The 57671-nt window shown below is 42.1% G+C and carries 55 protein-coding genes and 1 pseudogene; 30 read left to right on the top strand and 26 right to left on the bottom strand.

Annotated elements, in window-relative coordinates:
- Positions 1-171: 171 nt before the first annotated feature.
- Complete coding sequence (locus tag DZ860_RS20065) at positions 172-447, top strand: DUF3081 domain-containing protein (RefSeq protein ID WP_120034681.1); 276 nt, start codon at positions 172-174, stop codon at positions 445-447.
- A 21-nt stretch (positions 448-468) separates the two neighbouring features.
- Here the strand turns inward: DZ860_RS20065 and DZ860_RS20060 are convergent, their stop codons facing one another.
- Positions 469-825 carry a MaoP family protein gene (locus DZ860_RS20060; RefSeq protein WP_120034679.1) on the bottom strand — a complete coding sequence of 119 codons (357 nt, stop codon included), beginning with the start codon at positions 823-825 and terminating at the stop codon, positions 469-471.
- A gap of 194 nt (positions 826-1019) precedes the next feature.
- Between DZ860_RS20060 and DZ860_RS20055 the strand changes: the two genes are divergently transcribed.
- Positions 1020-1886 (top strand): LysR family transcriptional regulator, encoded by an 867-nt coding sequence (locus tag DZ860_RS20055; protein WP_120034677.1) that lies wholly within the window; start codon positions 1020-1022, stop codon positions 1884-1886.
- A 52-nt stretch (positions 1887-1938) separates the two neighbouring features.
- Here the strand turns inward: DZ860_RS20055 and DZ860_RS20050 are convergent, their stop codons facing one another.
- The 3 genes from DZ860_RS20050 to DZ860_RS20040 form a co-directional block, all read right to left on the bottom strand.
- Complete coding sequence (locus tag DZ860_RS20050; protein WP_120034675.1) at positions 1939-2760, bottom strand: DMT family transporter; 822 nt, start codon at positions 2758-2760, stop codon at positions 1939-1941.
- Positions 2761-3168: 408 nt separating this feature from the next.
- The gene (locus tag DZ860_RS20045) at positions 3169-3747 is read right to left on the bottom strand and encodes an FMN-dependent NADH-azoreductase (RefSeq protein ID WP_120034673.1); all 579 of its coding nucleotides are present in this window, start codon (positions 3745-3747) and stop codon (positions 3169-3171) included.
- A 192-nt stretch (positions 3748-3939) separates the two neighbouring features.
- The gene (locus DZ860_RS20040; protein ID WP_120034671.1) at positions 3940-4143 is read right to left on the bottom strand and encodes a hypothetical protein; all 204 of its coding nucleotides are present in this window, start codon (positions 4141-4143) and stop codon (positions 3940-3942) included.
- 263 nt (positions 4144-4406) lie between these two features.
- Between DZ860_RS20040 and DZ860_RS20035 the strand changes: the two are divergent.
- Together DZ860_RS20035 and DZ860_RS20030 are read left to right on the top strand one after the other, a co-directional pair.
- A pseudogene (locus tag DZ860_RS20035) lies at positions 4407-5300 on the top strand (AlkA N-terminal domain-containing protein); the annotation flags it as partial.
- A complete protein-coding gene (locus tag DZ860_RS20030; protein WP_120034667.1) occupies positions 5297-5773 on the top strand; it encodes a methylated-DNA--[protein]-cysteine S-methyltransferase in 477 nt (158 codons plus the stop codon). The pseudogene DZ860_RS20035 and the gene DZ860_RS20030, both read left to right, overlap by 4 nt.
- 90 nt (positions 5774-5863) lie before the next feature.
- Here DZ860_RS20030 and nhaD read toward each other — a convergent pair whose 3' ends face one another.
- The gene (gene nhaD / locus DZ860_RS20025) at positions 5864-7273 is read right to left on the bottom strand and encodes a sodium:proton antiporter NhaD (protein WP_243641893.1); all 1410 of its coding nucleotides are present in this window, start codon (positions 7271-7273) and stop codon (positions 5864-5866) included.
- A gap of 365 nt (positions 7274-7638) precedes the next feature.
- Here nhaD and DZ860_RS20020 point away from each other — a divergent pair, with 365 nt between their 5' ends.
- From DZ860_RS20020 to DZ860_RS20005, 4 genes are all read left to right on the top strand, one after another.
- Positions 7639-8364, top strand: coding sequence for a nucleoside recognition domain-containing protein (locus DZ860_RS20020; protein ID WP_120034663.1), 726 nt, complete (start codon positions 7639-7641; stop codon positions 8362-8364).
- On the top strand, positions 8364-8831 hold the full coding sequence (locus DZ860_RS20015) for a YjiG family protein (protein WP_120034661.1): 468 nt from the start codon (positions 8364-8366) through the stop codon (positions 8829-8831). The genes DZ860_RS20020 and DZ860_RS20015 overlap by 1 nt, the downstream gene beginning before the upstream one ends.
- Positions 8832-8840: 9 nt before the next feature.
- Positions 8841-9968: a M20 family metallopeptidase gene (locus DZ860_RS20010; protein ID WP_120034659.1), complete on the top strand. Its 1128-nt coding sequence runs from the start codon at positions 8841-8843 to the stop codon at positions 9966-9968.
- Between the two features lie 326 nt (positions 9969-10294).
- Complete coding sequence (locus DZ860_RS20005; RefSeq protein ID WP_120034704.1) at positions 10295-10636, top strand: YkvA family protein; 342 nt, start codon at positions 10295-10297, stop codon at positions 10634-10636.
- Positions 10637-10777: 141 nt separating this feature from the next.
- Here DZ860_RS20005 and DZ860_RS20000 read toward each other — a convergent pair whose 3' ends face one another.
- The 4 genes from DZ860_RS20000 to DZ860_RS19985 all read right to left on the bottom strand — a co-directional run bounded on the left by DZ860_RS20000 (position 10778) and on the right by DZ860_RS19985 (position 15665).
- The gene (locus DZ860_RS20000; protein WP_120034657.1) at positions 10778-12076 is read right to left on the bottom strand and encodes a dicarboxylate/amino acid:cation symporter; all 1299 of its coding nucleotides are present in this window, start codon (positions 12074-12076) and stop codon (positions 10778-10780) included.
- Positions 12077-12457: 381 nt separating this feature from the next.
- Positions 12458-13531 carry a DUF4056 domain-containing protein gene (locus tag DZ860_RS19995; protein WP_120034655.1) on the bottom strand — a complete coding sequence of 358 codons (1074 nt, stop codon included), beginning with the start codon at positions 13529-13531 and terminating at the stop codon, positions 12458-12460.
- A 129-nt stretch (positions 13532-13660) separates the two neighbouring features.
- Positions 13661-14788: a BamA/TamA family outer membrane protein gene (locus tag DZ860_RS19990; protein ID WP_120034653.1), complete on the bottom strand. Its 1128-nt coding sequence runs from the start codon at positions 14786-14788 to the stop codon at positions 13661-13663.
- Positions 14789-14795: 7 nt separating this feature from the next.
- Complete coding sequence (locus tag DZ860_RS19985; RefSeq protein WP_439333167.1) at positions 14796-15665, bottom strand: TonB-dependent receptor; 870 nt, start codon at positions 15663-15665, stop codon at positions 14796-14798.
- Here DZ860_RS19985 and DZ860_RS24505 point away from each other — a divergent pair.
- From DZ860_RS24505 to DZ860_RS19970, 4 genes are all read left to right on the top strand, one after another.
- Positions 15652-15810 (top strand): hypothetical protein, encoded by a 159-nt coding sequence (locus DZ860_RS24505; protein WP_165862941.1) that lies wholly within the window; start codon positions 15652-15654, stop codon positions 15808-15810. The two genes, DZ860_RS19985 and DZ860_RS24505, sit on opposite strands and share 14 nt — an antisense overlap.
- A 172-nt stretch (positions 15811-15982) precedes the next feature.
- On the top strand, positions 15983-16585 hold the full coding sequence (locus tag DZ860_RS19980; RefSeq protein WP_120034700.1) for a TetR/AcrR family transcriptional regulator: 603 nt from the start codon (positions 15983-15985) through the stop codon (positions 16583-16585).
- Between the two features lie 39 nt (positions 16586-16624).
- Positions 16625-17083, top strand: a complete 459-nt coding sequence (locus tag DZ860_RS19975; RefSeq protein ID WP_120034651.1) for a YaiI/YqxD family protein — start codon at positions 16625-16627, stop codon at positions 17081-17083.
- A 155-nt stretch (positions 17084-17238) separates the two neighbouring features.
- Positions 17239-17745 (top strand): GNAT family N-acetyltransferase, encoded by a 507-nt coding sequence (locus tag DZ860_RS19970; protein WP_120034649.1) that lies wholly within the window; start codon positions 17239-17241, stop codon positions 17743-17745.
- A gap of 23 nt (positions 17746-17768) precedes the next feature.
- Here DZ860_RS19970 and DZ860_RS19965 read toward each other — a convergent pair whose 3' ends face one another.
- Together DZ860_RS19965 and DZ860_RS19960 are read right to left on the bottom strand one after the other, a co-directional pair.
- Positions 17769-18221: a hypothetical protein gene (locus DZ860_RS19965; protein ID WP_120034647.1), complete on the bottom strand. Its 453-nt coding sequence runs from the start codon at positions 18219-18221 to the stop codon at positions 17769-17771.
- A gap of 33 nt (positions 18222-18254) precedes the next feature.
- Positions 18255-18695, bottom strand: a complete 441-nt coding sequence (locus DZ860_RS19960) for a cytochrome c (protein ID WP_120034645.1) — start codon at positions 18693-18695, stop codon at positions 18255-18257.
- Positions 18696-18845: 150 nt separating this feature from the next.
- Between DZ860_RS19960 and DZ860_RS19955 the strand changes: the two genes are divergently transcribed.
- Together DZ860_RS19955 and DZ860_RS19950 are read left to right on the top strand one after the other, a co-directional pair.
- Entirely contained in the window at positions 18846-19475 is a 630-nt protein-coding gene (locus tag DZ860_RS19955; RefSeq protein ID WP_120034643.1) for a cytochrome b/b6 domain-containing protein, read from the top strand.
- A 5-nt stretch (positions 19476-19480) separates the two neighbouring features.
- The gene (locus DZ860_RS19950; RefSeq protein ID WP_120034642.1) at positions 19481-19909 is read left to right on the top strand and encodes a MarR family winged helix-turn-helix transcriptional regulator; all 429 of its coding nucleotides are present in this window, start codon (positions 19481-19483) and stop codon (positions 19907-19909) included.
- Positions 19910-20016: 107 nt separating this feature from the next.
- Here the strand turns inward: DZ860_RS19950 and pdxY are convergent, their stop codons facing one another.
- The 6 genes from pdxY to norR all read right to left on the bottom strand — a co-directional run bounded on the left by pdxY (position 20017) and on the right by norR (position 27867).
- On the bottom strand, positions 20017-20889 hold the full coding sequence (gene pdxY / locus DZ860_RS19945; protein ID WP_120034640.1) for a pyridoxal kinase PdxY: 873 nt from the start codon (positions 20887-20889) through the stop codon (positions 20017-20019).
- 119 nt (positions 20890-21008) lie between these two features.
- On the bottom strand, positions 21009-21185 hold the full coding sequence (locus tag DZ860_RS19940) for an AbrB/MazE/SpoVT family DNA-binding domain-containing protein (RefSeq protein ID WP_120034638.1): 177 nt from the start codon (positions 21183-21185) through the stop codon (positions 21009-21011).
- Positions 21186-21311: 126 nt separating this feature from the next.
- Positions 21312-22622 (bottom strand): putrescine-ornithine antiporter, encoded by a 1311-nt coding sequence (potE, locus tag DZ860_RS19935; RefSeq protein WP_120034636.1) that lies wholly within the window; start codon positions 22620-22622, stop codon positions 21312-21314.
- A gap of 64 nt (positions 22623-22686) precedes the next feature.
- Positions 22687-24867, bottom strand: a complete 2181-nt coding sequence (speF, locus tag DZ860_RS19930) for an ornithine decarboxylase SpeF (protein ID WP_120034634.1) — start codon at positions 24865-24867, stop codon at positions 22687-22689.
- Positions 24868-25380: 513 nt separating this feature from the next.
- Entirely contained in the window at positions 25381-25830 is a 450-nt protein-coding gene (locus DZ860_RS19925; RefSeq protein WP_120034632.1) for an XRE family transcriptional regulator, read from the bottom strand.
- Positions 25831-26268: 438 nt separating this feature from the next.
- Positions 26269-27867: a nitric oxide reductase transcriptional regulator NorR gene (gene norR, locus DZ860_RS19920; RefSeq protein ID WP_120034630.1), complete on the bottom strand. Its 1599-nt coding sequence runs from the start codon at positions 27865-27867 to the stop codon at positions 26269-26271.
- Between the two features lie 226 nt (positions 27868-28093).
- Between norR and norV the strand changes: the two genes are divergently transcribed.
- Both norV and norW read left to right on the top strand, forming a co-directional pair.
- Positions 28094-29641 (top strand): anaerobic nitric oxide reductase flavorubredoxin, encoded by a 1548-nt coding sequence (norV, locus tag DZ860_RS19915; RefSeq protein WP_120034628.1) that lies wholly within the window; start codon positions 28094-28096, stop codon positions 29639-29641.
- On the top strand, positions 29641-30777 hold the full coding sequence (gene norW, locus DZ860_RS19910) for an NADH:flavorubredoxin reductase NorW (protein WP_120034626.1): 1137 nt from the start codon (positions 29641-29643) through the stop codon (positions 30775-30777). The genes norV and norW overlap by 1 nt, the downstream gene beginning before the upstream one ends.
- A 120-nt stretch (positions 30778-30897) precedes the next feature.
- Here the strand turns inward: norW and DZ860_RS19905 are convergent, their stop codons facing one another.
- A complete protein-coding gene (locus DZ860_RS19905; RefSeq protein ID WP_120034624.1) occupies positions 30898-31794 on the bottom strand; it encodes a LysR family transcriptional regulator in 897 nt (298 codons plus the stop codon).
- A 116-nt stretch (positions 31795-31910) separates the two neighbouring features.
- Here DZ860_RS19905 and DZ860_RS19900 point away from each other — a divergent pair, with 116 nt between their 5' ends.
- The 8 genes from DZ860_RS19900 (at position 31911) to DZ860_RS19865 (ending at position 41227) form a co-directional block, all read left to right on the top strand.
- Positions 31911-32219 carry a monooxygenase gene (locus DZ860_RS19900; RefSeq protein WP_120034622.1) on the top strand — a complete coding sequence of 103 codons (309 nt, stop codon included), beginning with the start codon at positions 31911-31913 and terminating at the stop codon, positions 32217-32219.
- Positions 32220-32328: 109 nt separating this feature from the next.
- The gene (locus tag DZ860_RS19895) at positions 32329-32703 is read left to right on the top strand and encodes a hypothetical protein (RefSeq protein WP_120034698.1); all 375 of its coding nucleotides are present in this window, start codon (positions 32329-32331) and stop codon (positions 32701-32703) included.
- Positions 32704-33163: 460 nt separating this feature from the next.
- Positions 33164-33682, top strand: coding sequence for an Hcp family type VI secretion system effector (locus tag DZ860_RS19890; protein WP_120032089.1), 519 nt, complete (start codon positions 33164-33166; stop codon positions 33680-33682).
- 249 nt (positions 33683-33931) lie between these two features.
- Positions 33932-36013, top strand: a complete 2082-nt coding sequence (locus DZ860_RS19885; protein ID WP_120034620.1) for a type VI secretion system Vgr family protein — start codon at positions 33932-33934, stop codon at positions 36011-36013.
- Positions 36004-36828, top strand: a complete 825-nt coding sequence (locus DZ860_RS19880; protein ID WP_243641892.1) for a DUF4123 domain-containing protein — start codon at positions 36004-36006, stop codon at positions 36826-36828. Before DZ860_RS19885 ends, DZ860_RS19880 begins: the two co-directional genes overlap by 10 nt.
- Positions 36821-39850, top strand: a complete 3030-nt coding sequence (locus DZ860_RS24980; protein ID WP_120034618.1) for a hypothetical protein — start codon at positions 36821-36823, stop codon at positions 39848-39850. Before DZ860_RS19880 ends, DZ860_RS24980 begins: the two co-directional genes overlap by 8 nt.
- Positions 39850-40845, top strand: coding sequence for an SEL1-like repeat protein (locus DZ860_RS19870; protein WP_120034616.1), 996 nt, complete (start codon positions 39850-39852; stop codon positions 40843-40845). The genes DZ860_RS24980 and DZ860_RS19870 overlap by 1 nt, the downstream gene beginning before the upstream one ends.
- Before the next feature lie 97 nt (positions 40846-40942).
- Entirely contained in the window at positions 40943-41227 is a 285-nt protein-coding gene (locus DZ860_RS19865; protein WP_120034614.1) for a type VI secretion system PAAR protein, read from the top strand.
- A gap of 92 nt (positions 41228-41319) precedes the next feature.
- Here the strand turns inward: DZ860_RS19865 and DZ860_RS19860 are convergent, their stop codons facing one another.
- From DZ860_RS19860 to nfsA, 4 genes are all read right to left on the bottom strand, one after another.
- Positions 41320-43518 (bottom strand): EAL domain-containing protein, encoded by a 2199-nt coding sequence (locus DZ860_RS19860; protein WP_120034612.1) that lies wholly within the window; start codon positions 43516-43518, stop codon positions 41320-41322.
- Positions 43519-43537: 19 nt separating this feature from the next.
- On the bottom strand, positions 43538-44503 hold the full coding sequence (locus tag DZ860_RS19855) for a phosphate/phosphite/phosphonate ABC transporter substrate-binding protein (RefSeq protein ID WP_120034610.1): 966 nt from the start codon (positions 44501-44503) through the stop codon (positions 43538-43540).
- 575 nt (positions 44504-45078) lie between these two features.
- Entirely contained in the window at positions 45079-46248 is a 1170-nt protein-coding gene (locus tag DZ860_RS19850; protein ID WP_120034609.1) for a MerR family transcriptional regulator, read from the bottom strand.
- A 103-nt stretch (positions 46249-46351) separates the two neighbouring features.
- Positions 46352-47074, bottom strand: a complete 723-nt coding sequence (nfsA, locus tag DZ860_RS19845; protein WP_120034607.1) for an oxygen-insensitive NADPH nitroreductase — start codon at positions 47072-47074, stop codon at positions 46352-46354.
- Positions 47075-47287: 213 nt separating this feature from the next.
- On the opposite strand from nfsA, the gene rlmC reads away from it, so the two are divergent.
- The 3 genes from rlmC to DZ860_RS19830 all read left to right on the top strand — a co-directional run bounded on the left by rlmC (position 47288) and on the right by DZ860_RS19830 (position 50182).
- Positions 47288-48433: a 23S rRNA (uracil(747)-C(5))-methyltransferase RlmC gene (gene rlmC, locus DZ860_RS19840; protein ID WP_120034605.1), complete on the top strand. Its 1146-nt coding sequence runs from the start codon at positions 47288-47290 to the stop codon at positions 48431-48433.
- 86 nt (positions 48434-48519) lie between these two features.
- A complete protein-coding gene (locus tag DZ860_RS19835; protein WP_120034603.1) occupies positions 48520-49161 on the top strand; it encodes a MarC family protein in 642 nt (213 codons plus the stop codon).
- A 193-nt stretch (positions 49162-49354) separates the two neighbouring features.
- Positions 49355-50182, top strand: coding sequence for a patatin-like phospholipase family protein (locus DZ860_RS19830; RefSeq protein WP_120034601.1), 828 nt, complete (start codon positions 49355-49357; stop codon positions 50180-50182).
- 116 nt (positions 50183-50298) lie between these two features.
- Here the strand turns inward: DZ860_RS19830 and DZ860_RS19825 are convergent, their stop codons facing one another.
- Positions 50299-50694 (bottom strand): NUDIX hydrolase, encoded by a 396-nt coding sequence (locus tag DZ860_RS19825; protein WP_207890659.1) that lies wholly within the window; start codon positions 50692-50694, stop codon positions 50299-50301.
- A complete protein-coding gene (locus tag DZ860_RS19820; RefSeq protein WP_120034597.1) occupies positions 50688-52061 on the bottom strand; it encodes an alpha/beta fold hydrolase in 1374 nt (457 codons plus the stop codon). The genes DZ860_RS19825 and DZ860_RS19820 overlap by 7 nt, the downstream gene beginning before the upstream one ends.
- Before the next feature lie 471 nt (positions 52062-52532).
- Here DZ860_RS19820 and DZ860_RS19815 point away from each other — a divergent pair, with 471 nt between their 5' ends.
- Positions 52533-53720 (top strand): D-alanyl-D-alanine carboxypeptidase family protein, encoded by a 1188-nt coding sequence (locus DZ860_RS19815; protein WP_120034595.1) that lies wholly within the window; start codon positions 52533-52535, stop codon positions 53718-53720.
- 75 nt (positions 53721-53795) lie between these two features.
- On the opposite strand, the gene DZ860_RS19810 is transcribed toward DZ860_RS19815, so the two are convergent.
- Positions 53796-54134, bottom strand: a complete 339-nt coding sequence (locus tag DZ860_RS19810; protein ID WP_120034593.1) for a hypothetical protein — start codon at positions 54132-54134, stop codon at positions 53796-53798.
- A gap of 405 nt (positions 54135-54539) precedes the next feature.
- Here DZ860_RS19810 and DZ860_RS19805 point away from each other — a divergent pair, with 405 nt between their 5' ends.
- On the top strand, positions 54540-54896 hold the full coding sequence (locus DZ860_RS19805) for an acyl-CoA synthetase (RefSeq protein ID WP_120034591.1): 357 nt from the start codon (positions 54540-54542) through the stop codon (positions 54894-54896).
- A 111-nt stretch (positions 54897-55007) separates the two neighbouring features.
- Here DZ860_RS19805 and nagB read toward each other — a convergent pair whose 3' ends face one another.
- Positions 55008-55808 carry a glucosamine-6-phosphate deaminase gene (gene nagB / locus DZ860_RS19800; protein WP_120034589.1) on the bottom strand — a complete coding sequence of 267 codons (801 nt, stop codon included), beginning with the start codon at positions 55806-55808 and terminating at the stop codon, positions 55008-55010.
- A gap of 489 nt (positions 55809-56297) precedes the next feature.
- Between nagB and DZ860_RS19795 the strand changes: the two genes are divergently transcribed.
- Positions 56298-57431 (top strand): tetratricopeptide repeat protein, encoded by a 1134-nt coding sequence (locus DZ860_RS19795; RefSeq protein ID WP_120034587.1) that lies wholly within the window; start codon positions 56298-56300, stop codon positions 57429-57431.
- Positions 57432-57671 lie beyond the last annotated feature (240 nt).

The raw sequence follows: 57671 nt of genomic DNA, 5'->3' as shown, positions 1-57671 counted from the left end.
TTTTTGTTTCTCCTCCCAAGTGATCGGTTTAGGTTAAGTGCTAAATTAGCATTAAACCCAATAGTTCGATTTGTGATGAATTTGGCGTTTTGATATCAGATAGCCATACTTTGTTTTGAATACAACGAATAAAAAATGGAACGTAAAACCCGCTGCTAGGGAGGTAAAGCAATGATAAATGAACTGGATTGTCGTCAATTATTGCATGTTTATAGTTTAGTAATGGAGCAAGGGGAACCCACAGAATATGGGAAACAATATCAAGGAATAGAAGCGTTTAGTGACTATGACGGATACAGCATTTATTTAAGGGGAAATGGGGTGCAACTGAAGTTAGGGTTTCATAATACCTATCATTTGGATTATGACGATGAATGGCAGAAAGAACGTTTTTTACGGGTACTGAAAGTGATGCTTCAGTCGATAAATAAATGCTCAGCACCATAGAGAAGCTGAGCATTTACACGATTAATCTTCTTCAACTAAGCTAGTATCTTCTGCGTAGTCATCAGACGCTTCAGGTTTAGTGCGACCATTTAGAGTATGGAAACGCTTACGGCCACGAGCTAGTTGAGTGTATTTTAACCATACACGCTCTAGTTTCGATTTTGCTTTACCTGGGTTTTCTACAACTTTTATAAAATGTTTTTCTTCAGCATTTTCAGGCACTAAATTTCCAGACTCTAGACCAAGCATGGTGTCGCCATAAAGCGTTAGAATTTCTTCTTCAGCAAGGGTAAAATCACCAGACTTCGCGAAACCGCGAGGGAATTTAGTATTGTCGTAAAAACGCTTTTTGCCGTGACGGAATTCTGTGTCAGACATGGTATTAGCCTCTATAACCTACGTTAGTTAACTAGAGCGAAAATTAGGCGTAATTTTTACAAAAGAAAAACAAAACTTTTTTATCGAAATTATTGGTTATTTTTATTGCTGTTGCATAACACTTTTCATCAAAAATCAATATACAAAATAGCATTCCTTGCTAATCTACACGGCTCATTTCCAGGGGATTAAAGATGGACGTAAAGGTCTTTAGAACGTTTTTAGAATTAGCAAAAGTCCGACATTTTGGCCGTGCTGCGGAAAATTTATATATAACTCAAGCAGCTGTGAGTGCTCGTATCAAGCAATTAGAAAGCTATTTTGACACTCAGCTATTCATTCGAGACCGCAATAACATCAAATTGACGTCGTCAGGTGAGCGTTTGGTGAGCTATGCCGAGGTGATGGTAGCGACGCTGCAACAAGCGAAACTGGAACTATCACTTGAAAGTGGTAAAGCACTACAGCTCACTATGGGCGGTACCCCCAATGTTTGGGATGCGTATTTACAAAACTGTTTGAGTGTCGTCACTGATTCATTTGACGGCTATGGTTTCATGGCAGAAGTCATGGGCCGTGAAGCATTGGTTCGTAGCTTACAAGAAAGAACCTTGGACATGGCCTTTGCCTTTGATCAAATTAAAGCAGACGAACTGAACTGTAAAAAAGTGGCAGACGTTGTACTGATGCTGGTGTCGACTGAGCCAGTCAGTATTGAAAATGTGTTTAAAGATAAATATGTATACGTTGATTGGGGCACTAAATTCGCATCAGAGCATGCTGAGCGACATGCGAAAGTACCCGCGCCCTATCTTCGTACATCGACGGCACGTATTGCATTAGACTTCATCCTAGAGAAAGGTGGTAGTGCTTATCTACCAGCCCCTATGGTCGCTCCGTTTATTGAGCGTGGACAGCTATTTAAAGTATCTGATGTAGATAACTGGCAGCGCCCTATTTATCTAAGCTATCGCAAAGCGAGCAGCGCAGTCGAGGCGATTAAACAAGTGGAAGAGTTGGTCAAAGAAATTGACCCGATCACTTCATTTAGTCTCCAATAGAGAAATATAGTGGATGCGCACAGTGGATTTAATAGCGGTGCGCATTCCTTTTTTATTTGTTTCTAGATGATCTGATGTTGAGGGAATTCCCTGATAAAATCAGTAGCGCGCCCAAGATTAAAGAGGGCGAGAGGGACTCGGAGTAGAACATGGCTCCAATTAACGCGATAGCGGGTAAACGGAGAAAGTCCATCGTCACCACCACACTGGCATCGGAGTATTTCATCGCATTGGCAATACAATAATGTGCCGATAACGAAGTGATTCCAATTAATGTAATCCATACCCATTGTATACCTTGCGGGGTTTGCCACTCTGAGAGTGCCAGTAGTAAGCTGATTGGGAATTGAATCGTACACATATAAAATATGATGGTTAGTGGGTGCTCACTAGACGAGAGCGATTTAGTTGCAACATAAGCAATGGCATAGCCAAAGGCGGCCAATAGCACAATCATCGCTCCCCAATTGATGACTTCACCACTGGGCTGGACGATCACTAAAATCCCCACAAAACCGAGCGAGAGAGCCAATCCTTTTCTTCGCGTCATCTTTTCGTTAAGAAATAATAGGGCAATCAATGCGGTCCAAATGGGAACGGTAAACTCAATCGCGAATACTTCAGCCAGTGGCAAAAGTCCAATTCCTACAAACCACCCATATTGCCCTGCAAAGTGGAATAGATTGCGTAGGCCATGCAATGGAAAGCGGTGTGTCTGGAAGTACCCAGGTTTTCCTAACAATAGGATGATGCTTGTCGCGACTAATACTCCAATCGCGCTGCGGAAAAAGAGGATTTGAAACGTATTTAGGATCCCACTTAATTCTTTGGCCGCAATGGCCATCAGACAAAATGAGAATAAAGCACCGATCATCCAAACGACAGATTTGATAGCAATAACAATCTTCTCCTTTGATATCCATATCAGTCAGTTCATCACAAAAAATGAATCTGAAATTAGATTACGTGAAAGCGAATTAGGATGCGAGATGCGTGTTCTTTATCAATATGAATAATTTGGCTTAAATCGTGAGTTCAGTGGTAATTTGGATATTGGTTCATTGAACTCGTTCAATATGCTTACTACGATTTAGAGTTACAGATTCGCGCCAAATGGATATAAATGCATTGTTCAGGCTAGTAGGCACGAAAAAAAGCCTCTCCAGAATGAAGAGGCAAAGGAAATTTAGTCTATTAAGAAAGGCGAACCATTTTGGTTTACGCTATTGAAAAGTTAGCTATTTAAGATGAATAACTAAAAAGCAGTGCGATGTTGATTAGCTTAGAAAGCCGCGTTGAGTTGAGATAGAGCTTGTTCACGTGCGGCTTGCGCACTCTCTTCGCCCATATTGAGAGCTTCAGCATAGATAAAAGTCACATCGGTAATTCCAATGAAACCAAGCATTGTCATTAGGTAGCTTTCAATTGAATTACGTTCGGTATCTTTATGCATGCCACCTCGAGTAGTCACGATGGTGACTTTTTTATCGTTGATCAAACCAACGGGACCCGTTTCGGTATAAGTGAAAGTGACGCCAGCACGAGCAATGATATCAAACCAATTTTTAAGCTGAGTTGGTACCATAAAGTTGTACATTGGGGCGGCAATTACAATGTGATCAGCTGCGTTTAATTCGTCAATCAATTGATTTGAAAGATTTAAAATCGCCTGAAGTTCACCAGAAAGATCATCGCCACCACGCAATGCCGTTGCAACATTCATATCAAGGACAGGAACCGGGTTGGCTACTAAATCACGTTCAATGATGTTGTGCTTACCCTCGAGAGCGGCATCAATTAATTGATTAGATTGTGAATACTCGCCAAGGATGCTCGATTTAAGTACAAGAGTGGTTGTCATGTTTGTAGCTCCAAAAACTGTCAATGTGAATAGCTTTCTATTCGATGGCGCTGAATATAGCGCGGATCTTATTGATGGGTAATGTCCAGCTTTGGATTATCATGTTCGAATTTTTTGAATAAGTGTGCTCAAAAAATGCAATAGTAGACAACCTTGATCATCAAGGTTGTCTTGCGGGAGGAGCGCGATAGCTTAGAGATCCATTAAGCTTTCAATGGATTCTTCAATTGAGAGGTTTTGATAGGAGTGGACCGATTGGCCGTCATACGCATCAATCAATATTTGATTGATACGAGATTGACCGTGATGTTCAATCATGCCGAGAGATTGCTCGACAGTTTTACAGATTAGTTTTGAGTGATCCGTCAGTACGATAGTGCAAGCGTGTAAATCCATAGCCAACTTCCTTATTATTTTTCCTCTTTGCAATCTAAATCTAGTAGATGATATTTCTATCTGCAATGCGTCATACTTTTCTCATACTATCTAAATTAGTAACTGTTTGATTGTCCGTCATTCCGTGCCATAAGTAGCAAGTATTTTTATCCTTTAGGGTTAGACTCAGCAGTTAAAATAGGTCATGTTGTTTGGAAGTAAGAAGTAAGAAGTAAGAAGTAAGAAGTAAAGGGAGTTTGAGGATGAGGACTAAAGCTATTAAAAGCGAAATTGAATTGCCATTTGAGGGGGCGTTAGATTGGCAATTTATGTTGGACTTTTATCAACTACGACGAATCGAGCAGTTAGAAGAGGTGGATGATACGAGTTATTTTCGTTTTTTTGAATTAAATGGAGCGAAAGGTTGGTTTCGAGTCTCACTATCTAAGCTACCATCTAAAGCACTACCTTTGACAGCGTCCTCTCCAAAAACGTTATCCTTTGAAACATTACACTCTAACGCATTGGGTGTTGGATCTTCCGCGCTTATGCTCGAGTTTGAAATTGATGATGAGAGTCAGCAGCCAGCGTTAGTGGAGCAAGTTCGACGAATGTTTGATTTGGATGTCAATATGACGCTTATTGAGCTACATCTTGAATCTGTCGCGCCTGGATTGATTAAGCGTTCAGGAATTCGAATCCCGGGAGTATGGAATACTTGGGAAGCGGGTGTTCGCGCTATCTTAGGGCAACAGGTATCAATTAAAGCAGCGATAGGGCAATTGAACCTATTAGTGGCAACACTACGTGATAGTGCTCGTCAGCAAGGCGAGCATCACCAGAATGCGCGTCCTCATTTTCCGACCCCGTTGGACATCATCAATGCGGATTTGCAGTTCTTACGGATGCCACAAAGCCGTAAAGAGACATTGGCACGTTTTGCTCAATTGATGTTAGATCAGCCAGAGGCAACCTTTGATCAGTGGTTAGCGTTAAAAGGTATTGGACCTTGGACGATTAGCTACGCGGCATTACGAGGTAATTCTGAACCTAATCGTTTTCTTGAAAGTGATTTAGTGGTAAAAAAAGCCGCGCAATTATTCCCATCTTTAACTACAAAAAGTGCCTCTCCTTGGGGGAGTTATGCCACTTTTCATTGCTGGAGTCATGCAGGATGAACCGATACACCATTTTTGAAACCCCATTAGGACCAATGACGATTCAAGCAAATGAGACTGGACTGCTTGGTGCATGGTTTGAAACGCAAATTACGCAACCGGAAGCATTAGGCGAACGCCGAGATGATGATGATGGTTTGTGTGAAGCAAAACGTCAGCTATTGGAGTACTTTTCTGGGCAACGTGAAACGTTCGAATTGCAAACCGCAGTAACGGGCACGACCTTTCAAACTCAAGTTTGGCATGCTTTGACGACGATTCCATATGGGGAGACATGGAGCTATCAGCAACTTGCTGAAGCGATTGGTAATCCTAAAGCAGTACGAGCTGTGGGCCTCGCTAATGGTAAAAATCCATTGTCGATTATCGTTCCATGCCATCGTGTTATCGGGAAGAATGGAAAATTGACTGGGTATGCTGGTGGCGTAGGTCTAAAAGAATCGTTGCTGAAATTGGAGCAGAAAAAGAAGTGACTAATGCGATAACCGAACCATCACTAGCTGAAGAAGCGATGATTCGGGTATCGGTTATAGAACGAAATCGTGACTTATTGAGTAAAGCTATTAAGTGAATAAGTCGCCATTAAGCAGTAAGTGGGCGATGATACTAGCAATATATCCAAGGGCGATTACAGGTGCCCACTTAAGATGTCCAAAGAAAGTGTACTTTCCATGGGCAGCCCCCATCAGTGCAACCCCTGCGGCTGAACCTATTGAAAGTAGGCTACCACCAACACCGGCAGTTAATGTGACCAACAGCCAGTTACCCATCGACATTTCAGGTTCCATTGTCAGTACAGCGAACATTACCGGAATATTATCGACAATAGCCGATAAAATACCGACCATGATATTGGCCCAGATCGGATTCCATTGGTTATACATAACGTCTGAAATCATACCTAGATAGCCCAACAAACTCAGCCCACCAACACACATCACAACGCCGTAGAAAAATAGCAATGTGTCCCACTCTGCATGGGAAACTCGACGAAATACATCAAACGGTACAACAGAGCCTAAGCGTTTTAATGCGTGATCATCACCATTTTCAATGGCAATTTGCGCTTTTTTTGCCAGAGAACGTTTGAGCGTTTTTCGTAGGAAAAAGCCAAAAAACTGCAGGTAAGCTAAGCCCATCATCATGCCAATAACGGGTGGGAAGTGTAAAACAGCATGGAAAGCGACAGCAGTTGCAATGGTTAAAATAAACAATGCGACAATTCGACGAGCACCACGTTTTAGTTCGACCTCTTGATGTACCACATTCGGTTTTGCTCTTGGAATGAATATCGACATGATCGCGGCAGGAATAACATAATTGAGTACAGATGGGAAAAATAGAGGCAGAAACTCAGAGAATGTGACGTGGCCTGCTTGCCAAACCATTAAGGTGGTTATATCCCCAAATGGGCTAAATGCTCCCCCTGCATTGGCTGCTACAACAATGTTGATACAGGCCAAATTAATAAAGCGGGTATTGTCGCCACCCACTTTCATTACTACGGCACACATTAACAATGCAGTTGTAAGGTTATCGGCAATAGGGGAAATGAAAAAAGATAAAATACCGGTTAACCAGAATAAGGCTTTAAAATTAAACCCTTTGCCGATCATCCATGTTTGTAAGGCGTCGAATAGGCGTCTCTCTTCCATCGCACTGATATAAGTCATCGCGACTAACAAGAACAGCAACAATTCTGCATATTCCAATAGGTTGTGTTCTAGTGCTGCTTTCGCTACTTCTATTTGGTCATGCTGTGAATAGACGTATCCAATCATTGCCCAAATAATCCCGGCGGCGAGTAGTACAGGCTTTGATTTTCGTAGTTGTAGATATTCTTCGAGCATTACTAGCGCATAAGCAATAGCAAAAACTATCAGTGCGATGTACCCAATGCCACTTTGTGTGAGCGGCAAGGTGTCGTTCACATTTATGGCGTAGGTTGTGGTGGGAGAAAATAAAAAGATCATGGCTAAAAAAGGCCAAAAACGCGTCATGACTTCACTCCTTGAAGGCTGATGGTAATGGTATGTGCTTTAATTTTAACCAAATTTTAATTATTTCGTTGTGAAGTAGGTAGGATCTGACCCAATCACCGAAATTATTAATAATTCATGATGAATTTATGAAATAACTTGATGCGCAATGTTAATGGGCTTCAGTAAGGTTATTCGCTATTTATGCGTGTTATCACAAAATATGACACCAAATTAATAGTTGTTAATAGATTAAAAAACTCATTGATACGGATCAGATTTCTAGCACAAAAATTCCCGCACTATTCATGATGTCGGTTCCAAACCAGAACTCACCAACAACTCATATAGGTGTATTTATGTCTAATTCAACTCAAAGTGGTGGCAAGGTCACATGGGGTAGCTATGTTGCCCTAGCTTTTGCTGTCGTCTTCTTTTCTGGCATGCTTCAGTCCAACGAATGGTACGGAGTATTCGATTTTACAACGCTAAATGGTTCATTCGGTAAGGTTGCTTACGGTGTAAATGAAACCGCTGAAGGCGTACAAGCGATGACAACATCACTACGCGGTAAAGGCGGTAGCGGTGCTCGTGATGGCTTCATTTTCGCATTGACTCTGATCCCAACGGTTATGTTTGCTCTTGGTATGATCAACGTTCTTGAGCATTACGGCGCACTAGATGCTGCGCGTAAGCTACTGACTCCTCTTTTACGTCCACTTATGGGTATCCCAGGTAGCTCAGGCCTTGCTCTAATTGCATCACTTCAAAGTACCGATGCTGGTGCAGCGATGACTCGTCAATTAAAAGATGAAGGTCGTTTGACTAAGCGTGAAACTGACGTATTCACCATGTTCCAGTTCACTGCAGGTGCTGCGATTGTTAACTTCTTCTCGTCAGGTGCTGTGCTATTTACGCTAACAATGATGGATGGTTCTCTAGCAGTAAGTTCTTCAATCGGTCTAGCGGTTGCTGTGATGTTTGTATTTAAGTTTGTAGGCGCTAACTTATTCCGTGTGTACCTAAATATCACGGAAGGTAAAGAAGATAACAATCAAAAAGAACTGACTGAGGAGCGCGCATAATGAGCGAAGTTAAAGCAAAAAAACCAATGGTAACGGACATCTTCGTTGAAGGCGCTAAGAAAGGTTGGGTAATCGCGACAACATCGACAGTACCAAACGTTCTAATGGCTTTCGTTATCATCAAAGCACTTCAAATTACAGGCGCATTGGATCTGATGGGTACGGTGTTCTCTCCGGTAATGGCTCTATTCGGCTTGCCAGGTGAAGCTGCAGCAGTATTGATCGGTGCTTGGATGTCAATGGGTGGCGCTGTGGGCGTTGTTATCACCCTGTTTGACCAAGGCATTCTAAACGGCGCACACATCGCTATCTTGGCTCCAGCTATCTACCTAATGGGTTCACAAGTTCAGTACATGGGCCGTATCATGGGTCCAATCGGTACAGAAGGTCGTTACATCCCAGTTATGATTGCTATCTCTGTACTGAACGCGTTTGGTGCAATGCTAGTAATGAATCTTTTTGTGTAAGGATTGATTATGAATTTTTCTCTTAATGATTATTTAGAAGAGCTACGCCCATTAATTGATGTGGATTGCGGTACTTATACTGTTGAGGGTATTGAGTTTATTGCGACTCAGTTTGAAGCAAAATTTGCTGACATGACGGGTTGGAGCGTAAAACGTGTTGATTGTGGCAAAGCGGGTCTTGGTTTAGAAATCCGTAATAAGCCTGAAGCTGAAATCATCGATGTAATGATGATTGGCCATATGGATACAGTTTTCTCGGTCGGTACTGCAGCGGCACGTCCAATGACAAACGATGCTGAGAAAGCTTACGGCCCAGGTGTTTCAGATATGAAATCTGGCCTGCTTAATATTGTTTACGCAATGCGTAACCTAGACCAAGCCGTGTTAGACAAACTGTCTATTTGCATCTGCATGAACCCAGATGAAGAAACGGGTTCTTTAGATTCAGTTGAATGGATTCAATCTGTCGCTAAAGATGCGAAAAACGTATTGGTTGCAGAAGCGGCACGTGCAAATGGTGACTTAGTAAAAGCGCGTAAAGGCATGGCTGGCTACAAGATCACTTTTAAAGGTGTTGCAGCTCACGCAGGTAATGAACCAGAAAAAGGCCGCAGTGCAATTACTGAAATGGCAAACTGGATTCTTGCAATCAACGCGATGACTAACTTTGAATCTGGCACGACATTAAACGTCGGTGTTGTTTCTGGTGGTGCGGGTGCGAACATAGTACCTGAAGATGCTCAAGCGATCATTGATGTTCGTTTCTGGAGCAATGAAGAGTACGACGACGTAGATACCAAACTTCGTGCGATGCTAGAAACGCCATTTGTTGAGGGTGTATCTATCGCAATGGAGCGTGAGTCTTACAAGCCATCAATGGTTGCAAGTCCACTGACTGAAACACTAATGGCATTGGTGGAAGAGTCGGCTCAAGAGCTTGAAATCGCAATCAACTGGCAAGAAGTTGGTGGTGGTTCTGATGCGAACAACACGGCAATTCTAGGCGTACCCACGTTAGATGGTTTCGGTCCAATTGGTGCTGGTTTCCATAGCGATCAAGAGTATTTGCTACTGGAATCAATCGAGCCTCGCATTAAGATGTTGATGCGCGTGTTGGAAAAAATCGCGCAACAATAATGACAATAGTCACGATAAGATTTGGTATTTTAGAATTTAGTCATTCTTAACTTCCTCAAAATCCCCATACCTCAGTGTGGGGATTTTTTTATACGTCAAATTGAATTGTTCAATGCAGAGGTGATTAATCTGGCGTTCATGTAACTTGAGTATAATGTCACAATATTCATGAATTTCGATTGGAGGAAGCGATGTTGAATAAACAAAATGATATGGCTTCTGCATTGATTGGAGAGGCGACGATGCCTTTGTTAGAGCTTGATACCAAAGGCAAAGAAATTGGTATTGATGAGCCAATCTTGCAAAATGAGCTGCTATTGAAAGAGATGGCTGCGCAGCAGGAAAATCCTGATATAGCCGCTCCTGATGAACGTTCATTTTGGAAAAAAATCTCAACGTCGGCAAAAAAGCTGGGTGAAGAAACCGCAGTTATGGGAATTAAATCATGGCTGGCTATGACGGATTCCAAGACATCGATACAGCATAAAGCGATTTTAGGTGGAGCTTTAGCCTACTTTGTTTTACCGACCGATATGATTCCAGATTTTCTCGCGGGCGTTGGTTTTACGGACGATACTGCTGCGTTGGTGATTGCGGTGAATTCTGTGGGCAATGCGGTGACTGAATCGCATGAGCAACAAGCTCGTGAGAAGTGGGCAAACTTTTAAGCAGCAGTGCTCGAAACAGTGCTCAAATAGTTAGCCGCTAAATAATCAAAGCCTAAATCATCAAAAGATTAATTATTAAGCCCCCGTTTTAGCGACTAAAACGGGGGCTTCTATTATTAGCCGATATGAATGCGAGTTTGCTTAACGATGCGAAAGGTGCACTTCCTCTTCTTTTTCACCTGCATGGGGATCGTTGAAACGTGATTCATCCAGCGCATCTTCTGATTTAGCGACAATGACAGAAACCGCACTATCACCTGTGATATTGACGGCAGTTCGGATCATATCCAGCAGTCGGTCAACTCCCATAATCAGTGCAATCCCCTCAAGTGGAAGCCCGACTTGATTGAGTACCATCGCCAGCATCACTAAACCAACTCCCGGAACTCCAGCAGTGCCGATCGAAGCTAATGTTGCAGTTAGTATCACGGTGAGATAATCACCCATGGTGAGGTCAATATTGAATGCTTGAGCGATAAATGCGGTAGCAACCCCTTGCATGATTGCCGTACCATCCATGTTGACAGTTGCACCTAGCGGTACTGTGAAAGAGGCAATACGGTTATCTACCCCCATACGATTTTTTACTGTTTCCATAGTGACTGGAATCGTGGCATTGGATGATGCGGTAGAAAAGGCAAACATAATGGCATCTTCCATTTTCTTTAAGAATGTCACTGGGCTTAAACCAGTGAAGCCTTTGAGCATCAAGCTGTAGGTGACAAAACCATGCAGCAGTAAAGTTCCCGCAAGTACCAAGAAATATTCGGCGAGATTGATAATGGCACCTAGCCCTAACCCGGTAAAGAGCTTGGCCATTAGGAAGAATACCCCATACGGCGCTAAGTTCATTAGTAGTGCCACTAACTTCATGATGACTTCATTTAGGTCTGAAAAGATAGATGCAATACGCTCGCCTGCTTCACCTGCAATGCTAATAGCTACCCCAAATAATACAGCGAATACGATGACTTGGAGGGTTTTGCCCTCAGCCATTGCGCTAATTGGGTTGGTTGGGAACATATCGATGATCACCTGACCAAGTGAGGGAGCTTGCGCAGAGGTAAATGTACTGACAGCGGTCAGATCGGCTCCGGAGCCTGGTTGAAATAGTGTCCCCATCGTTAACGCTAGCGTGATGGCTATAGCCGTTGTGGTGATGTAAAACGCGAGGGTTTTTCCGCCCATACGACCAAGGGTCGAAAGATCTTTAAGAGCACTTGTACCACAAACAAGTGAAACAAAGACGAGTGGAACCACGAGCATTTTTAAGCTCGCAATAAATATTTTCCCACCCACTTCAAATAGTCCATTAACGATATACGCATCGACAAATCCATTGTCAGCAAAGAGGGCTCGAATAGCGAACCCGGTCAAGATCCCAGTAACCATACCAATAATAACTCGGCTGGTTAGCGACATTGGTGTCTTGGTAATCATTTCGAACACTCCTTATAGTTATGCACTCCGACATCTTTTCGGAGGGGCTGGAGGTTATCAGCCGATTCTATAAATAAGAAAACAAAATCTGTGTGTCACTTTATAGATGTGATCATGGTCACGACTAATTGTGGTTATTTAACGGGTTATTAACAAGTTTGGATGAATTTTTGTTTCAAATTTAAAGAAAAGATCAAAATCTTTAACTGCTTGGGGTGGGGATGTTTGTTTTAATGGATATTTAGATATGAGAAATACAATGAGAGGAATGTGTGCCAAGTGCATAACTAGGCACATATTATTCAATGGGTTGCTGATAGTGACTGAGAGTTACTTAGTGTGGTTACGCTAGTTTACCGCGTTTCAAACAATCGACGTATTTTAGTTGAGCGGATTATGTTGTGCATCATGTAGCTTAGCAAAATCCGCTAATGTTTGGAAATCACTTGGTTGCCATGTAGTACGATTTTTAAGTTCTGTTGGCAAGGAATTGAAATGGTTTTCCATTTTCTCAGCAACAAGAGATAGAGAGACCCATTGTTCGATAGGTTCTTGATCGGTAAAGCGATCTGTCAAACTTAGTTGTTTTGTTGAACCTGAATAATTAGGTACAAGATTTAGTGCTAGATGATAGTCACGGAAGATGACCACCCATTTGTCTGGCAAGCGTTTTGAACTGTCCCACCAGATACCATCCAGTTGCTGAATTTTCTCACGAGTGATGGATTTAGGTTGTACGTTTAGCATCGATAATATTTGTTGAAATGCACCGTCCATCGCCCGAGAAAAAGAGATTTGATCTATCTCTGGGTTTGCGAGCAATATCGTACGAGCTAAGGTTGCACCTAACATGTTTGAATAGAGGTCTTCGGAAGAAAAAGCCGATGCCAATTCTTTGAAACCACTCACCGACACCATACCAAACCATTGGCCTATTTCATGCCATTGCGCTAAACGAAATGCCATTAAGGCTGCTGCATCAGCACTGCGTTGGATACGTTCTTTTTCACTTAGAACCGTGGAGTGTTTATGCCAAGTGATACGACGAATACGTAACTCGGTCGGGAGATCAATCGTGTTGGCATTACCTAAGTTTTTTCGGTTGAGTTGGAATAAGTAATAGGTATAGTCGGCCGTATCACGCACATGGGCTGTATCGATAAAACCACCATCTTTAGTAAACAGTAAACCGTTCACTTCCTCACCAAGGCCTAATAAACTTCCCGAAATAGACTCACTACCATCATTATATTGGTGGGTACCGATGTCATTGGCATTTAAGACATTTTCCAATGAGAAGAAAGGCACCGGTACGCGACCGACTTGTGCTTTGAGATCAACACCAAAAGCACAACATGGGCGGACGCCAACAGGCGCTTTTAGCGGTATTAATGACGTGTTTGAATGAGCAAAACCACTTAAGAAAGCGAGTAATAATAGTGCGGTTTTTTTCATGGGTTACCTCTGATAGATACAGATCTAGTCGGTCGTGATTCGAGTCTTGATTTATTCGGGATGCGGCGTCAGTTGAGTATTAAAGTTCAGAGCCCACCAGCCATGATGGGCGCTTTGTTCTACGTCGCTCTAGAAAGCTTCGTTGATTTGGAAATAGAATCCGGTACTGTCTTTGCCGACACCAAGATCAACTCTGACATTGATTCGCGCTTTGAATGCAAATCGATAACCAACCCCAACGGTCGGTAACCAAGTGTCACTAAAGAGATCGTGATAGGTAGGTGCAATTGCACCGGTACCTAGCCAAGCAACGACACCATGGCGACCGGATAAGGTATGGCGAACTTCGACTTGAGTAGATAGTTGATTTTTATCTCGATACTGGCCGTGATAATAGCCACGCATGCGTTGATCATCACCTAATTGGGCATAATCAAACCAAGGTGACTCCCCAGAGATGGATTGTGAATAGATCTCCATCGCAATGATGGTTGCAGTCGAAACTTGTTGGTAGCGACGATAATTAACGATGAGGTTGTCATAGTCATTATCGCTTCCTAGCGCTTCACGGTTCATTACCCATTCGACGTTAAAGAACTGACCACTGATTGGGTTCGGTTCAAAATCGCGACTGTCGTATTCCATGCCAAGCAATAGACCGCTGCTCGTTGCGTCCATCATTTCTGCTGGAAGAATATCGCCATCAACACCAGAAATACCCGAATAGGATTGCCATTGCCAACCCAGTTTAAGATAGGTATCAGGCAATACTTCAACGGCAACTTTTGGGCTTAACTCAATACGTTGACCCTCGTACTGAACCTTGTTGTTCTCATTTTCAGCAGCGGTTGTACCTATGCCCCAATAGTAACCGGGAGTGTGACTAATCCAGGCATCAGCAAGTAAGCGAACACTATCACTATCGAGGTAAGTACGATTTGAAACACCAAAACCGTATGAACCTGAGGTCGAGGCGTAAGAAGTCACCGTCACCGTTGAATACGGATCTGATTTGGTCCAATCGTATGGCGTGTAAAGGCCGACAGCAGCCACGCCAATCCCTAAACCTTGCTCAGGGTTTACGAAAGGGCCCGGTAGCACGCCCCAATCAATGAGTTTTGATTCATCGATGGTTTCACTTGAACCGAGCTTTGTGAGTAGCTCATCAAACCACCCCTCGCTCTGTTCTGCAGCAGAAGCGTTAGCGGTAAGACCAAGAGTCAAAAACGTGGCAATGTGCAGAACGTGCTTTTTCATATTAACCTCAGAAACGACGATCGATAGAGACGAAGACACTTTCGCGATCGCCAAAGCCAGCTTCACCTAGTAGGTACCAATCATCATTGATTTTGTATTGAGCACCCATGATAGGGTTCCATGTGGTAGATAGATGCTGCGTTACTTCAAAAGTACCACCAATACCTGGGATAATGTCTGAAATTGAACCAGACAGTTCTTGTTCAACATCTTGGTACATAGCACCAGCCCAAACACGCAATGGTACGCCGGTATGGTTGAAGTCATAGCCAACACGAGGAGAGATTACGATGGCATCGATTGAACCATCAATCACAGTGAGGGTACTTTGGGTGTAGCTAGCATCCACTAGAGCAAACACATTTTCGTAGCCGCCAGCAAGCACGATACCACCACCCGTTGTGTAGCCATCAAGGTCGAGCTTGAATGAACCAGGAATCGGTTTGTTCGCATTCACTCTTTTTCCACCGATAGTGACATATGCATTAATATCGGTTTCTGAATAGCCTTTGATCTTGCCAACAAGACCGTAAACATTGAGAAATGGAAATAACCAGACATCGGCACGCAAAGTCACGACTTCAGTCTTTTGGCGGCCAGGTTCGGCTTCAATATCAAACCCAAGAAAGTTTGAAGCTAAAAGTTTATTCAGCAGCTTACTGCCTGTTTGTAGGTCATTCAAAGCAATTGAATCGACATTGATCCCTTGCTCCATACTCATATAGCTAAGGTTGAAACCGATTGGTTTTGGTAGTTCATAACCTAGGGCTTCGGCTTTCTCTTTCCAAATAGGTAAAGAGATAGAGTCGGCGTAAGCTGCTGGTGCAGAGCAACACGAAGCCAAAAGTAATAGAGAACTGGATTTGATATTAGACATTATTAAAAGCAACCGTAGCCTTGGCTATATACCCATTCATCTGACGTTACAACAAGGTAGACAACTGCTCGCTGCACCACCTTTAGGTCAGGTGATGGTTGCTAGTGATGTATCGCTTGGTGGTATCTTCACACTGCTTGAGTAAAAATAAGGGATAAGCTCGACCCTAGTGTGGGTTCGAAGTTCAAAATTTATTTGTGATATTAATCACATCGAAGTATTTTAGTTGGGAAAATTAAAAAGTAAACTCTAAAGTGTACTTCAAGGCGAAATTGTTTTACCCTGCCGCGATTATTGGTCATTTCGAAGCGAAAAATATGAAAGTTTCTGAGAGAAAACACCTCGCACTGATAGAAGCTGCACAGCAAGAATTTGTAGAGCATGGGTTTAGTGCAGCCAATATGGATCGTGTGTGCGAGAAAGCAGGAACTTCTAAGCGAACGCTTTATCGTCATTTTGATAGCAAAGATGGTTTATTCATTGCGGCAATGAATGATGTATTGCAACAACAGCGACAGAAAGTCACGTTCTCCTATACTCCAAATCGTGAATTGAAAATACAGTTGTGTGAATACTTGAATGCGAAATTGGATGCCTTATATCAAGATTGTGGATTACTGCTTGCGAAAATGGTGATTAGCGAGTTTTTGCGAACTCCTGAATTCGCAGAACGTTATGTCGCTCAACTACGCAGCATTGATCATCAACTTGAACAGTGGATTAGTGACGCGATTGATGATGAAAAGCTCAACGATTGTGACCCAAAAGTGATGAGCCATATGTTGAACTGTCTAGTTCAAGGGCATTTTTTCTGGCCACAATTACTCACCCATCAAGAAATGCGTTCAAGTGTTGAACGTCAGAGCACGATCGATAATATTCTCGTCTTGTTTTTGTCAGGGTATGAACGCAAGTCGTGATAGCATAAGTAAAACGGTTTGTGAGAATAAGGTAGTGGTATGAAGATTTGGGTAGATGCGGATGCATGTCCAGTTGTGGTTCGAGATATTCTATTTCGTGCCTCTGAGCGCACCGGTGTGGAAGTGACATTGGTCGCCAATCAGTTTATTCGCACACCAGCGTCACCAAAAGTTACCATGTTGCAAGTGATGTCTGGTTTTGATGTGGCTGACAATGAAATTGTACGCCGAGCTGAACCGGGAGATATGGTGATTACCAGTGATATTCCCTTGGCAGATGAAGTCATTACCAAAGGTGCACATGCACTGAGTTCTCGTGGTGAGTTATTTACTAAAGGGAACATAAAGTCGCGTTTAAATATTCGTGACTTTATGGACACCATGCGCAGCAGTGGTGTTCAAACGGGTGGTCCCGCACCGATGAGCCAAGCAGATCGTCAGCAATTTGCCAATCACTTGGATAAGTGGCTAATGCAATGGCAGCGTGCGCAAAAATAGATACCCATTAAAGTGACTTTGAATATCAAGGTGACTGGTTTCTACGGTTATACGCATAGTGAAATAGAATGTCAGAGAGGGAGCGAAGCTCCCTTTTTTATTTGGCAAGAGAATGGATGCTCCGTATAGGTGTGACTTCGAGGGAGGAAAGGTAAATGAAAATACGTTTGATAGAGCTCAGAGATGCGCCGAAATTACTGGATTTTGAGTCGAAAAACCGAGATTGGTTTGAAAGGACTATCGATTCTAGAGGAGAGTATTTTTATTGTTCTTTTGGCGTTTTGTCCCACATTGAAGAGTGTTTATACGAGTATCAACAGGATGTATTACTCCCTATGTTGATTGTGGGCGATGATGGCCAGATCTTAGGACGAATCAATTTATCCAATATTGATCAATTTAACTGTCGAGCTGAGTTAGGTTATCGAGTTGGGCAAGCTTTCACTAATCAAGGTATCGCTAAAGAAGCTGTTGCCCAAATTAAGCAACATGCTCAGCAATACGGATTGGAAAAGCTAATTGCGTACGCTGCTACGACAAATCCGGCATCACAAAAAGTACTGATGGCTAATGAGTTTGCCGTAATAGAAGAACATTCGAATTTTGCGACGATCAACGGCGTTAGCTTAACCTGCCTTGAGCTTGAATGCTCACTGATATAAGTGCCTTTAATTATGCGGAGTACTTAATTGAGGGCACTCTCTTTTTTCGTTAACTGCCAAGCATTACGTAGGCTGAATGTCATCAATGTGATATTGGTCAATCCAGCAATAAACTCCACACCTTGAATCACATAAAATGTCATATCAAACTGGCCAGACACAGCAAGGTGTTTTAAGTACAGCGCTGCCGGAAGTAAAATGAATAAACCATTTAACGCAATGATAGGCATGCGTTTTTTCTTTGCTGCAATTGGACCAGATTTTACGTTAGGTGCCATTTTCGCCCCCGTAATTCCTGTGATTGCCATTAATGGTATGAGTCCCCATACCGCGTAAGAAATTGCCGTTTTAACCCAAACGATATGTGATGTCTCTCCTAGCCATTCGCTGATTACCGTACTGGTAAAAAAGCTCGTAATTAGCAAAAAGGCCAGCAAAGCTGAGATACGATGCAGAGTTTTTAACGATACTTTCATGGTTGTTTTCCCCTCTATAATCAAACAGCATTTTTAAAATCGAGAACGATAACTGCGATGACAAGCTCGGCAGGTGTCATTGGCTTGTTCTACGCCTTGCTCAGCTAAGATTGCATCTTTTTCCTGACTGGCCTGATAGATTTGTTGAAAACCGGCATCCATTTGCTGCATTAGCATGTTGAATTTTTCAGGTTTGCTCCAAACATCAGCATTCGCTCTGCTATTTTCCAGACTGCCGATTGGGAAGCTCACCGCTAATGTTTGGCTGTGTTTTTGTAAGGCTTTCGATAGCGATTCTAGGTTTTCCCAGTCAGTATTATCCTCATCAATAATTTGTTCGGTTTGTTCTAATTGTATTTCAATCTCGGTAAACGCATTTTGTCTCGCTTCTATTGCCGCTTCTTCTACAGCTTGTGAGTGAGCTTGCACAAGGCTAGGAATAAGCAAGCTAAGTAGTAATGGTATGTATTTCATCTTTGACTCTCTGTTCATGTTTCCAATGGTTGATGTTGGTTTTTTGATGCTGAATTATGACGTTGGATATTAATTTACACAACAATAGTTGCGCACGCAACCGTTGTTGTGTAAATTAATCGAAATGAAAAATAGATACAGAGAAAAAGTATGAAAGTTTGGGACTTTGCAACACGCGTATATCACTGGCTACAAGTTCTCTTAGTGGTGGCTTTGTTGGCATCAGGAAACAGCGGTAATGGGCCTCATATACAATTAGGATTGGTTTTATTCACGATTGTATTGTGGCGGTTGGTATGGGGGTTCGTAGGAAGTGAAACTAACCGATTCAAACAATTTGTGTACTCCCCGCTTGCGACATGGTGTTATGTAAAAAAGGGTCAAACTTCGCATATTGGACATAACCCGTTAGGCGGGTGGATGGTAGTCACTTTAGTGATAACGTTATTACTGCAGTGTCTTTCTGGCCTCGCAATCGCGGGATTTTTCGATACTCTGCCAGGTGTCGAGTGGTGGCTAAATGACGATATATTTGCGGCGGTTGAAAGTTTGCATTTGGGTTTAGCGTCGCTATTGCCGGTATTGATTGCTCTACATGTCGGTGCGGTTGTTATTTACAAGTTAAAGAAGAAGCCTTTGGTCAAAGCGATGTTTACGGGTAGACAAGTGATGCTTACGACTGACATTGAACCGTTCTTTGTTTCACAATGGCGAGCTTTATTCGTGCTTGTTGTGGCTGTATTAGTTACCATTGCAATAGTTGCTATTTCAATGGTATGAACCGAATGACAAATGAATTTGATCGCCAGAGCAGTTTTGGCTGGATGGTGAATGTTGTAGCTAATCATGCGGAAAAAAAATTCGAACTGGAATTGAAAAAACATGGACTAACCGTGGCATTGTGGCCAACCATGATGTGTTTATGGGAAGAAGAGGGAGTGACTCAGCGAGATATCGCGGCGAAGTCAAAAGTGGAGAACTCGACCACTACACGAACGCTAGACAAACTTGAAAAACTGGATCTCGTTGAACGCCGCGCCGATCCCAATAGCCGTCGTTCATTTCGAATTTATTTGACAGACAAAGGTCGTGCTATGCAAGAGGATTTGCTCCCTGTTCCAGTCGCAGTCAATCAAGAGTTGATGGATGTTTTAGATGAGTCAGAACAAAAAGATATGATTCGTTTACTGCAGAAAATGGTCGCGGCCATCTAGTTTATCTTGAACAGGATAACGCAGACTATTTAGCCTTAATATTTGAGGCGCAATAAAAAAGGTGCAACTATGTGCACCTTTTTTGAATTCACTGATTTTCGCCGTGATTAGCTTTTAGAGCTAAGTGATACTTCTTCTATCGGGAAGTGTTTGCTCGGTTCAACAAATTCTTGTTGAGCTGCGATAGTTTGTAGCTCCCACTCATTTGCTTGGTATGTTGCGTTCAGTACCGCATAACATGCATCGTGGCAGTGCTGGAATGCTTGTTTTGCACTCCAACCTTTTAGTAGTCCAGCAGTGAAAACGGCAGAAATCAAATCACCAACACCAACTGGTGCTTTATCAAATTCGAAATGTGGACGCTTCGCAAGGAAAGTTCCCTCAGCGGTTGCCAAAAGCATATAGAAGCTATCATTACCTAAACAGTATAAGTGTTTCACCAATACCACTTTTGGACCTTTCGCTAGTGCGCGTTGGCAAGCGGTGATGGCTTCATCTAACGTGTTGATTTCCATTTCAGCGAACTGAGTCAGCTCAAACTGGTTAGGTACGATAACGTCTGCCATTGGCATTAAGCGAGACAGTAAATTTTCAGCAATGCCTGGAGCAACGATACAACCTTTGTCTGGCGCGCCCATTACGGGATCGCAAACATAAATTGCGCTTGGGTTAGCTTGTTTTACTTGTTTTACGGTTTCTTCGATCGCAAGACATTGTTCTGCACTGCCTTGATAGCCAGTGAGTACTGCTTGGCACTTTTCTAGTGCTTTGATATTACCTAAACCTTCAACAAGTTGGCTAATATCGTCAGCTGAAAATGCGCGACCTTTAAAGCCTTCTTTGTATTGGGTATGGTTTGAAAACTGTACCGTGTGGATCGGCCAGACTTCAAAGCCCATGCGTTGCATTGGAAATACCGCGCTGCTATTGCCAGCGTGGCCGTAGGTAACATGTGATTGTATCGAAAGGATACCTTGCATCGTATCAGACCTAATTTTGGTTATTTATTATTTAAATGCAGCATTAAATACAGCATTAAATGCAATGGTTAATGCATTAAAGCAGGTAATGTATCTAATAAATCATAGCTTGAAACTATTTATCTTTCAGTATTTGATGCTGAATTGCTCTTTAATTCTAATTTTTTGATTTCCATCTTGTCTCGGTTAAGAGCAATGTCCAATGTATCGCCTTCTTTGATGTCGAGCGCAGTAAGTATAGCGCTTGGAATGACAACGACCGTATCAGAACCGACTTTAACAGGTTGACTTAGCATCTTTCGTCCTCCAAATGTCAAAAATTAGATTTCAGTGTGAATATGGTTGAAATACCACCTAATGTCCGCTGTTTAAATAAACAAAATTGCCCTCCCAAGCCGTAAACTAGGGGAGGGCCAAAGCCTTTAGTTGGATAGAGGTTCGAAACGGTCAGCAATTAGGCCGTAAGCACTCCAACCAAGGAAGGTTACAATTGATCCCCACATCATCGCTTCATAGCCTGAGCCATAGAGTGCGTAGAAGCTATACAATGAACCCACAATAGCAATGGTATTGGTGATTTTCATTTCATGAGCAGAAACATCTGAAGCTCGCTGCATGATGAAGATAGCTGCCATACAAAGAATGTATGGGATTACGTTTGTAACGACTGCAAGGTTAACCAAAGCTTCAAACTGTTCATTAAGCGTTGGTGAAATTGTCATCAAGGATAAAATGGATTGAATGATGGTAATGGTGACCATGCCTTTAATAGGCGTACCACGTTTGTCGACAGCAGAGAAAACTTTCGGGAAGAAACCTGCGTCAGAAGAAGCTTTAAATACGGAAGCGATAGTGAACTGCCAGCCTAGCAGTGAACCCGCACAAGCTAGAACGGCTAAACCTGCAACCACTTTACCGGCTGTTGAGCCTAACATTAATGCCCATACTGTTGAGAATGGTGCTGTTGATGCAGCAAGCTCAGCATTAGGTACGATACCAGAAGCAATATTGGTCGAAACAATGTAAACAACCGCTGCGATTAACGTACCGCCAAGTACTGCGATTGGTACGTTTTTCTCTGGATTTTCTACGGCGTCAGAGTTAGCACATGCAGATTCTAATCCAAGGAAAGCCCATAGTGTCATTGCAATAGAGGCACTGACAGCTTCACCGAATGGTAAGTGATGTGGGTTCCAAGCACTGATGTACATGCTGCCATCAAACCAGAACCAGCCAATAATACCGAGAGAACAGACGGGTAAAATAACACCCCAAACGGTAAAGCTACCAATCTGCCCTGTGAGTTTCGCACCACCGAAGTTTGCAAAGGTACATATCCAAAGTATCGCTATGGTATAGAGACAGGTTTGTATCGGTGATAAGGTCACTTCAAAGAAAGCAGAGCCATAACCCACACAAGTAATCGCAATCGCGATATTGGCGATAAGCAGTGACAGACCATAGGTCCAGCCCGCCATAAATGCGCCTGATTGACCAAATGCGTAAGAAGCATAGCCATTCATGCCCCCATCTCGTTTACTAAAACGACCGCATTTTGCGAATACATAAGCCAACGCTAAAGAACCAGCCGCAGTAATTAACCAAGATAGTATAGAAATGGTGCCCACTTGCGCCAGTTTACTTGGCAGCATGATGATGCCGGAGCCAGCCATGTTAATGAATGTCAAAATGGTAAGTTGCACCACTGACATTTTCTTGTTTTCAGTACTCATATAATATTCTCCACGAAATAGAACGTTCGCACCGATAGGTAGGGATCGGTGCGAACGAGATCGATTAATCTTTTAGGACATAACAATGTGCAGTGGTACGACCGTTAACATCTTCAAGGTAAACACCTTGAATTTCAGGCGCGAACCCAGGGAAACGGTTAATGCCTTCTTCAAGTGAAAGGAAGTAATCCACGACGTGTTGAGTCCAAACTTCGCCAGTAATTACGCAGATGATGCCAGGAGGATAAGGAAGGGCACCCTCTGCTGCGACGCGACCAATCGCTTCGTTTAGTGGTAAATAATCGCACTCACCACGGAAGTATTTACGTGTGGCGATATCTGGTTTGTGGACCATTTGTGGGAAGTATTCACAACGGAACATCGCTTTTTGCAATTGTTTTACGTTCAGCTCTTTATACATGTCATGCATTTCCTGACATAGCTGGCGTATGGTGTAATTGCGGTAGCGTTCTTTGTTGGCTTCATAAACTCGAGGAAGCACGACACTTAACGGAGCATCATCTTTCACGAATTTTTCAAAGCGGTTTATTTGTGCAACCAAGTGACGGATTTTGCCCATATCTTCTGCTGGTGTCAGCAAGAATAAGATAGAGTTAAGGTCACATTTTTCAGGAATGATACCGTTCTCACGTAAGAAGTTCGCAAGTAGTGTCGCTGGGATACCAAAGTCGGCGTAGCTACCATCTTCAGCAATACCTTCCGTCGTAAGCAGCAGCTTACATGGGTCAACGAAATACTGTCCTTCACCATAACCCTCAAACTTATGCCAGCTTGCATTTGGCTCAAACATGAAGAACTTTTTATTGGTCGCAATTTCATCAGTATCATAGCTACCCCATGGGTGGCCATCGATTTCATGAGGAATAAATGGGCGAACTAACTCACAACTCTTAAGGATTTCTTTACGCGCTTCGATACCGGTTTTAACCGCGTCACTCCATAGGCGTAGACCCGCTTCACCGTCGTGGATTTTAGCGTTGATGTCTAGTGCAGAGAACAAGGCATAAAATGGTGAAGTCGATGCTTGCATCATGAACGCGTTATTGAAGCGTTTGTGGTTGCAGTAGCGATCTTGACCTTTGATATGGTGGTCTTTCTTGTGAATTTGTGAGGTTTGAGAGAAACCTGCTTGTTGTTTGTGTACAGATTGAGTCACGATGACGCCAGCGTCTTCTGGTTTAAGATCCAGTAATAGCGGTGAGCAATCTCTCATCATTGGAATGAACTGCTCATAACCAACCCAAGCTGAGTCAAACAAGATGTAATCACATAGATGGCCAATTTTATCCATTACGTAACGAGCGTTATAAATGGTGCCGTCGTAAGTACCTAATTGAATGATAGCAAGACGGAACGGGCGAGCATCACGTGCGCGTTCTGGGCTAACTTTCGCAATCTGTTCGCGGATATAAGCTTCGTCAAAACAGTGCTCATCCATACCGCCGATAAAACCATATGGGTTACGTGCTGTTTCTAGGTAAACAGGCATACCACCGGCTTGAATAAGCGCACCATGATGGTTTGATTTGTGGTTATTACGGTCGAACAATACTAAGTCATCTTCAGTGACTAAAGCATTACAAACCACTTTGTTCGATGCAGAGGTACCATTCAGTACGAAGTAAGTTTTGTCTGCGTTAAACACTTTTGCAGCATAAGCCTGCGCTTGGTGAGCAGAACCCTCGTGGATCAGTAGATCGCCTAAATCTACGTCAGCATTACATAAGTCGCTGCGGAATAGATTTTCACCAAAGAAATCGTAGAACTGTTTGCCTGCAGGGTGTTTCTTAAAGAACTGACCACCTTGGTGTCCTGGGCAGTCGAATGCTGAATTGCCCATTTCTACGTATTTTGTCAATTGCTTGAAGAATGGAGGCAATAAACGGCACTCGTATTTTGCTACAGCCTCATTGATTTGGCGACAATAGTAATCAATCGACTGTCTTTCCAAATCGATAACGCCGGTAAGCCATACGTAATCTTTAGCGGAAACAGGTGAATTATCGTTCACGAGAAAAACGGGAATACCATAACCTGTTTCTGAAATAACTTTATGTAAACCAGTTTCAATATCAGCGGCAGTAAGAATAACAGCACCAACATCGGTTAAATCAATATGGTCAAGAGGGAGCAATGTACGATTGAATTGTTCATCTAAAGATTCAGCTAATAAGCTGAAATCTTCAGGCATATAATTACTCACACCGATAACTAAATGTTTCATTTTAATATCTCTTGTATGTTCTGGAAAACGACAAGGGTGATATTACGAATTAATATTTATAATTAAATTCTGAAATTGAATTTCGTGATTACTAGTTCATGTTTAGAAATCTTATTTTAATGAAATTAGATTTCGTGATTTTCATCACTTTAGTTATATATAGCCAGTGGTATTCGTGTGAGAGAATAAATATTTAAACCATAATTTTGTGATCGTCTATATTATAATAATTAATTGAATCGCTACGAAACAAGATTTTGCGACTTTGATCACGTTATACTTTTGGGTAATTTGCACTAATTTCCATTAATAACACTACATATTGCATATATAATTAGTCGCCATTTATTAATGAATTTTAATTTATTGAGAAAAGCAAAAAGCCATCAACATACTCGGTGATGGCTTTTTTAAACAAATGGGCGATTATCATCAATAATGGAAAGTGCAATAGAAAGTGGGTGTCCACAAGTAACTTCAGAAAGAGAGTTGATTGTGATGACTTAAGTTCATTTAGCTATCAAATAAGTGGTTATCTAAATGCACTCCATGGTGAGACCAGAACTGGTAACGTTTTACAGCTGTACCTGATGAATACATCGTATGCTTGCAATTCATACACTCAACAAAGTAAAGCCCGTTTTCCCCTGCCATGACATGTAGATGTCGACTATCACAACGCTTGCAAGATAACCGTTTTACTTTGGAATTAACATTCACTCTTCGAGCGAAGTTTAGTGTTTCATGTGTACTTAAAATACTCACCGCACTTTCTGTAAACGGGTGCTCTTTGAGTAAGTAATTAATAGCGTAGTCATAAACAGGAGGGATTGCAGATTTTCCATTTTCAATATTGGTGATTTTCGCAACTGAAACACCTAATAATGAGGCGAATTCAGGTTTGCTATACTCTAAGATAAATCGTGATGCGATGAATTTATCAGCGCTGATGATTCTTAACATATACAAATCTCTAATCAAGCGAAAACAGATAAACGTTATCTGTCAGTATTAGTTAACTGACCTATACCGATTTCTGTTGAAAAATAATATTGTTTCACGTCATGTGTATATCTTTAGTACAATGTACTTTATTATTCTATTTATATGATGCGCTTATTATTTAACAAGATCAACAGTTTCATAAGATCAACAAAAAGAGATAAATTATCAAAAATGGAAAATAGGATTATTAATATAATACTTTTTAAGTTCAGCATTAATATAAATTCTAATGTGAACGATTAAATTTGCTTGAGTTGTGATTTTCGTGTTACAGACTTGTTTGTTTTTGTGGGGTGTGCTCTGGTGGAATTATAATCATCAGAAATGAGAAGTACCCAAGTATTTCGACATATCAGTAACTGATACGAACAAGTTACTTGGGTATATCAATAGCGGTTATTTTAGACCTAGCCGTTTCATTAAGCGGTGTAAGTTACCTGGGTTGACCCCCAACTGTGTTGCTGTCGCACTTAAATTTTTATCATTTTCGATATAACGTTGTTGAATTAGTTGTGTATGAAAACGATCCATTGCCGTTTTCATATCTAAATCTTTAGGTATGTCGATATGATCCTGCATGATTTTGGAATCAGCATTGTGCAGGCTGGAACTGTATAAATTGGTATTTGAGTCGGTAACCATTGAATGGTGTGATCCGCCTGATGTCATTGTTAGTGACAATTGAAAATGATGGGGTTGCAGCATCAAGTGTGCATCCGTTGATTCTCCTTTGGCTAATACCGCCGCTCGGTTGATCGCATGTTCAAACTCACGCACATTACCTAGCCAAGATTGTCGTTGGAGTAACGATAATGTTTCGGCGGAAAACGTAATGCTGGCGACATTAAGCTTATGTTGGCAACGTTCGGCAAAGAATCCAGCTAATAGCACAATATCTTTCCCGCGCTCACGCAGCGGGGGGACAAAAATAGGGAACACGCTGAGTCGATGGTATAAATCAGCCCGAAAACGCCCCTCTTTAACTTCTTCGTGCATCACACGGTTGGTCGCCGCGATAATACGTACATCCACTTTGATGTTGCTATCATCCCCAACTCGTTGGATGTCACCGTATTGGAGCGCCCGCAATAATTTGGCTTGTAGTGCTAATGACAGTTCGCCAATTTCATCCAGAAACAGAGTACCTTTGTCAGCCATTTCGAATTTGCCTTTTCGATTGCTGATCGCACCGGTAAATGCTCCTTTAATGTGACCAAACAGTTCGCTTTCTGCCACCGATTCAGGTAGTGCTGCGCAGTTGAGGTAAACGAACGCCTCATCAGCACGTTGTGATTGGGCATAAATAGCGTGAGCAACCAACTCTTTACCCACACCGGTCTCTCCCATGATCAATACGGATAAATCGGTATTGGCGACCGCTTCAATATGCGATTTCATTTCTACGATGGCAGCAGATTGGCCAATGATCTCATCACCTTGGTTTTTATTGGGAGTGTGACGTTTGCTCGTGTTACTTACTGTTGCGTTTTTTTCCAATTGCTCCATGAGCAGTGCGGTGTTTAAGCTGTTTGCGGCTAATGCACTGATTAGACGTAAATCGTTGTCCGCAAATTTATCGAACTGGGTTGGATCAAAGGCATCAATGGTGACCGCACCAATGAGTCGGTCTTCTTGAATCAGCGGTAATCCAATACAAGCGTGTACTTCTAGGTTGTCAGTGTGGTTAGGAATTAAGCCATCATAAGGATCGGCGAGTTCACTGTCGCTTGGAAAGCGGACAATATCACCAGCACGTGCTATGGCTTCAAATCGTGGATGCTGAGTGATATCAAAGCGGCGGCCAAGCACTTCATCAGCGAGGCCATTAATGGCTAACGGTGTGAAATGCTGCTGATCAAATAACAATAATGCGGAGGCATCGCATTTGAGCATCGAGCGGATGGTGGCGAGTAGACGTTCAAATCTGTCTTGCTCTGAGATTCCAGAGGTGATGTCTAAGGCGACTTGAATCCAATCATTTTTATAGCGATTCATCTTTTGCTTCCTATCCGTTATGACATTGTAATTTTAACAAAGGTTTGTCTTTTTGACAGTTGGCTGGTGTTGTCAATTATACAAAATAAGTTTTCGGTATAATTTAAAGTTCAATGAAAACAATGCGTTAACTTTAATTGAAAAGTTGGCACAGTGAATGCAATTAGCTATGCAGAATTTAATTATTTATCCCGATATTGGGATGTTTGAAAGGAAAGGCTGCATTATGACAATTCACGTTAAAAACAACATTCACTGGGTCGGTCAACGCGATTGGGAAGTACAAGATTTCCACGGGACTGAATACAAAATGACTCGTGGTACTAGCTATAACAGCTACCTTATCCGTGAAGAGAAAACCGTGTTAATTGATACGGTGGATCACCGTTTTAGCCATCAATTCCTGCAAAATCTTGAAATGGAAATCGATCTAAACACCATCGACTACATTGTGGTAAACCATGCAGAAGAGGATCACTCAGGGGCATTGTCAGCATTACTTGAGCGTATTCCTAATACACCGATCTACTGTACTGAAGCGGCGATTGATTCGATCGTTGGGCACCATCACCATCCTGAATGGAATTTCCAAACCGTAAAAACAGGTGACAGTTTAGATATTGGTAATGGCAAACAGTTGGTGTTCGTCGAAGCTCCGATGCTGCACTGGCCAGATAGTATGATGACTTATTTAACCGGCGATGCCGTGTTGTTCAGTAATGATGCGTTTGGGCAACATTACTGTGATGAGCACTTGTTTAATGATGAAGTGGACCAAAACGAGCTGATGGATCAGTGCTTACGTTACTACTCGAATATCTTGACACCATTTAGCAGTTTAGTGACGGCTAAAATTAAAGAGGTTCTGAGTTTTAACCTTCCGGTCGATATGATTGCCACTTCGCATGGGATTGTTTGGCGCGACAATCCAGCGCAGATCATCGAAAAATACCTAGAATGGGCGGATGCGTATCAAGAAGACCGCATTACCATCTTTTACGATTCAATGTCGAATAATACTCGTATGATGGCTGATGCGATTGCTCAAGGTATTCACGATGTGGATCCGGCAGTGGCAGTGAAAGTATTCAATGTTTCGCGTCATGACAAAAATGACATCCTTGCTAACGTATTTCGTTCAAAAGGCATATTGGTTGGCTCTTCAACGATGAACAATGTGATGATGCCAAAAGTGGCGGGTATGCTCGAAGAGATCACCGGTTTGCGCTTTAAAGAGAAAAAAGCCGGGGCGTTTGGTAGTTATGGTTGGAACGGTGGTGCTGTCGATCGTATTCACGCTCGTTTAACCGATGCTGGCTTTGAAACCACAGTGAGCTTAAAAACTAAATGGCGTCCTGATGGCAATGCGATGCGTATTTGTCGAGAGCATGGTCGTCAAGTGGCTAAACAGTGGGCGTTACATGATTTGAATGTTGAACCAATGCAAACTACGTTTGCGGCAATGTCATCATCTCCTGTCAATGTTTCGAAGCAATCGAGCTTAGATGAGAGCCTAGGTGAAAGTTCAGATAACAGTGTAAGCCAAGTGAAGGCATCAAAAGAGCATGGTCCTGACTGTCAATGCATGATCTGTACGGTGTGTAATTGGGTATATGATCCCGAGTTAGGTGAGCCGAATCAAGGTGTTGAACCCGGTACAGCTTGGGGAGAAGTACCGGATTACTTTCTTTGCCCAGAATGCCATTTAGGCAAAGACGTATTTGTGCCTTGTGAAAAACCTGCTTCAGAGTCAAATCAGAGTGAGGTCGCTTAATGGAACAACCGATTGTTATTATTGGAAGCGGCTTTGCCGCTTACCAATTGGTGAAAGCGATTCGTCGCCAGAATCAACAGCTTCCGATTACAGTCATTACCGCCGATGAGGGGCATGACTACAATAAACCCGATCTGAGCCATGTATTTTCAAAACAACAGAAAGTGCAAGACTTGATTACTCTGCCCTCGCAGATATTTGCAGAGCAACATCAAGTGAACCTATTCCCATTTCATCAGGTCACCCAGATAGATGTGGAAAACAATCAAGTGGTCGCCAATGAGAAAGTATTTCCTTATTCCAAGTTGGTGTTAGCAACAGGGGCGAATGTGTTTATTCCCCCGATGCAAGGTGATGCAACCAATGATGTTGTCACGTTAAACAGCCTAGCTGAGTTTGCATCGTGTCATTCTAAAGTGAGTGAGGCTGAGCGAGTACTTGTGTTAGGTGGCGGACTTATTGGAGTTGAGGTGGCTCTTGATTTGGCTAATGCGGGTAAGCAAGTGGTATTGGTTGAACCCGCGGAGCAGCTGATGGCGAATTTACTCCCGGCTACCGTCGCGCATCAACTGACTAAGACTTTGAGTAAGCACCGTATCGAAGTGATCACCAGAGAGTTTGTTGAGGCGATCTCTCGAGAAGAACACGGAATTTGTGCTCAACTGAGTAATGGAAGCTTGGTTCGAGTTGATCAAGTTTTGGTTTGTGCGGGCTTACGCGCTAATACTCAATTAGCGAAGTTGGCTGGGCTAGAGGTGAATTATGGTATATGTGTTGATGACAATATGCAGACATCGGCTGAAAATGTTTACGCATTGGGAGATTGCGCAGAATTTAGAGGAGAAATCCGAGCTTTCTTGCAACCGACATTAATCAGTGCCAATGCGCTGGCAAAAACCTTATGCGGGCAAGTTACTGCGGTGACTTTACCCAATATGATGGTGAAAGTGAAAACGCCTAACTATCCCATTCAGCTGGGTGGAATCACTCATGATGCTAGAGTCGCGAGATGGTTATTGGACATTCATGACAGCGGTATTGTTGCCAAAGCACTGGATGAGGAAGAAAAATTGATTGGTTTTGTAGTGACGGATCAACAGGTTAACCAAGCTTTCTCTCTATTCAGACAACTGTAATTGATTGGCCAGATCGTGGTAGTTATTGGGTATTGGTAATGTTACGGCGATTTAATCATGAGTTTATAGATATAATAAAAACTTATAGATAAAAAATAAGAGGCAGTGCAGCACTGCCTCTTATCGTCGTTCTTGAGCAGACGTAAGCAACAACTGATAAAGCTTCAGTGCTGCAGGGCCGGATTTCGCGCCTTTTGGTAGAGTAATGTGTAGCGCAACTTGATAACGTTGTGAGTGCTCGATGTCTAAAACCACAAGTCTTCCCTCACCTTTTTGATGCACGATATGTTCGGGTAAGCGACAAAAACCTACTCCTTGTGTCACGGCGCGATAAGCATGGTCGAAGTTATCGACAGTGATACGCTGTCGAGACTTCAACCAACCCACATCACGAGCATCTTTCTCGCTCAACTCTTTTCCTAAGTCACGCACAACAATCTGGCTGGTGGTCGCAATGTCCGCCAAACAAATATTGGTTTTTTGGGCTAATGGATGAAATGTCGATACCACAGGAATCATACTCGTCACGCCGAAAGCTTGCGCAGGGTAGTTCGTGATGGGCAAGTTGATAATTGCGATATCGGCCAACTCTTTGATCACCATTTCTGTCGTTTTAGATAAAGACGTTTCAACAACCTGAATCGAAGTGGTGCTGTTGCTCGCTAAAAAGTTTGCCATTGGCTGGTATAGCCAATCAGGATCGCATAAGTGGTCAATCGCAACCGTGATGCCTGATTCCATGCCACTGGCTAGTTGTTCGCTGATCACTTCGAGTTCACGAGCTTGTTCTAACATTGAGTCTGCACGGCGTAGCAGTGTTTTTCCATGATCGGTCAGAACCGCTCGGCGACCTTGTACCTCAATTAACGGCACCCCCAATTGCTCTTCCAGCTTTTTCACTGAATAAATCAGCGTGGTGTGGCTTTTGTTCATGGCATTCGCGGCAGCTTGAATGCTGCCTGCTCGTTCAATTTCAAACAAGGTTTGCCATTGCTCTAAGGTCGTTTTAAGTCTCATATGTCAGTTTTTTCCACAGTTAACGGCAGTATTATGAACTTTTTTGTTTAATTTTTATAGGTGAGAATGGCTTTAACGAAACGAATAAACACTTAATTACAGATTGGAGAAAATTGATGGCAAAGCTACTACAAGTTGATTTTGAGTTTCATGGTCCATTTGGTGAAGCGATGTCTACCGCTTTGGTAGGATTGGCTGAGTCTATTAATCACGAGCCGGGTTTGATCTGGAAAATCTGGACAGAAAGTGAAAAGGACCAGCTAGGTGGTGGTATTTATCTGTTTGAAGATGAAGCTTCAGCACTGGCTTATTTGGAAATGCATACGGCAAGGCTTACGCAGATGGGTATTAGTGAAGTTCGTGGCCAAATTTTTGATATCAATCAACCACTGAGCATGATTAACCAAGGGCCAACTTCACACTGATTCGCCGAGCCGATTACAACGAACGGCTATACCAATACTTTTGAATACCGATACTCGGGCCATTTTAATTGGACCGAGTATGTATCGACTTTATTAGATGACAAACACCATGAACAACAAACAATTCTTTACGCTGCATGGCGCGATTTATTCTACTTTTGCTTTTGCTCTATTTTTTATTCCGACCTTGATGTGGCCGATGTATGGGCTTCAGATTAACGACCAGTATGCGTATTTTCTTTCGCAACATACGTCAATTTTCTTAGGTGGGATCGCGGCGGTCAGCCTGTTTTTGCGTGAGATTGAAGCCGGTTGGGCTGCCACTCAATTGTTAAAAGCGTTTTTGGTGACCAATCTACTCGGCGCTATCATTACCACTTATGCTGGAGTGACCGGCATTTTTGTTGGGTTTGGTTGGAGTGATCCGGCATTCTTTGTGGCATTGAGCGCGCTAACCTACGTTCAGCTTAGAAAGCAGAGTTAACTTGGTGATCGGTCATATTCCATGATGGTCATTGATACACACTGAGTTTATTGATAAGGCAAAGCGGATATTGAAGCTTTGCCTTTATTGTTTTTATCAGTAAGAACCATAAAAACATGCTGTTTACTTTACCTCTTCTACTACTTAGTTTCTGCTTTACTCTTCCTCAGCGAGTTTCACCACTATTTTCTAGCGAGCAAGATCTTGCCCGCTGGGCAACTTTTTGCTCAAGCTGGGCAAGATCTTGCTCAGATAAATTGGCATAATTTTAAATTGTTGATTTTTATAGGTTTAATTTTGGCATAGTTACTGCTTACGTTAGTTATTAGTTAGTGACTGTTTCGTTCATCAATACGTTGAAGTGCACTCACTAGCTTTTTCTTAACTTATTAACCATTACGACATAGCCATTATGCATAGTCACGAATGAGTTATCCGTAAGCAATAAAAGGACTTAAACATGCCAACTCCTTGTTATATCCAGATCAATGGTCAAACTCAGGGGCTTATCACAGCCGGCGCTTGTACTGCAGATTCTATTGGTGACTCTTATGTAGAGGGCCATGAAGATGAAATGCTGGTTCAACAATTTGACCACACCGTGACGGTTCCAACGGATCCACAATCAGGTCAGCCATCGGGTCAACGTGTCCACAAAGCGTTTCAATTCACGGTTTCTTTGAATAAAGCCGTTCCACTGCTTTATAACGCATTGGCTTCTGGCGAGAAGATGAACGAAGTGACCTTGAAATGGTACCGCACGTCAATCGAGGGTAAGCAAGAGAACTTCTTTACCACTACGCTAGAAAACGCCTCGATCATCGATATCCAATGTGAGATGCCACACTGTCAAGATCCAGTGAATGCTGACTTCACCCAGAACCTAACCGTTTCTATGTCTTACCGTAAGATCACGTGGGATCACGTTAACGCTGGGACGTCAGGCTCAGACGATTGGCGTAAGCCGATCGAAGCGTAAGCTTTATCTCAAGCAGACTTGGATCCATCGCTGCAAGTGGTTGAGACATAGCAAAACGTATGGCGACCGTATGGTGAGGCGTGTGTTAGACATGACTCGCATTCGTGTCGCCTTTTTCCCCTAACCAAAACAGGTTCACTAAAATGCATTCTCGGTTATGCGCATTCATGATTATGCAATTAAGGATATGCATGAGTTCAGCCTGTTGTGGTTAGGGGACAGTTTTCGTAAAAAGAATAGGGATTATTCATGGCTACATTGACCTACACTCTGGCTCTTGATGGAGTGCAAGACGACAGTTTGGTGGTGCGCAGTTTTGATGGGCAAGAGTCGTTATCTGAAAGTGTGTTTCACGCTCAAGCGTGTTACGGGTTTCGCTACGAGATTAAATTAGCCAGTCGTCGAAGTGATTTGCTTCCTGATGATGTGGTTGATAAACAGGCCGAGCTCAAACTGTATCGTAATGGTCAACTGACACAGCGTGTGCATGGCATTGTGCGCCAATTTACCCAAGGTGATATTGGTCATCACCATACTTTCTATTCTTTAACTTTGGTTCCGGCGTTAGAGCGTTTATCGCTACGTCACAACAGCCGCATTTTCCAAAAACAGACCGTCCCGGAAATCATTTCTGTATTGCTGCAGGAGATGGCCATTCAAGATTACGCGTTTGCGTTGTCGCGTGACTATCAAGCGCGTGAGTTTTGTGTTCAATATCGAGAAACCGACTTGGCGTTCGTGCAGCGCTTAGCGGCGGAAGAGGGGGTGGTCTACAGCTTCGAACACATTGAGGGTAAGCACACAGTGATTTTCAGTGATAGCTCAGAGCTGTTGCCTGCCCTTGGTGAGCCTGTGCCTTACAACGCACTTTCTGGTGGTGTGGTTGATACACCTTATATTTCCGCCATCAAAAAACGCACTCAAAGTGAAACCGCGTCGGTCGCGCTGCAAGATTACAGTTTTAAAAAGCCAAGTTACGGATTTTTGCAAAACCCGCAAGGTACCGACATGGCCTATCAACGAGATAGCTATGAACACTTTGATTACCCGGGGCGTTATAAAGACGATAAAAGCGGCAAGGCGTTTAGCCAAATCCGCCTTGAATCGTTACGCCGTGAAGCGCACTTAGCTTTTGGTAAAAGCAATCAGCCTTTGCTACGAGCAGGGTATCGATTCAAACTGCAAGAGCATTTAAACCCTGAGTTTAACCGTGAATGGCTGGTGGTGTCGGTATCTCGTCAAGGTGAGCAGCCTCAAGCGCTAGAAGAATCCGGCGGCAACGGTGCGACGACTTACCACAATACGTTCACTCTGATCCCCGCGATTTATACATGGCGCGCCGAACCCCAAGCGAAACCTCAAGTTGATGGGCCGATGATCGCCCTGGTGGTGGGGCCTAAAGGGGAAGAAATCTTCTGTGATGAACATGGTCGAGTGAAGCTGCATTTCCCGTGGGACCGATATTCCAACGGTGATGAACACAGCTCGTGTTGGGTGCGTGTTTCGCAAGGCTGGGCAGGCTCTCAATATGGCATGATGGCTATTCCACGCATTGGGCATGAAGTGATTGTGTCGTTTTTAAATGGTGACCCAGACCAACCAATAGTCACTGGGCGCACTTACCACGCGACTAACACGCCGCCTTACGATTTACCCGAGCACAAAACCAAGACGATTTTACGCAGCGAAACTCACCAAGGAGAGGGCTTCAACGAACTGAGCTTTGAAGATCAAGCTCAGTCAGAAAAAGTCTACTTACATGCGCAAAAAGATTTTGAAGCGGATGTACTCAACGACCACACCACTCATATCAAACATGACAAGCACTTAACGGTGGATAACGATCGTTTCACGGAAATCAAAAATCATGACCACTTGACCGTGTTAGGTGAGAGCCGAAGCAAAATCACCCAAGACCAGAGTGTGGTGGTCGATGGCAGTATTCATCAAAAAGTTGGCGATTTACACGCGGTAGATGCCGGCAGTGAAGTGCACCTCAAAAGCGGCGGAAAAATTGTCATAGAAGCTGGGGCTGAGATTACCCTAAAAGCCGGTGGGAGCTTTGTCAAAATCGATGCTTCTGGAGTCAGCCTTGTTGGCCCTGCAATCAACTTAAATTCTGGTGGAAGCGCTAGTAGTGGCAGCGGCTTTGGTGGCCGAGTCGCGGCCTTACCGCTAGGAGTTCAGGCTTTAGCGCCGCCTATATCGGTTACTCCAGAATTTGGTAGTGCGATTATGAAAGCCGTTCAAGCGGGGGTCTATTTACTGCCGATTTGTGGACAACAAAATGATGGGACATGCACTTTGGGTGAGGAGTGTCGATGCAAATGACAATGGTAACAACAATGACAACGACAAATCAGTTATTAGCGTCTATCCACCAAGGAGCTCCCTTATTTATCATAGTCGATGTCAATCAATACCAAGATCCATTGGTCTTATTTAAACTCGTTGAAGGAATGGAGTCACGCCCCCTTTTTCGTGATACACCATACCGAGAGCTAATACCATATAGTCCTCTACTCATTAGATTGAATGGGCAGAATCAATCGCTTGTAGACGATATCTTTCACCGTTTAGCGGGCTGCATTATCGAAAGTACACACAGTCTTGATGACCTCAATCAGATACTAGGAGAAATGCTACTGGCTGAACAACAGTCGCAAGGCAAAGTGTATGCTCGATTTTTTTCTCCACCAATGGCACGAACCATATTACAAAGCACGGCAATGTCTCATTGCTGGAGAGGTTGTAGTCAGGTTTGGTTACCGTGCTACCGAGGTGAAAAGTGGGTTCAGTTTGAAAGACCACAATATAACGTTCCTGCAACGCTGATTTTTACACAAAAAGACGAGCAAGTGTTACATGCCGAACACCTAACCTATTTATTGGCTAAATCTTCAGCGTGGCAAGACATCGCAATATCTCACGTTATTTTAGCGGCGCAATCATTGGCGCAATTGGCAGCGATAGAACCCCTATCGACCAAAAACATGACACTCTGGTCAGAATGGCTTGCGGCGAACTTGTCAGTAATGACAGATGCATCATGGATGACATTGATAACTAATCCAATTTCAAACAACGCAAAGTGGCAAAGAGCACAAGAACTCTTCAACCAAGTTGCGGAGAATACTCATGCCTAAAACAATCATAACCTTACCAAACACAGATGTGACGCCAACCACGGATGCTTTTCCTTTAACGCCAACGTTGCCCATTGCTGTCTGTAAACCAGAAAAGCAGCCTAAGAAGTATAAAGATATCGCTTACTTGATGGATGGCGACTATTTCTACTTATTGACTGAAGATGCTTGTGATTTTCTTGATAGTGCTGAAGAGCAATTGCAGACGTTAATCGCAAGTAAAGGTAAAGATAATTTGATGCTCATATTATCGCAGGCGGGCATTATTGATGGGTTGTTAAGTGCGGACCCAAGTAATTTTTTATCAGCTCAAGATAAATTGGAGTATGAAAAAGAAAAACAATGGATACAAGATCAAGATAAGCATCGAATTGCTTATTTCGACTCACAGGGAGTAATGAGTTCATTCGCAGTTCAAGGATGGCATGATGAATTTGCTTCGCATACAAGGAAAGCTGAGCAGTATTTAGAAAAAGGCTGTAAAGCGGCGCAAAAGCAAGGCTATGTATGGGATAACGGAGCGTTGTATTCTCCCAAAGAAGTGAAAATCAAAAAATACATAGCTCAATACAAACGAGCTAGAGAAGCGTTTGCCGAAGAACGGGATAAGACCCCTCAAATACAAATTGAGAACTTAGAACAACGTATTGTTGAAACGAAAACGTTCATTGAAAGTCTTCCTAAAGGGTATGATGTTCATAAAGCGGCGGAGCTCGCATTAAGCAAAAGCGAGTTATCGTTGGCAAAAAAATCACCGATGTTAGAGAAGTTAACTGACGCAATAGAGAATCTGGCGTTAGCAGGTATCGCCACCCCTGAATACGCATTAGCGGAAGTTTCTGGTGAGGATGGCCATGATTTATTAGCGGACTATCACCGTTATATGATCGATTCTGATAAGTTCGAAAAATCATTGCAAGAGCGGCTTAGCGCCCTTGATAATGCGACGAATCATTATGCAATTCCGCATAAAGATATATTAAGCGAAGAGTATGAGGCGCTTAAAAGCTTAAGAAGCAAAGCTAAACAATTGCATCAGCAAGCGCAAATTGCGATAGCAAAGATGGCGAATCCTTGTTTTTTACTTTGGAACCCATCGGATTACAAAGCTAAACCATCAGATAGATTGTTTACCAATCAATTTCCCTTACGTGAATACTTAAGAGGAGCACCCAACCCCCAAGGTAGAGGTGGTCAGTTTGAACAATTCCGTTATTTTAGCTTGCCCCATTTGGCACAACCAAAAGTTGATGGAACAATCACAAAGCCGGATTGGTCACCGACACTTAAGAATGATACCGCGTATTACGCAGCAATGAGACAGTATGTTGACCGTATTCCCATTGAGGGTAGGTGGTTTGATGAGCGTGGCTTGTTTATCTACGATGAATTTAAACAATCACTGATTAAAAATAATATTCAGATTGAAACCTTGGGTGAAGACTACACGCAAGGCAAGGAGTGGCAAGCCACGTTAGAACAAGTGCTTTATTCTGATGCATTACGAAAAAAAATTGATCCATTTGATCATTCACTTCAGGGGCAGTTCTTTCGTTTTGTAACCTTGAATGTTAATGGCGGTTCGGAAATAAGCACAAAACTGCAAGTGAAAAGTGACCTGCTTGCAAGTGATAGTAACTTTGAGGGTTCAAGTGAGCAGAAAATAGAAGCTAAAGCTGAAGTCGTGCTGGCAAGAGGGGAAATAAACTTAGTACAAGCAATGAATAATAGAAAGTATCTCTATTATCCATCAGCATCTGAGGTTATGCCAAACCGTGAGCTTGACATTAAATATAAGGATGAAGGGGAGCAAAAAATTACCCAATTCTGTTTCGGTGCACTACAAAATCGGATTTCAATTAAAGCGTATGGCTTTGCTGGTGCTAACTTAGCCTTGGGAGCGAGTGTTAAATATGGTTCGAATGGATTGGAATTCAGTGATGTATACCAAAGAGAGAATCACTTAGGAAATGAAGTGCTAACAACGGAATTAGTTGAGCTCAAAGCAGAGGCCCAATTAGGTGTAGAGTTGGCTTGTTATATTGATTGGCATCTGCCCAGAGGCAAGCATGCTATTCCTGATTACCTTATTGATGATCAATCACAACCCATGACTTTAGCAAAAATGGCGGCGAAATCAGAAGTCGCTGTAGAGCTAAATTTACCATTTTATTTCCGGTTAGCAGATAAAAAAATTCTTATCGGTATGGAAATAGGCAGCGTCGGGGCAAAGTTTGTGGTTGAAGGCGAAATTAACCCTGACGGACTCAGTGCGTGGGTTTGGCAATTTCAACGATTATTACGTCAATGTAATTATAAACGCATTGAAATTGCTGACAGTGAAACCTTTAATACCATGAGTATGCTTAGCCGTTCGATGCTTTATAGTCAGATGCAGGTTGGATTGTTTTTAGCTGAAGGTAAGGATACGCTCGATAATATATTGAGAGTATTTGATACCGAACGCGCAGGGCTTGTTGCTTACACTCTGTATCAGGGCGATGAAACTTTCTTGCAGGATTGGGTTCGATTAATGCATCCAGAAGCACTGGGGCCGTTGATTGGGACATTGTTGAGAGAGCCTGAAGAAACTGAGATTCTTACAGAGAGTGGACAAATAGAAAACTACAGTAAAGAAAAAACGCTAGCCATACAACAAATTTCGTTAGCGAATATTTTACGTTGGTTAGCGACAGATCCGGCAAAGACAATTATTCATCGCTTAGTTGAAGAGGCATTTGCGCGAACAGAACCGAATAAAACCTCAGAATATAAAGAGGGGCGTTTACTCGAATTTAAAGCGGTTAAAGAAAAAATAGAACTTTTTTTAACGCAAGAAGTAATTTTAAATATTGATGATGAACTTCTTGATGATAGATGGCGATCTTTGATAAAAGCTCAACAACATTTAGGCATAATTTCTTTTCCATTGTATGCAGAGGTAAGTGAACAGGAATATGAATTTAGAATGAAATTGGAAGATCATAAGAGAAATAAAATGAAAGCGTGGGGGACATACTAATGACATGGTCAAGTTATTATCGATATATTTTAGTCGCTTTTGCTGTTAGTTTTTCATCGCTACTGTATGCAGATCAGTCAATCGATGGAATAATGCCTGAGCAGGCTTACCAACAAGGCACATTGCTCTATCAACAAAACAAATATACTCAAGCAAGACCGCTACTAAAGTATGCAACAGCTCAAGGTTACCCAGCTGCGGCATTAATGTATGCCGATACGTTTTATGCCAATTTATTTATCCAAACGAAAGAAGAGTCAGAATATATCGTTAAAGCGGCTGAGATGGGTAGCATCATTGGAATGTTGCGAGCTGGTGGATCTCGTGCCATAAACGAAGAAAGTCGTTTATGGAAAGCACAATCTTCTCGAGTCATAAATAATCTGGCAGAACAAGGGAATGCATTTGCAATGGAACTTTTGTATTCCAGTGTTAAAGATAGAGGTGAGGGGTATCGTTGGTTAAAGAAAGCTGCTGAAGCGGGCGACCCCTTTTCCCAGTGCGAACTTGCTAGGCGTTATGAAATGGGGAATGACTGGTTTCTTATCCCGGGCAAACGTGAGAAAGAAACTGAACGTCTGTTCAAAGCCGCCGCGGATTCTGGGTATTGGCCAGCTATGCGAGCCTATGCATTTTTGTTACACGATCAAGGTGATATTAATGGGTATCAGGCTATTATTGATGAGCTTATTGAAATCGGTGATGCTGCTGTAATCCGAGCACTAGGGTCATATTATCGAACAAATGGGCAAGAAGAATTGTCCGCTTATTACTATAAAATTTATGTAGACTCGATGGGACATGAGGGAAAAGAGACTAATTACGATACGGTAAAGTTCTTTTATGATGAAGTGGTAAAAAGTTTAACACCAGAACAAATTAATCAAGTCGATATTAAAGTCAAAGAATATCTAAAAACTCATACGGTGCGTTATCAAAAACGAATTAAGGATTATGAGTACACCTTGGATTCGTTTAACCTGACTTCAAATTAAACGACATGATAAATGTTCCCAAGAGTTCAAACCCAATATGTTTTTGGATGAAACTTCCATCGATTTATTTTAAGTAAGTTTAAGTAAGGAAACGACAATGCCTAAAGCTGCGCTATTAGGAGATATTGGTACTGGCCATGATGGCTTCCCTCCTACACCGATTATTGCCGCATCGACCACCGTGATGGTGGATGGTAAGCCATTGGCTCGCAAAGGTGATCCGCTAGCCCCTCACGATAAGCCTAAAAACCCACTTCACCCAAGAGCGATTAGTGGTGGCTCGAGTACCGTGATGATTGATGGCCTACCAGCAGCCAGAATCGGTGATGCGGTGAGCTGTGGGGGCGTGCTCACCGGCGGTTCCACGGTGAATATTGGTTAGAGCAAGTAATGTTAAAATCAGAGCCAAATGGAAACGCCAGAGCCTAGTGGCTCTGGCGTTGTTTCTCTAGCATTGGATGAACACTGAGTTGGTTATTTAATGATTTCTAGCGGAGAGCTTTCATTATTACTAAGAGTAAGAGCTTCAGGTTTTGAATTGTGCAGTGTTTTTTCAAATTCGATTAACGGGACGGGCTTACCAAATAGATACCCTTGCCCATAATCACATCCCTCTTTAATGAGAAAGTCCAGTTGAGTTGTTTCTTCTACACCCTCTGCGACGACTCGAACACCGAGTTGGTGCGCCATAGAAATAATAGCTGCACAAAGAGCTCGAGCATTTGCATCTTGTTCAATGTCAGAGACAAAGGTGCGGTCAATCTTAAGCCCATCGATATTGAACTCGCGTAAATATCGCAGCGATGAGTAACCGGTACCAAAATCATCTAACCAAACTTCGATACCAATTTTTCTTAATGCATCGAGTGATTTTTTTGCACTATGCTTGTCTTGCATTAGCGCTGTTTCAGTCACCTCGACTTGAACTCGTGATGATGGAATTGAGTGTTGACGCATCTGTTGTTCTAGAACGTCAGCGACGTTTTGTCTAAACAGCTGCTTAACAGATAAGTTTAAAGCGACATGGAACTCAGGCTGATCTTTGAGCAAATCTTGCCAGCTTTCTAAATCACGACAGACTTGCTCAATGACCCAAGTCCCGATAGGAATGATGGTCCCCATTGCTTCTGCAATCGGAATAAAATCACTTGGAGGAACAAAGCCTTTCTCGGGATGTATCCAACGTATTAGAGCTTCTGCCCCTATTGTTTTCCCTGTTTTTAAATCGATTTTTGGTTGATACCATAATTGGAACTGAGAGAAGTCTACAATCGCTTTGCGCAGCTCACGTTCAATTGCTCCGTGACTTTTGACCCTCTGCTTCATTTCGTTAGAGAAATGACAGTATGTTCCTTTACCGCGATATTTAGCGGCATACATGGCGATGTCCGCATTTTTCACTAATTCTTCAGGGGTGTGCCCTGCAATGTTAGAGAGAGCGACACCGATACTCCCGCCAATAACAAAAAATTCTTTAGGTCCGTTTAAGTATATAGGCTGAGAGATCACAGTCAAAAGCCGTTTAGCGATTTTAGAGGCTAAATCTGCATTGTGGATATCGGGAATGCATAGCAGAAATTCATCACCACCCACTCTCGATAGGAGACTATGAGATTGGCGACCTGATGAAGCGAGGAAGTCACAGTTTCGGATGTTCTCTTGGAGAAGTTTTGCTACTTCACACAGCAACTCATCACCCACATGATGACCGAAAATATCATTAATTCTCTTAAACTCATCGAGGTCGATAAAAAACACTGCAAATGGGCGAACATTTTTAGTCTGAAGTTGCTGTTCCAAAAACTGAATAAACTGAATTCGGTTGGGTAGTTTGGTTAGAGGATCACTATAAGCAAGAAATTCAATCGCATCGGTACGCTCTTTTAAATTGAGGTCCATTTCATCAAATGCTCTGGCTAACTCACCAAGTTCGTCATCACGATTGATTTGATTGGATACTTGATATTCCCCATTACTGATTCGACGTGAATGCCCGACAAGCTTGGTAATTGGAACAATCAGAGCATTGGCCAATAGAATGGAAAAAATCAAACTAATCAGGCACATAATGACAGCGACGATGATGATGAGCGTTGTGCTTGATTGCTGGCTAAATTGATTAATTTCTTCAACAATAGATTGGTTTTGTTCGATGTCTCGATGAGATTTTTCTAGAGAGTATTGCATCACCAAGCCACCAAGCAGCTCATCATTGAGAAGTAACGGTTGAGCCATAGTCATGGTTTCGTTTTCAATACGAACTAACGGCGTCTTGTCTTTTAGAATTGCTGCCTCAATGGCGGGCATGTTGAGTGCTTTACCATACTCACTCATTGCGTGATCGCCACCGGAATGGAAAATTAAGCCACGTTTATCGAACACTTTGATCTGCAGCGTTGAGCTGTCTTTTAGTGTCGGTTCAAGTAAGTCCTGAACCCCTTCAAGATCATAGAAGTATAATGGGTTTATTAACGCTTCCGTTAGGTAAGACATTGTTTGTTCTGCGCGAGCATGCGCATAGGTAATAAACTTCGACGAAATATGGTTTGATGTCTTTGTTAGGATCTCCTGAGCATAATAGTTGGCAATAAATAGTTGTGAAATGGATAGGATGCTCAAGGCCAATACCACCATGAACATATTCCCAATAACTAGTTTGCGTTTCAGTTTCATTATTTAATGACTCTCTGCACTAGTGTGTTAAATGACTATCTATTAGCTCTTTCAACTCACCAGCCCATTCAATACTTTGAATAATACTTGGTGAGATTGAATCAAATTTCTTGGTGTCTTTGTATTTATCTAATGCTCGTTTACCTTGTTTATCTTGATGAGCTGAAAGTAAAATTTCTTTGATGTCTGTTTGTAATTCTTGCGGCAAGTCAGCACGAACTAAAGTGATTGCGCGAGGAATTGCTTGGCTTTGATAGTAGATATTGAGTTTGTTTTTCACTTGAGATGGCACTTCTTTTTGCCAGTCTAAATTACTAAAAGCCGCTGAAGCAACAAAGTTGCCATAAACCCAACTCATCATATTTGCTTCACCACCGGCACTAGAAAATTCATCTGAGAAAAAGTAACCGATCTTGTTTTTTGGAGGCGTTTCGCGTGGAGAAGTGACTTCGTAAAGTTCATACCCTCGTTTTAATAGTATTGAAGCGGGAATTAGAAAAGCACTGGTTGAGCCTCTATCTTCAAAAGCGATAACTTTACCGACCAAGTCGTCAAAATGTGTAATGCCACTCTCATTGCTGGTGAAAAATACTGTTGAATATTCAGCTTCACCACTTTTCCAGCGTCGAGCGAGGAATTTAGCATTGGCTGATTGGTTTAATTGATGGGCAGCAAACGTTGTCTCAGACACAATATCAACTTGACCATTTTTCAGCCAGCGCGCCATTTGGTCAATATCTTTCGCAATGGCAATGCGAGAGGACGTTATACCGCGATGTTCTAATTGACTCGCAACATAATCTGCAAAAGCTTGGGTTCGTTTGAAAACTTTAGTTGGGTTAGAACTGATCACGCCAATAATAATCGTATCTTTATTTGAAGTTGATGCTATCTCTTTCTGTGCTGCCGTCACTTGAGACGATAGTAAGAAAATTAATGAGGCAAATATTAAACGAGTATGAATGAGAAGAGACCAACGCGGCATATCAATATCCTGAAACAATTATATTTATGGCTGTAATCTATCGTTATTCGCTCATTACATAGGGGAAAATCAATGGAAGTGCATGCTAACAATATTTTAATTAATACTAAATATTGTGATTGATATTCAGCCATGATGCAATGTTATATGTAAATGAACCACAATAAGTACAGGTGTTGGTAAAATTATGAGTTACTTTTCAATTACATCAATAACTTTTATCAAAAATTGAGAGTGAAAATCGTGATTAATTTGTTGCCGAGTAGATTTCGCTACTGTGCTATAAACGGTATTTTATAAATGTTTGGATTTATTGTTGTGATGACGTTTTTTTGTCGTGAAAAAGTGACGTTATTATGTCGTTTATTCCGATGTTCTTAAATAGAGATGAATAGATAAGACTATTGTTGAGGATAGTATTTATTGGTTGTTATTTAATAATAAGATAGTGTTTATTTCCCTAATTACCTAGCTTATCTAGGTAATTAGGAATGTACTTGCTTGTCGTCTACCTATAACTACAGGTGATGTAGACTATACTCAGCTGTTCAAAATTATTTATTTATAACAGTGAGTTAAGCATTTTTTAAGATGAACATATGATAACCAAACTGATCTAAGTGTTGGGTATACATGCTTATTTCTTTTTCAATATCTTTTAGTGCTGGAGCGCCGAGCATGGAAGATTGTAACTCCTCAATTCGCACTTTTAGTGGAGAATAGTAGTTTTCCCATGCTTGATGACTCAGTGTAAAGTCATCAATAATTTCGTAGCCGGCGGCTTCAATTTGTTCTTTTCGTGTCGTGATGGTTTGAATATCGGGGTACTCACTTTTCCAAAATTCGATGGTGTCTGCACTTGGAGAATCAGTCAGCCAAACCAAATCGCTGATCATCAATATGCCATCATTTTTAAGTAATGGTTTCCATTCCGATAACGCTTTCGCTACGCCCATGATATAGGCGCAGCCTTCAGCCCAAATCAAGTCAAAACTGGCCTTATCGAATGGCAGTTCTGTCATACTGGCACATACCGTTGTGAGTCGCTCAGCTAATCCTTTTTCGCTAAAACGCTCGGCCAGTCTTGTGAGAGCTGATTGTTCATTATCGACTGCGGTAATGGAAGCCACTGTATTGTCGGCAAGAAGAGCCGTAGATAAGCCTTTACCGCAACCAATTTCCAGAATGCTTTTTGGAGAGACGGGAACTTTCGACAGAGCCTTTAAGGTTTCTTCTTCGCTGCCAGGAGCCCATCGTTCAAGGGTTTCGAAGACTTTCATGAAGTCGGCCATATATTGTTCGTGTTCGTTCATATCTTTTGATAACCACTTTAATCGCAGAGCTTCTTTTTCATTGAAACCTTGCTTCTTTAACCAATCTAAATGTGCGTCTGGTGCAAGCTTGTCAGCACTCTCATGCCACGACTTAAGGTCACCCTCTCCCAGCATTGCGGCGAGAAAGTGTCGTGATTGTTGTTTTTGTGCAATCTCTTCATCGAGTTTTTTTAGGCGATTTTCTAGGAGAGGACGATCTATCTTGGCTTCTAAGCAAGCTTTGCACTCTTTAAGAGTGAGTCCACCAGCTTGAAGTTGTTGGATAAGTCGGATCCGTTGCAGGTCTTTGTCACTGTAAACGCGGTATCCGTTATCTAATCGTTTTCCTTGAATCAATTGTTGCTTTTCATAATAGAGCAAGGCCGTACGTGATAAGCCGACTTTAGCGGCGAGCTCAGAAATGCGATACACCGGTTGTCTCTCCAAAATGCGTTGATGTTGAGTAATGTAAACTATGAAGTTATAGATAGGTCAATGGTTATTCGCCCCGATACCTAAATAAATAGCTAAGAGATTAGCGCTGGGCTAAACCTTTGCTATTCAAGTAAGGCAATATATGAGGACGAGATTCTTCACAAAGCTTCCCAGTCGTTTGTTCTGACCAACTTGCTTGTTTTTGATTGGTTGAACGCCCTGCGTAGTATTCGAGCATGGTTTGATCGTATTGAGCGATAGCTTCTTTATCTAGAGAGTGGTAGTGATTTTCGTGAACAATAACTTGGGCTGGCAGACGGGGTTTTACTTGTGGATCTTGGGCAGGATAACCTAGGCACATTCCAAATAAGACCGCCGTATGTTGTGGAAGTTGAAGTAATTCATCGACTTGTTGAGCGTTATTTCGTAAACCACCAATGTAAACCCCACCTAGGCCCATTGATTCTGCGGCCAGTAAGCAGTTTTGAGCCATGATACCAGCATCCACTGCACCAATAAGGGTCAGTTCAGTGAATTCAGGCTGCACTTGATCGTTGATGGTCATGTGGCGTTGATAATCGATACAGAAAACTAAGAATTCAGCCGCTTTTTCGACATAGCTTTGATCCCCTGCAAGGTGAGCTAGCGATTTGCGCTTTTCAGCATCAGTAACGCGAATAATAGATATAACCTGCAGCATACTTGATGAGGATGCTGCTATACCGGATCGGATGATGGTATCCAGTTGTTCAGAATCGATAGGTTGTTGGGTAAATTGGCGAATAGAACGGTGAGCAAGAATAGTTTCGATCGTAGAGTTCATGGTTGAGCGACCTTCTGAGAGAGTTATTATTCGTAGAATTGAACGAAACTCTATCGAGAAAAAAAACGCTTGTCGACAGCTTCGCGTTAGCGTGTGTGTTGGATTGCAAAGATCCAAATAGGGTTAATGGGTTTATCGTTACGATAAAGCTTTCGAATGGTCATGTGTGGAAAGAGGACTAGAATTGCAGCTTTTGTTTCTCAGGACTCTTTCATGTCACTTGATACTTTACAATGTGAATTCTTTACGCAACAAGGTTGTGCGTCATGCAAACATTGCTCAATACCTTATCTTGATCAAGTAGAGCAAAAGCAATCTGATCTCAATGCGTTATTTTCTCATTTGAACCCGAAACAGTGGTTTGCCCCGGTGAAAAGTGATGTGGTTCAATTTCGTAACAAAGCGAAGATGGTAGTGCTTGGTGCTGCGCACCAGCCGGTACTTGGAATTGAAAATGTGACTGATGGAACTCCCGTTTCATTGGTAAGTTGTCCGCTATACCAAGATGAAATACAGCAGTTACTGGCGTACCTACAAAATTGGATTCGTGTTGCGGGGATTCCTCCGTATAACAAAGTGAAGAAAAAGGGTGAGCTAAAGTTTGTGTTGCTAACGCGCGCGCAAAGTAATGGCGAGTTCATGCTACGTTTTGTTATGCGTAGTGAAAATGCGATTGAGCGAATCAAGGCTAATTTGTCGCGTTTACAAGATGCATTTCCTAAAGTGACCGTGGTGACGGTTAACCTGCAGCCTATTCATATGGCTCGTCTAGAGGGAGAGGAGGAAATTTTCTTAACGGAACAGCACAATCTGTTGGAACAATTTAATCATGTCCCTTTGGTTATTCGCCCGAAGAGCTTTTTCCAAACAAACCCTAAAGTTGCAGAGCAGTTGTATGCGACAGCGCAGCAGTGGGTGGAAGAGCTTGAGCCTAGTTCAATGTGGGATCTGTTTTGTGGCGTAGGCGGTTTTGCTTTGCATTGTGCCTCAGAAAAAACGGCGGTAACCGGAATCGAAATAGAGCCAGAAGCGATTGCCAGTGCAAAACGCTCTGCTGCGATGATTGGTATTGATAATTTACAATTTGCGGCATTGGATTCGGGCAGTTTTTCCTTATCTCAAGACCAAACTCCAGACTTAGTGTTGGTCAACCCTCCTCGTCGTGGTTTAGGAGCGGAGTTGGCCGGGCAATTACAACATTTGGCTCCTGAATACATTATTTACTCGAGTTGTAACCCACATACAATGTTGAGTGATTTAGAGCAGATGAGCCATTATCGTATTGAACGCGCACAATGGTTTGATATGTTTCCTCATACGGAACATGTGGAAGTAATGATGTTACTTAAACGAGTTTAATAAGTTAAAAGTTGGTGTAAAACAATGTTATGAGTAATGGGCTGGCGGTATACTTATAGCATTGTTCAATATCTTACAGTGTACTCATGAAAGAGTTAGTACTTCACGGCATTACTGTTTTTATGGGGTTCTTTGCCATAATGAACCCCATCGCTAATATTCCCATCTTTTTAAGTTTGACAGCAGATGAGGAGCGAGAGACTGTCAAGTCGATTGCATTTCGTTCTGTCTTTTTGGCTTTCATTATCATTTCTGTTTTTGCAATTTCCGGTAAAGTTATTTTTGATTTGTTTGGGATCACTTTATACGCGCTACGTATTACGGGCGGTATTTTAGTCTTTTTAATTGGATTCCATATGTTGCAAGGTGAGTCTACTCACCATAAAACCAAACAAAAAGCGTACTCTCCAGAGCAGCAACAAGCGGCATTGAGTATTGCGGTTTCCCCATTAGCGACCCCTTTACTTGCCGGGCCAGGGACAATAGCAACCGCGATGAACTTCGCCACAGATGGTGGCATTGATCAAACTATTATCACCATTGCCTCTTTTGCAGTGCTTTGTATCATTACTTACGTTCTGTTTTTATCAGGAGATAAATTGGTGAAAGCAATTGGTCCGAGCGCCTTGAACGTGATTACAAAAATGATGGGTCTCATTCTTGCTGTGATCGGCACCCAAATGTTCATTGATGGTGCTGCTCAAGCGTATAAGTTAGCATTCACTTAATGCTTGAATCATTCATTGTTAAGGCGAACGTAAACCGGATGATGATATTGATTCGCTTATATCCTCGTATTCTTAGTTTCCATCGTGTTATCGAAAGTTAATAGCTTTAAGCTATCTTATTAATAAGAAAAAGCCATTATCGTTTAAACGTAAAGTTGACTATGCTGATTGTCGTTTTTGTTTAGGGGGAACCATGACAACGAAAGCTATTGTTGTTGAAGGTGGCGCTATGCGTGGCGTGTTTGCCAGCGGCGTTTTGGATGCATTTTTAGAACAAGATTATAAACCATTTGATTTTGCTATTGGAGTATCTGCAGGGGCATCAAACCTGATAGGGTATCTTACGGACTATCCACATCGTAGTATTAATGTGATCACTAAGCTCGCAACAAGTAAACGTTTTTTTGATCCAGCCCGTTTTGTTAAAGGGGGAGATTTGATCGATGTGAAATGGTTGTTTGAAGAATCAAATCGTCAGTATCCGGTTGATGAAGTGAAACTATTTGATGGTATTCCTTTTTTCGCAACCACCACCAATGTGGATACAGGCAAAGCCGATTACTATCGTATAACGCGTCATAACTTCCACCATGCGATGGAAGCGACGACTGCGCTTCCTATTGCGTACAAGCATACACCTTGTTTCTCTGGTGGCTGCTATACCGATGGTGGTGTAGCGGATTCTATTCCTGTGAGAGAAGCATATCGTCTAGGGGCACGTGATATTACAGTTGTGCTTTCTCACCCTCTAGAGTACGCGAAATCACGAGTTAAGACGCCATGGTTAATGCGCAAGTTGTTTGCTGAGCATCCTAAAATGGCAGAAGCAATGCTGCAGCGAGCCGATAACTATAATGAATCGTTAGCATTTATTCGTAATCCTCCTGCTGATGCGGTAATTCGAGTCATTGCACCGCCAAGCGAGTTTCATGTTCAGCGTTTAAGTCGTCGTCAATCTGTTCTGATTGAAGGCTACGAAATGGGACTGATTGCGGGAAGAAATCATCTATTGGACGACTGAGATATCCAAGTGACGTTGGCTTAGGTGACTTAGGTGGGAAAAGTGCTGAAACCGAAAGTGAGGTTTCAGCACAATATCTTTTGATGTCAAATAATCAATTAAGTTGTAGGATTTATTTACGCAATCAAACCTTGTTGGTGTAGGTGTTCAAATAAATCTTTAACTACCGCAGAGCATTGCTCAATATCACTATAACCTAACCATGCTAGCTCTTCGATTTCAGAAGCAGGTTTAAGTTCACCTCGGTAATCTCCGATATAACAAGTCGCTTTGACGGTAATGCCACTTGCTTTACCGTCAGCTGGCGCTTCAAACACGCCATAGAGGCTAAGGCTTTGCAGTTCTAATTCTACCGATAGTTCCTCTTGTATTTCGCGGATGAGAGCTTCGCTATCTGATTCACCCACATCACGTTTTCCGCCAGGTACATAGAACAGTGTTTTTCCGTAAGAACGAACACAAAGTACTTTTTTATTTTCAATATGAAGCCAAGCCAGTTTATCTATTAGCATGATGATTGTTCTTCTTTATTTGATGGAGTTATTTTGTTCTTCATGGTTTGTTTCATTTTGAGCTGCTCTGCAGTTTGGTTACTCATAGTAATCAGAATATCTAAAATCTTTTCACCATCTGCACGTAGCCCATTGTGCTCATACTCATTGGTAATCCATGCTTTGCTATTTGGGATGTTAGCCAGCGTTTCGCGACTGATGTCCATCTCGACAAACATATCATCAGCGTAAACCGCACAACTAATCGGAACCGTATTATTCGCCAGTTGTTGGGCACTATAGAGCGAAGACCAATCTTGCTTTTGTGCCAAGATTTCTGCGGCTTGTTGTAAAGGTTTTAGGCATGTGTACTGCTCGAACATCCAAGGGAATACCATTTCACCGGTAAAATAGAAAGGTTTATTCGGTTGATAGTTAAATTCGTCGCGAGTTTGACGTACGCGATGTGCACTCCAATTGGAAGCAAAGCCTTGACAATAAATTGATTCATGTAAGATGGCGTAGATTGGATTTGTTTGGAAACCTTGTTCTGCCAGCATCGCATTCAAAAATTCATAACGTAGCTGAGGTTTCCCATTTACTTCTATTAGTGCGCTTTCCAACAAGTAGTAAGTTGGTAAAAAAGTGCCACTTAAACCGAAATTGATGCCAATTTGCTGAAATTGTTCTACGGTAAAACGCTGTCCATTTGGCAAAAATTCTTCATGGTGTAGTAGGTGATTGGCAATTTTAGCGCATAAATTTTGAGCATGAGGAAATTGGTCGAAAAACGCTTTGTTCTTTTCCATTGTGCGGTTAAATGTCGCTTGATAGACATCATCGGCATGGCGATGGATTGACGGAATACCACCGGTGATATAACTACGCAGCAAGCTATTTGGAAACAGAGATAAATAGGTTAATGAGCAAAAGCCGCCAAAGCTTTGTCCTAAAATCGCCCATTGTGTTACGCCCAATTGCTCACGAATGAACTCGGCATCTCGAACAATATTATCGGCGCGAAAGTGACAAAGATATTCGGCTTGTTGTTCGGCATCGAGAGTCGCCAGAGTTTGATGGGAGATCACTGAACTATTGCCAGTTCCTCGCTGATCAAGCAGTAATACACGATATTCCTTTAATGCACGTTTTATCCAACCATTATGACCGTTTGGACGCAGTGCCGGAAAGCCAGGACCACCTTGGAAAAAGACCAGCCAAGGCTTAGTGCAGCCACTGTGTTCGTCTAAAGTACTTTCTCCGACTAGGGATATTTCTCGAGCAAATACAGTCAATTTATCCTTTTGAGGATTCGAGTAATCAAGGGGAACGGTGAAATAATGTGGAACGTAGTGCAGCCCTGCATCTGTAAATGGGAAAGTATTCATGAGTTCATCTCTTTATTAGCCCTAGCGTATACCCAAGTTACCTCGATGTGCTCCATTTCAGCGTCAAACAACTTGGGAATATATTGACGCTACTTTACTTCTAATCATTGATTTAACCAATGGTCAGAGAAGAACAAACTCATCCGGTGGTGGCTTTTAATGGTATGACGTTTGATTTTAAAACGAAGGTGGATGTAATTTTGCTGTGGAATTTCTCTCGTAAGTCGACTTACTTATCTATCATTAAAGAACGGTGATATGAAATCGTTGATTTCGTGCTCCGGCGTTGAGTAGTTTTATGCGATATAAATTTACAAGTCGACAGAAGTAAGATGTTTGGTGCTGTTGAGGCCTTATTGAACGATGTAGCGATGCAAGAGCATCGAATACGTTTAGGTAACTCTCCCAAGAATATCTCGCCTTGTATGTGCCTTAGAACTACATGACAACGTTCATAGCGAGGGAGGCCATATGAATCATTTCTTATTGCGATGGATTGCAATTTCTCTTCTTTATTGTGCGCCGGTTTATGCTGTCGTCACCCCAAATCCACCTGATTTACCAGCAAAAGGTTACATCTTAATTGACTACCAGTCAGGCATGATTATCGCGGAGAAAAATAGTCGTGCAGCGCTTGCTCCGGCAAGTTTAACTAAGCTGATGACAGCATATGTCATTGGACAAGAGATCAAAGCAGAGCGCTTGGGTTGGCAGGATATTGTTACCATCAGTGAGAATGCATGGTCAGAAAAATTTCCTGATTCTTCAAAAATGTTTATTCAGCCTGGCGACAATATTACGATTGCGAACCTACTTCGTGGGGTAATTATTCAATCTGGTAATGACGCTTGTGTTGCTCTAGCGGAGCATGTTGCGGGAAGTGAAGGCGCTTTTGTCGCCTTGATGAATGGATGGGCGAAAAAGCTAGGTATGCAGGATACGTACTTTGTTAATGCTCATGGGTTAGATGCTGATTTAATTCAAACATCGCCCTCTGATATGGCGATATTAATGAAATCGGTGATCAGTGATGTGCCTGATGTATATAAGATTTACAACGAAAAGATGTTTCGTTGGAACAAAATCACTCAATACAATCGGAATAAACTACTGTGGGATAAATCTCTCGCGGTTGATGGCGGAAAAACGGGATACACCAATAATGCGGGGTATAGCTTAGTTTCTTCTGCTACCGAGGGAAGAATGCGTTTAATTTCTGTTGTTATGGGAACAAGCAGTAAACAAAGCCGAGTCACCGCATCGAAGAACTTGCTGAGTTACGGTTTTCGATTTTTTGATACTAAAAAAGTGGGAGAAAAAGGGCGTATTGAATCTAAGGTCCGAGTTTGGAAAGGGGATGTGAACGAAGTCAATGCTGAGTTTATTGAAGATGCTTATCTAACACTGCCTCGTTCAATGAGCCGAAAATTAGAGCGAAAAGTACTGTTAGATCAACCGATATTGGCACCACTAGCGCAAGGTGATGTCATCGGCAAAGTTATCTGGACGAGTGAGGGAGAAACGGTTGCAAGTATGCCTTTGGTAACAAATCAGGCTGTTGAGAAAGCTTCTTGGTTTGGTTTACTGTGGGACAGTGTGATTTTGTGGTTTGGGCAAATGATAGCAACGGTAATGGCCAGTACAGAAGTGAGTACGTAACTCATAGTTGCACACCTTTAAAGTCATTGAATACTAACACTCGCCAAATGGCTCAAGCGACCACTTGAGCCATTTTCAATGACTGTCAAAGGTGATGTCATCTAATGCCCAAAAGTCGAGGATATGTTGTGCCTCACTACATTGGCCCAGCAGGATCTGGTATTGAGGGGTGTAACCGTCACCAATATAAGTGGTACGGATCAACTCTCCGGTTTTCATATCCACTTGGCTTACGACTCTCCCTTTAAAATTCTGAAATATGATGAATTGTTCACTTCGATAGACCATTTGGGAACGGTAGAACAAAAATCGGTCATTACTATCGTGTAGGTCACATGACAGCGGAAGTGTATCAGGTCCAGTGGAATGAGATGGTGTGACTAAAAGTAGTAAATTAAGCAGTAGGCTACTCATGGTAGAAGTCCTTATAAATATTATTATCAATAAAGTATAGAGCCTAACTGGATGTCGTGATGTGTTTTTTAACTATTTGTTTTCATTTGATTTGATGCTTATTTTGAATGGAGGTTTATGGTTTGTTTATCGTTTAAATTCAGCCAAGAAATATACGCCCTAGTCGTATCGGATATTCGTTTTTAAATGCTGTCCGAATCGGTAATGGTACTTTCAAGTTGTTAAAATTAGTTCGCAGTATTTACATTGTAAATATGATTTTTCAATGTGTTGCTGCAAACGTCACGACTACCAGCATTCTTTTATCGATTACGATTTGTTGTCTTTTTGATAGTTTTATGTGACCAAGGTTTTGTCATAATTTCGTTATAGTAGAACATCAGCCTGAATAAGAGAGGGAAGTCGATGAACCTACTTGTACATGTACACAAAGGGGTAAGAAAACACGGCTTTGAGATGGCGACTCGCCAAGCTTGGAAGTGTGGCATTAAAGCTAACTTGGTGAAACGAGTTATTGGAGTGGCTAAAGGGCAAGTTGTTTGTGTGATAGAGGGCATTCGCCCTGAACTTTCAACACCGTTAAATAACCCTCTTCACACGGAAGAAAAACAAGGGCGTTATGTTTTTGTCGGCGGTGTAGTTTGGGAGCCTAATGATTTGCTAGCCCCTGGTTTTCCGGACTTTATGTTTATGCATGTCAGAAATCTTGGAGCAAGACACAAATATATGACAGATGATGAGTTATTTGTGAATTTAGCCTGATATTACGTTTGTGTTAGATACAAAAAAAGAGGTCTATCGACCTCCTTTTTCTGTGTTAATTTATTAAAAGCAGTCTGAAAGCTCTAGCGAACAAGACATACTTTAAAAGGCTTAGAAGCCTTTGATGTTTTCAGCTTCAAGTTCAGTGAAGTATTTTACTGTTTTCACTTTTAGTTCTTGAGTTGATGGCTCATCACATACCATTACAGCTTTAGGGTGCAATTGAAGAGCGCTGACAGTCCATAAGTGGTTTACAGAACCTTCTACAGCCGCTTGAAGAGCAAGTGCTTTATTGTGGCCAGTAACAAGAACTAAAATTTCTTCAGCATCAAGTAAGGTACCCACACCGATAGTCAGTGCGTATTTTGGTACTTGATTGATATCACCATCGAAGAAACGTGAGTTTGCGATACGTGTATCTTCAGTTAGTGTCTTGATACGGGTACGTGAAGAAAGAGATGATGCAGGCTCGTTAAATGCAATGTGACCATCGTTACCCACACCGCCCATGAATAGGTTGATACGGCCGTAAGACTTGATTTTGTCTTCGTAACGTTGGCATTCCGCGTCATGATCAGCTGTGTTGCCATTTAGCAAATTGATATTTTCATCTTGAATATCAATGTGATTAAAGAAGTTGTTGTACATGAAAGAACGGTAAGATTCAGGGTGATCAGCTGGAAGGCCGATGTATTCATCCATGTTGAAAGTTACGACGTTTTTGAAGCTAACTTCTCCAGCTTTATAAAGTTCAATAAGAGCGTTATATGTTGCTAGAGGAGTACCGCCAGTTGGCAAGCCAAGAACGAATGGACGCTCTGCAGTTGGTTTGAAGTCGTTAATACGTTTTGCGATATGTGCTGCTGCCCATTTACCTACTTGTACTGCTTGTTGTAACGGAATAAGTCTCATTGTGTGGCCTCTAATAATTTAAAATCTAAGATGCTGAACTATTATTTCGCATTATAAAATAAGTTGTAATGAACCGCTATTGTTTTAAGTCAAATTATCCTGCTTCTTTTGCCGTAAACTGCTAAAAGCATAATTTTTCAGGACAATTTATGCGTGTAGCACCTCATTTTATGACGCATTTACAGTTGCCTTTACTGTTTTATGCGATTTATTGCCTTTTATTTCATTGATTTACATTGATAGTGTGATCTTGATTCTCTTTTGAAATTAAGAGATTTAGACCATGTATCGACAATAACGGCTATGGTTATGTGAAGAAAATGAGTTAAACATGCACTTCATTGCTTCATTATTTTAGGAACTGGCCGATAGAGTGAGTTGAAGCTTAAGCATTAAAAAACAGGATCGTTGGTTCATATAAAAGAGCCCATCAAAGACTAAAACAAGCACTATCCATTTAACACCACTATGAGTTAGATATTACCGCCTATGAATGTTATTGGCATCGCTATTGGGGCGACGGGATTGTTACTATTGTTGCTTTTCGTATGGATGTTAGTTTTGTCCGTTAAACGAAAACACTTGGAGCAAGAGCGCCGTCGAAAAGAATATTCTTACCGTAAAGCAATGGAAAAGAATCGTAAGCAGGAGCGCGAAGAAAAAGTCTACAAAGCTGAAAATGGTGATATTCCTACGATGCTTTATTTAGCCGCGGAAGCGGAAAGGACGAACTTGCGCCAAGCGCTTTATTGGTACAACAAAGCCGCTCACCTTGATAGTGTGACGGGTATGTACGGTGTCGTCAGAATTAGCGCGAAAATGCGTGAAGATTTAGTGTTACGTGAACAAGCACGTTTTTGGCAAGTGTGCATTTCAGCGAGTGAGGGCAGCTTAGAATCGAAATACGACATGGCTATTGCGCTATTTCACGGGCGAGGAACAACGCAAAATATATCTAAAGCAATCGTCACTATGACACAAGTAGCGGCTCAAAGTCATCTACCCGCCATTTTATTTTTGGGACAATGGTATTGTTCCGAGGACAATCCAGAACCGGAACCAGAACAATCGACCGAATGGTTTAAAAAAGCCGTGGAGTTAAAAAGTAATGAAGGTCGAATGATGTTAGGCCTTAATTACATAAATGGTGTTGGTGTTGAGGCTGATTTTTCTCGGGGTTGTTATTGGCTCGAAAGAGCGAGCGAAAAAGGTTATACGGATGCGATGTATAATGCAGGCTCGGTCTGGATGGAAAGAGGCTCTAATGGGCGTTCTATCGCGTACATTTGGCTATTTATTGCAGGCCAATTAGGTCATGAAGAAGCTCGGATTTTGAGAGACAAGGTCGCGATGAACATTGGTGTTGATATTGTCGTCGGACTCCAATCACTTTCTAAACCGATGATTCGTCGGATCCGAGAAAAGAAAGTACCAACCCATTCTTTGATTAAAGCGCTCAATAAATTGTACAAACGTTCGATTCCAACGCAAGAGGAACCGGAACAGGAGGTTGAGGAATTAAGCGAAACAATACCACCTGAGTTTGGAGATAAGCAAAGTTACAGTCAGATGGATGCACCATTAGTATCAACAAAAACCAAGCTTGATTACTCTCCAAGCTGATGATTTAAGCTAAGTAAGTGTTTCTTATTTTATTGTTAGCCTCGTCCTAAAATACGTTGACAGTTTAAGCAAAAAAAAGCCTCGCATATGCGTAATGCTGATCGTTTTAAATAATTGAACGATCCTGAGCAGGGTTCATAATCGGTCTCAACATAGTTGAGGCCGATTTTTTTATGTCTGAGTTTTCTAAAGAGTTACAGATTACCGCTGAGTTTTGCCAAGAACATCATCTCAATGCTT

Source organism: Vibrio sinensis (assembly GCF_003605645.1).
Classification (GTDB): domain Bacteria; phylum Pseudomonadota; class Gammaproteobacteria; order Enterobacterales; family Vibrionaceae; genus Vibrio; species Vibrio sinensis.
The sequence above is the reverse complement of the archived record's forward strand: the minus strand, read 5'-3'. Positions and strand labels throughout refer to the sequence as shown.

Excerpts from the sequence above, each read along its gene's own strand:
- DZ860_RS19885 (WP_120034620.1), top strand. The coding sequence starts at position 33,932 with ATGGCTACATTGACCTACACTCTGGCTCTTGATGGAGTGCAAGACGAC.
- DZ860_RS19985 (WP_439333167.1), bottom strand. The coding sequence starts at position 15,665 with ATGTCTAATATCAAATCCAGTTCTCTATTACTTTTGGCTTCGTGTTGC.
- nfsA (WP_120034607.1), bottom strand. The coding sequence starts at position 47,074 with ATGAACTCTACGATCGAAACTATTCTTGCTCACCGTTCTATTCGCCAA.
- speF (WP_120034634.1), bottom strand. The coding sequence starts at position 24,867 with ATGAAACATTTAGTTATCGGTGTGAGTAATTATATGCCTGAAGATTTC.
- DZ860_RS19795 (WP_120034587.1), top strand. The coding sequence starts at position 56,298 with ATGAATGTTATTGGCATCGCTATTGGGGCGACGGGATTGTTACTATTG.
- DZ860_RS20040 (WP_120034671.1), bottom strand. The coding sequence starts at position 4,143 with ATGGATTTACACGCTTGCACTATCGTACTGACGGATCACTCAAAACTA.
- DZ860_RS19870 (WP_120034616.1), top strand. The coding sequence starts at position 39,850 with ATGACATGGTCAAGTTATTATCGATATATTTTAGTCGCTTTTGCTGTT.
- DZ860_RS24980 (WP_120034618.1), top strand. The coding sequence starts at position 36,821 with ATGCCTAAAACAATCATAACCTTACCAAACACAGATGTGACGCCAACC.
- DZ860_RS19825 (WP_207890659.1), bottom strand. The coding sequence starts at position 50,694 with ATGCTAATAGATAAACTGGCTTGGCTTCATATTGAAAATAAAAAAGTA.
- DZ860_RS19820 (WP_120034597.1), bottom strand. The coding sequence starts at position 52,061 with ATGAATACTTTCCCATTTACAGATGCAGGGCTGCACTACGTTCCACAT.
- DZ860_RS20000 (WP_120034657.1), bottom strand. The coding sequence starts at position 12,076 with ATGATTACCAAGACACCAATGTCGCTAACCAGCCGAGTTATTATTGGT.
- DZ860_RS19970 (WP_120034649.1), top strand. The coding sequence starts at position 17,239 with ATGAAAATACGTTTGATAGAGCTCAGAGATGCGCCGAAATTACTGGAT.
- norR (WP_120034630.1), bottom strand. The coding sequence starts at position 27,867 with ATGAATCGCTATAAAAATGATTGGATTCAAGTCGCCTTAGACATCACC.
- DZ860_RS19880 (WP_243641892.1), top strand. The coding sequence starts at position 36,004 with ATGCAAATGACAATGGTAACAACAATGACAACGACAAATCAGTTATTA.
- DZ860_RS20055 (WP_120034677.1), top strand. The coding sequence starts at position 1,020 with ATGGACGTAAAGGTCTTTAGAACGTTTTTAGAATTAGCAAAAGTCCGA.
- DZ860_RS20020 (WP_120034663.1), top strand. The coding sequence starts at position 7,639 with ATGTCTAATTCAACTCAAAGTGGTGGCAAGGTCACATGGGGTAGCTAT.
- DZ860_RS19805 (WP_120034591.1), top strand. The coding sequence starts at position 54,540 with ATGAACCTACTTGTACATGTACACAAAGGGGTAAGAAAACACGGCTTT.
- DZ860_RS19980 (WP_120034700.1), top strand. The coding sequence starts at position 15,983 with ATGAAAGTTTCTGAGAGAAAACACCTCGCACTGATAGAAGCTGCACAG.
- DZ860_RS19975 (WP_120034651.1), top strand. The coding sequence starts at position 16,625 with ATGAAGATTTGGGTAGATGCGGATGCATGTCCAGTTGTGGTTCGAGAT.
- nagB (WP_120034589.1), bottom strand. The coding sequence starts at position 55,808 with ATGAGACTTATTCCGTTACAACAAGCAGTACAAGTAGGTAAATGGGCA.
- DZ860_RS20005 (WP_120034704.1), top strand. The coding sequence starts at position 10,295 with ATGGCTGCGCAGCAGGAAAATCCTGATATAGCCGCTCCTGATGAACGT.
- nhaD (WP_243641893.1), bottom strand. The coding sequence starts at position 7,273 with ATGATCTTTTTATTTTCTCCCACCACAACCTACGCCATAAATGTGAAC.
- DZ860_RS19925 (WP_120034632.1), bottom strand. The coding sequence starts at position 25,830 with ATGTTAAGAATCATCAGCGCTGATAAATTCATCGCATCACGATTTATC.
- DZ860_RS20050 (WP_120034675.1), bottom strand. The coding sequence starts at position 2,760 with ATGATCGGTGCTTTATTCTCATTTTGTCTGATGGCCATTGCGGCCAAA.
- DZ860_RS19905 (WP_120034624.1), bottom strand. The coding sequence starts at position 31,794 with ATGAGACTTAAAACGACCTTAGAGCAATGGCAAACCTTGTTTGAAATT.
- DZ860_RS20015 (WP_120034661.1), top strand. The coding sequence starts at position 8,364 with ATGAGCGAAGTTAAAGCAAAAAAACCAATGGTAACGGACATCTTCGTT.
- potE (WP_120034636.1), bottom strand. The coding sequence starts at position 22,622 with ATGAGTACTGAAAACAAGAAAATGTCAGTGGTGCAACTTACCATTTTG.
- DZ860_RS19940 (WP_120034638.1), bottom strand. The coding sequence starts at position 21,185 with ATGCTAAGTCAACCTGTTAAAGTCGGTTCTGATACGGTCGTTGTCATT.
- DZ860_RS19835 (WP_120034603.1), top strand. The coding sequence starts at position 48,520 with ATGAAAGAGTTAGTACTTCACGGCATTACTGTTTTTATGGGGTTCTTT.
- DZ860_RS20060 (WP_120034679.1), bottom strand. The coding sequence starts at position 825 with ATGTCTGACACAGAATTCCGTCACGGCAAAAAGCGTTTTTACGACAAT.
- rlmC (WP_120034605.1), top strand. The coding sequence starts at position 47,288 with ATGTCACTTGATACTTTACAATGTGAATTCTTTACGCAACAAGGTTGT.
- DZ860_RS19995 (WP_120034655.1), bottom strand. The coding sequence starts at position 13,531 with ATGAAAAAAACCGCACTATTATTACTCGCTTTCTTAAGTGGTTTTGCT.
- DZ860_RS19815 (WP_120034595.1), top strand. The coding sequence starts at position 52,533 with ATGAATCATTTCTTATTGCGATGGATTGCAATTTCTCTTCTTTATTGT.
- DZ860_RS19955 (WP_120034643.1), top strand. The coding sequence starts at position 18,846 with ATGAAAGTTTGGGACTTTGCAACACGCGTATATCACTGGCTACAAGTT.
- pdxY (WP_120034640.1), bottom strand. The coding sequence starts at position 20,889 with ATGCAAGGTATCCTTTCGATACAATCACATGTTACCTACGGCCACGCT.
- DZ860_RS19965 (WP_120034647.1), bottom strand. The coding sequence starts at position 18,221 with ATGAAAGTATCGTTAAAAACTCTGCATCGTATCTCAGCTTTGCTGGCC.
- DZ860_RS19890 (WP_120032089.1), top strand. The coding sequence starts at position 33,164 with ATGCCAACTCCTTGTTATATCCAGATCAATGGTCAAACTCAGGGGCTT.
- DZ860_RS19895 (WP_120034698.1), top strand. The coding sequence starts at position 32,329 with ATGAACAACAAACAATTCTTTACGCTGCATGGCGCGATTTATTCTACT.
- DZ860_RS19950 (WP_120034642.1), top strand. The coding sequence starts at position 19,481 with ATGACAAATGAATTTGATCGCCAGAGCAGTTTTGGCTGGATGGTGAAT.
- DZ860_RS19960 (WP_120034645.1), bottom strand. The coding sequence starts at position 18,695 with ATGAAATACATACCATTACTACTTAGCTTGCTTATTCCTAGCCTTGTG.
- DZ860_RS19865 (WP_120034614.1), top strand. The coding sequence starts at position 40,943 with ATGCCTAAAGCTGCGCTATTAGGAGATATTGGTACTGGCCATGATGGC.
- DZ860_RS19810 (WP_120034593.1), bottom strand. The coding sequence starts at position 54,134 with ATGAGTAGCCTACTGCTTAATTTACTACTTTTAGTCACACCATCTCAT.
- DZ860_RS19990 (WP_120034653.1), bottom strand. The coding sequence starts at position 14,788 with ATGAAAAAGCACGTTCTGCACATTGCCACGTTTTTGACTCTTGGTCTT.
- DZ860_RS19860 (WP_120034612.1), bottom strand. The coding sequence starts at position 43,518 with ATGAAACTGAAACGCAAACTAGTTATTGGGAATATGTTCATGGTGGTA.
- DZ860_RS19830 (WP_120034601.1), top strand. The coding sequence starts at position 49,355 with ATGACAACGAAAGCTATTGTTGTTGAAGGTGGCGCTATGCGTGGCGTG.
- DZ860_RS20030 (WP_120034667.1), top strand. The coding sequence starts at position 5,297 with ATGAACCGATACACCATTTTTGAAACCCCATTAGGACCAATGACGATT.
- DZ860_RS19855 (WP_120034610.1), bottom strand. The coding sequence starts at position 44,503 with ATGCCGCGTTGGTCTCTTCTCATTCATACTCGTTTAATATTTGCCTCA.
- norW (WP_120034626.1), top strand. The coding sequence starts at position 29,641 with ATGGAACAACCGATTGTTATTATTGGAAGCGGCTTTGCCGCTTACCAA.
- norV (WP_120034628.1), top strand. The coding sequence starts at position 28,094 with ATGACAATTCACGTTAAAAACAACATTCACTGGGTCGGTCAACGCGAT.
- DZ860_RS20010 (WP_120034659.1), top strand. The coding sequence starts at position 8,841 with ATGAATTTTTCTCTTAATGATTATTTAGAAGAGCTACGCCCATTAATT.
- DZ860_RS19900 (WP_120034622.1), top strand. The coding sequence starts at position 31,911 with ATGGCAAAGCTACTACAAGTTGATTTTGAGTTTCATGGTCCATTTGGT.
- DZ860_RS20065 (WP_120034681.1), top strand. The coding sequence starts at position 172 with ATGATAAATGAACTGGATTGTCGTCAATTATTGCATGTTTATAGTTTA.
- DZ860_RS20045 (WP_120034673.1), bottom strand. The coding sequence starts at position 3,747 with ATGACAACCACTCTTGTACTTAAATCGAGCATCCTTGGCGAGTATTCA.